Source organism: Bacillus sp. TE9106W (genome assembly GCF_054062215.1).
Genome location: NZ_JBSSFA010000002.1, coordinates 284,993 through 342,663 on the forward strand (window position 1 = coordinate 284,993; position 57,671 = coordinate 342,663).

Consider the following 57,671-nt stretch of genomic DNA (forward strand, 5'->3'; position numbering starts at 1 on the left):
ACTTTTAAACATTTGAGTTTTTCTGATCAGCACCAGAAGCGGGTGCGTGAAAAAATCAATCAATCGTCCGAAAAAGAAGAAGACATCCTTTTAGCAGTGTTGCAACTTCTTATGAATGAAAAAACAGGTTATGAATTGATGCAGTTACTACGGGTGAGAGGGATTCAAACATTTGAAGGTAATGAAGGGTCTCTATACACTTTGTTACATCGTCTAGAGCAGAATCGCTTTATCCAATCTAGCTGGGATCACGAAGGAGCTAAATATTATCAATTAAATGATAAAGGAAATAAAATGCTGCGAAAGGCAGAGAAGAATGCTACGAAGGCACGATTTATATTAAAAGGCTTAGTACAGGAGTGAGAAAAAATTGAATAAAAAAGGGGAGCGTTTTTTAAAAGAAGTTACGAACCATATTAAATCAAAAGAAGCGAAGGACTTGGTGGCAGCGGAACTAGACTTTCACTTAAAACAGACGAAGAATATGTGGATGGATAAAGGGTTAAGTGAGGAAGTTGCTGAAAATAAAGCTGTGGAACAAATGGGAAGTCCAAGTAAGTTAGGGCAGGAGCTTAACAAACTGCATAAGCCAAAGATTGATTGGTTTTTACTTATTTTGTTAGTGGCTGCTATGGGGTTAGGGTTTTTGCCAATAATCGCTCTTGGGCATACGAACGATTTACTAATGAACAAAATAATTTTTATGACTCTTGGAATTGCCACAGCTATTGGGATGATGTTGCTTGATTACCGGAAGCTAGAAAGACTCGGGTGGCTGTTTTATACAATTGGAATACTTATCTTGTTAGCTATAAAATGTTTTCCGACTGGTTACGTGATTGGGGAAGCAATAATAAAAATTGGCCCCATCAAAATTGATTGTTTAATGACGATACCATTCTTCTTTCTAGCTTGGACTTCTTTTTTCAATAATAGTAGGTTAAAGTTTATGCATCTTCTTATGTTGTACGTATTTTCTTTATATCTATTTTCAACTACAGCAATTCTTTTACACATTTTCATCTATATTACGATGGTATTCGTTATGCTTTGGTGGAGTAAGCTAGGAAAGAAAACGGCATGGCTCATTACGATTTTACCTATTGTACCATTGATTATTAGGGATCTATTTTCCTGGTCTGTTGTAAAAGAATATCGGATAGCTAGAATTTTAGGATTTATAAACCCAGCGCATGATCAATGGGATTTACGTTTACAAGAGGCGATGTCTTCAGCAGGTTGGTTTGGTACATATGGAAATATAAAGTCTATCCCCGCTACCCATACTGATTTTGTATTTGCGAGTTTGACTTACTATTATGGATATGTGCTTGCGTTAATTATTGTCTTCATTCTTTCTCTTTTTGCAGTAAGAAAAATGAACATAGCTTATAAAATAAATGACGGTTATGGTAAATTGCTCCTCGTTGGCGGAGTGACTCTTTTTATAATCCATTGTATTTGTAACGTTGGCATGATCCTCGGGATATTACCACGTTTTTCTATATCATTACCTTTTATTAGTTATGGATTAGTACCAACTCTGTTTCATGCATTTATAATGGGAATCGTACTAAGTGTATATCGACGTAAAGACATTCCAGCGAGAAAATCAGCTTAAAAAACAAACCACCTAGTCCCTATATTTCTTAGGGTGTAGGTGGTTTTATTTACACACTTAACAAGTTTTTCCGTTCTCAACTTCTCCGCATGAATCTGGAATTTGCTTATCTTTTATTAATAGTAATAGAAGTTCAAAAAACTGTTCGCGTTGTTCTAATGTGAGGTTTTGTAAAATATCGTCTGCGACCTTGTCTTGGAACGCGAGCGCCTTTTCCATATTGGAGTGCGCGCGTTCAGTAAGTTGAATTAATGTAGCTCGGCGATCAGTTGGATCTGGTATACGAATTAGGAGCTTGTCTTGTTCGAGTGCATCGACAAAATCGGTAACTGTACGTGCTTTGACGCCTAATTTAGCAGCTAATGCGTTCATTCGAATGGGACCATTTTCAGAAACGGTGGATAGAACGCGTAGCCTTGGGCCTGTTAGATGATAAGGTGTGTCAAGGGCTGACAATTGAGATTGGAATTCTCTTTGAACATAGTTGGACGATTGCATTAAAATATGAATGATATCTATTGCAGCTGGATTATGACGAGTTATATGGTCGTTTATGCTGTTGGTTCCATCGTAATGGGAAAACTGGCGGATAAATATCGGCTAAAAGATTTGTTGACGTATGGATTACTTATTTTCGCTCTAGGTTCCTTGCTTGGCTTACTTGCTACGGAGTATTGGGTTATCATTTTAGGGCGTGTTATTCAAGCAGCAGGAGCTTCTGTTCTTCCTGCAACAGCGATGATTATTCCGGTTAGGTACTTTGCGCCAGAAAAAAGAGGGCGTGCGCTTGGAACTTCAGCAGTTGGTTTGGCGCTTGGGAATGCTTTAGGGCCCGTTGCCGCTGGATTAATTACGAGTTTTGGAAGCTGGAGGCTCATGTTTGTTCTTTCATTACTACCGCTTCTAACGCTACCTTTCTTTAGAAAGTATTTAGACAATGCAAAAGGGAAGGCGGGTAGTATTGATATTCTTGGCGGAGGTCTATTAGCTGTATCAGTCGCGTTCTTCTTGCTTGCTATTACGCAAATGCAAGTGCTGTTATTCCTTGGTGGATTTGCTACGTTAGCTTTCTTCATTTTGCGGATTAGAAAAGCTACAGAGCCTTTTATTAAACCGACTTTGTTTAAAAATAAGAACTTTTCGATTGGGTTACTCCTTGCTTTTATGACGACAGCGATGAGCTTTAGCATGACATTCATGACGCCGCAATTTCTATCGTCAGTAAATGGATTGACTCCTTCGAATATTGGTTTTGTTTTAGTTCCAGCTGCAATTGCCTCGGCAATTATGGGAAGAAAGGGAGGAAGGGTAGCTGATACTCGGGGCAATTTTGCACTCGTTTTTATTGCCTCAGTATTCATATTCCTTGCTTTCTCATTATTATCTACTTTCATTGGGGTCTCGGCTTTTGTCATAGCATTGATTTTAATTTTCGGAAATGTAGGACAGACCTTTATGCAGATTTCAATGTCTAATACAATTTCACAAACACTGTCAAAGGAAGAGACAGGTGTTGGAATGGGATTACTGTCGATGATTAATTTCATATCTGGCGCGATGGCCATGAGTGTAGTAGGGAAATTGCTTGATAAAGGATCGACTTCACTAAAGCTAAATCCTTTTGTTGCAAATGAAGCTGCAAATATGTATAGTAATATTTTCGGCGTGATGTCATTATTGATCCTACTTGTAGTTGTGCTGTATCGTTTTCAATTTGGTACGGGCGCTTCTACGTTAAATATGACTAGCAAAGTTAATAAAAATTTATAAAAGAATACAAGGAGGTTTATGTATGAATGCTCAAACAGCATCTGTTTCTTCGCAGTCAAAGGAGTTTGACAATGTGAAAAGACTCCCAATTTTAATATCGATGATCATTGGGGCGTTTTTTACCATTTTGAATGAGACATTATTGAACGTTGCTTTTCCACAATTAATGATTGAGTTGAATGTAACACCGGCAACTCTTCAATGGCTTTCAACAGGGTACATGCTTGTAGTTGCTGTGCTAATTCCAGCTTCTGCTTTATTAGTACAATGGTTTACAACAAGACAAGTATTCATAGGTGCTATGGTAGTCTTTACTTTCGGTACACTTGTAAGTGCAATTGCGCCTGGATTTTCTATATTATTAATGGGGCGCTTGTTACAAGCGGCAGGTACGGGATTAATGATGCCCGTATTAATGAATACGATTCTTCTTCTATATCCTCCTGAAAAGAGAGGAGCGGCAATGGGGAGTATTGGGCTTGTAATCATGTTCGCTCCTGCTATTGGACCGACACTTTCAGGTATTATTTTGGAAACGTTGAACTGGAGATGGCTATTTTATATCGTTTTGCCATTCGCAATTTTTTCTATCGTTTTCGCGTTTATTTATTTAAAAAATGTCTCAGAGCCTACTAAACCAAAGGTAGATGTATTATCTATTCTTTTATCTACAATTGGATTTGGCGGGATTGTTTATGGATTCAGTAGCTCAGGTGAAGGTTGGGATAGTTTCCAGGTGTATGGAATCATTCTAATTGGCCTTGTAGCACTTCTATTTTTCGTATTACGTCAATTGAAATTGAAGGAGCCATTACTAGATCTTAGTGCATTTAAATATCCGATGTTTACGCTAACGACAATTTTATTGACGATCATGATGATGACAATGTTCTCGACAATGACGTTACTACCATTTCTATTCCAAGGTGCTTTAGGTTTAACTGTTTATGCAACTGGTCTTATCATGCTTCCTGGTAGTCTATTGAATGGTCTGCTTTCGCCAGTTTCAGGGAAGCTCTTTGATAAATTTGGTCCAAGAGCGCTTATTATTCCTGGGACGCTGTTATTAGCAAGTGTGATGTGGTTCTTTACACAAGTAACGGCAGATACGTCTAAAATAACTTTCATCCTATTACATGTCACTATGATGGTATCCATTTCAATGATTATGATGCCGGCGCAAACGAACGGTTTGAACCAACTTCCGAAGCGATTTTATCCTCACGGAACAGCTATTTTGAATACTCTATCACAAGTAGCGGGTGCGGTAGGAGTTGCGTTCTTTATTAGCGTTATGACTTCCGGACAGAAGAAATATTTGGATGCATCTTCAAATCCGACTGACCCAGCTCAATTGACAGAAGCAATGGTTTCAGGCGTGCATAACGCATTTACAATTGGCTTTGGTTTGGCACTACTTGCAGTTGTTGTGGCTTTGTTTATAAAACGTTCGCAGACTTCAGAAAGTTAAGGGGCGAAGTAAAGAGGGTATGCCGAGGGCTACCCTCTTTATTATTTTGTTCCTACATAGTAATTTGATTTGGGTTCCTTCTTATTAAAATAGTATTTTTCGGATAGCACACCTTTTTAAATTTATAATGGAACAACTCTAACTTAGCGATAAAGTTTCATTTTATGTTTAAATAAGTGAACTCGCTTTAATAGAAGTACATAATTTAGAACGAGAAATTGATTCAGCTAGCTGCTGTAAATAAGCATATTCTGTCGCATCTTTTTCAGAAGTGTTAGGATCCAATAAAGGTGAAGAAAGAAGTACATCAATCGTAAGTATGTCTGCATCATGAGAGACGATATTATAACCTGCAAATACAGGGCGTTTTAAGTCTTTTACTTTTTGAATCATTTGATGGAATTTCATAACACTTATATGGATTTGTGCAAATGGAAAGCATTTTTGGATAGGATTCTCGATGGTCTTTCTAATTTTATAATCGTATACATAGTAGTATTTTTCTTGCTGCTCAAGTGTTTGCAACTCTTTCGTGAATAAGTGGTATTTGTCTGTAAGTCCAGTTGTGAGTGTATCGTGTTCTTCGCCAACTAATAATGTGAAAGGTCTTGGTGAGGAGATTGAAATGGTGCGGACGTTTAGGTTAGTAAAAGTTTGATTAGATTGTAAAATGGTATGTAATTTTTCGGCAGGAAATTCACCGTCATAAATAGTAATAAAATAATGGTTCATCTTTTCGCTCCTTAACTTTTTTCTAAACTGATATATTCTACTTTAAAGTTGTAAATCCTGCACAAAAAAGAAACACCTTGATTGTTATCAAGGTGTAATAAGCTCAAAACTCTCCGAATCAGCCTCAAGAATAAAAGGACTAACCTCGCCAACGCTATAAAGTTGTAATTCATGCATTGCGCGCGTACAAGCAGTGTAGAATAATCTACGAACGCTCTCATCGCTGTATACATCTTTAGAAGCATTGTAAATAATAACGGCATCAAATTCGATACCTTTCGCTAAGTAAGCAGGGATCACGACGATGCCTTGCTCATACTCGGCTGAGTTACTCTTCACGAGTTTAATATTCTCGATATGACTAAGTGCTTCGTATGCAGCAGCACTTTCAGCTGCAGATTTACATATAATTGCGATTGTATTGTGATTTTGTTTTTGTAATTCAGCAACTTTGGCAGTAATACGTTCGTGCAGTTCGTTGACATTCGCTACTTTCGTCACTGTAGGTTTCTCACCGTCACGTTCAAATGCATGGATGTTCTTTCCTTCCGGTACGAGAGCACGTGTAAATTCAATGATTGGTTTTGTTGAGCGATAGCTACGAGTTAAGTTGATACCGTTCGTTTCATCTGGACCGTATAAGCTAGTAAGTGTATCGAAATTAACTGTTTCACTCGCATGAGCAAATATTGCTTGGTTAAAATCTCCAAGTACCGTCATTCTTGCGGCAGGGAAGAGACGTTTTAAAAACTCGAACTGAAACGGCGAATAATCTTGCGCTTCGTCTACGAGTACGTGTTTAATCGATCTATTCGTTTGGAAGCCTTCAATTAACTCTTTTAAAAGTAAAAATGGAGTCGCATCCTCGTAATATAGTTTTCCTTCATCGAGCATGTTCACCGTTAAAGAACAAATGTCATCCCATTCTTTCGGTTTTTCTCCAGTCCCCCATGATGCATCTGTGAAAAGTTGTTTATATATGCCCGTGAAATTGATAAAGCGTAATGTTTGAACACCTTTACGCAGTGGCTTCAATTTTTTACGGACAATCATACGTCCAAGTACTCTCGTTTCTTTTTCAAAATCATTAAAGGAGTTGTCGTCAAACTCGCCTTTTTTCTGTAAATATTTATAAGCCTTTTGGTATTCATCTTTACTAAGTAATTCAATTTCTTCTTCTACCCAAGGCTTTTTCAATTCTGCTTTTTCAATTTCATCTATTTGTTTATTTAGCCAATCTGTTAACTTTTCAATTCGATTATGGAAGCGAAGGGAGGAATCGGTATTATAAAACTGCTCTGTAATTTCTTTCGCAGAAACAATTAGCTTTCCTCTAAATTTCATTCCTCTAAATAGCATACCTGAAGATTCAAGAGATTGTCTGTACGTTCTAATCATCTCGAAAAATTGAGTAGATGCTTTAAAGCGAATGCTCGCATTTCTCATTTTATAGGTAGAGCTATTCGTTTCAGTTAGCATATATTCTAATTGTTCATAAGGATCTTCCACGTCAAATGACTTACTTAGTCTATGATTTAAATATTCTTGGAATGTCACTTGCTGCATATTTTCTTCGCCGAGTTCAGGTAGTACGTTAGAAACGTAGCTGTTGAACATAGAGTTAGGGGAGAAGAGAATAATTTGATCAGCTTTTAACCATTCGCGATATTTATATAGTAAGTAGGCGATTCGTTGCAGGGCAGCAGATGTTTTACCACTACCAGCAGCTCCTTGTACGATAAGGAGTCGGCCTTCATCGTGACGAATAATTTCATTTTGCTCGCGCTGAATCGTAGCAACGATACTTTGCATATGTTTGTTTGTGCCTTTTCCGAGCGCTTGTTGCAAGATTTCATCGCCAATTGTAAGGCTCGTATCGAACATAGAATCAATCTCGCCATTTTGAATAATGTATTGTAATTTTTTCTCCACATTACCGTGAATTACGCCACCTGGTGTACTGTATTCAGCCGGTCCTGGTGGATAATCGTAGTAGACACTCGAAATGGGTGCGCGCCAGTCATATATAAGAAAGTTTTCTCCGCTAGCATCAGTAAGTGTAGCAACGCCGATATAAATTTGCTCCGCAGCAGATTCTCCTTCTTCTTTGAAATCAATTCGTCCAAAATAAGGTGCTTTATGCATGCGTTTTAGTGCGGCAAGTCGATTAAAGGTGTGCTTATGAGTAATTTGTGTGACAGCTAGTGACTGAGCTTGTTGTCTTAAGTTGATAACTGTTTCAAGATAATCATCAAAAGTATCCGTGTTCACTTTCACATCATCCCAAAAGTGTTTACGAATATTGATTACTTCTGCCCGGCGTCTGCCAGTTTCGTTTTCCAGCTTATCAATTTGCTGCGTAATCGTTTCGATTACGGTATCCAATCGTTTTTGCTCTTGATCAAGTTTTTTGTTCATACGATAGCACTCCTTTAAAAGTGAAAAATAGAGGTTGACTGAAGATGTGTTTTGGTGTAAAATTAAGATAAGGATAAATATGTTCTTTTATTTTTAGAAAACGTGTTTCTGTACTAATTTAACATAGTTTTTTCATTTAATCAATGATAATAAGATAAACCTTGGTTCCATGATACGTGGATCAAGGTTTTTTTGTGTTTATAGAGAGAGTCACGCTTGTTGTCGTTTTTTGTCGGTAAGTCGATATATTTCGAAAATCGCTGATATAATCGAAATTGCGCCGATATATTTCGAAAATCGCCGATATAATTGGAGTTGCGGTCGATATATTTGAAAAATCGCCGATATAATTTATTCAGAGGACCAACTATATAATTTCATTTACCGAATCAGACATAACTACCGAGAGAAGAGGGTATACAAAAAAAGCTCGGGCCTAAGCCCGAGCTTTTTATTTCATTATTTCTTTTCTTCTTTTTTAGCGTCAGTTTTCTTCTCTTCGAAAAGATCTTTTAAATCTTTATCGTCAACTTTTACGTCAGCTTTTTTGATTTCTTTCATCATAAGATCGTTCATGAATTCGCCGTCTTGTGCTTTCTTCTGAACGATTTCTTTTTTGATGTCAGCTTTAGATTGCTCGAATGATTTTTCTGGTTCTTTAATGTCTGTAACTTTAATGATGTGGTAACCGAATTGTGATTTTACAGGCTCGCTTACTTCATCTTTTTTCAGTTTATAAGCAGCCTCTTCGAATTCTTTAACCATTTTACCAGGTCCGAAGAATCCTAAGTCTCCACCTTTTTCTTTTGAACCAGTATCTTCAGAGTATTGTTTCGCTAACTCTTCGAAAGATTTACCCTGTCCAAGTTCTTCTTTCACCTTTTTAGCAGTTGCTTCATCTTTTACAAGAATGTGGCTTGCTTTAATTTCAGGCTTGTAGTTGTCTTTTAATTCTTTATCAGTGATTGTTTTCTCGATAGCTTTTTCTTGAGCTAATTGAGCGCGCACACCAGTTTTTAACGTTTCTTCTTTAATACCTTGTTGTTTTAATAGTGTATCGAATTGATCACCGTATTGTTTTTTCATTTCATCGTACTTTTTGTCTACTTCTTTGTCTTCAACTTTGTAGTTTTTAATAAGTACTTTTTCCATAACCATGTTGTTTAGTACTTGTTTACCAGCTTGTGTCTTCATTTGCTCGTAGAATTCGTCTTTTGTAATGTCACCAGCTTTAGATGTAACAATTTTGTCTGATGATGATGTTCCACATGCTGATAATGCGATTACACTTGTTGCGGCTAAGGCAAGCATAGCTTTCTTCATTCGATAAACACTCCTACTATTATGTATTTTTAATTTATCCTATACCAATGAATTTTAGTTCATTAGAGCCCGATTAAGTCTCACTGATACTTTTGCTTTTTATGTTGGGAAAGCATGCTTAACAGGGCTTACCGAGGCTTTAGGATAAAGTTAAGATGCGTGTCATTTATTTCATAGTATAAGCAATATGTACAAAATTTAATATATCATATTTCGACGTGTTTTCATATTGATAAAGAAAAATTAACCAGTACGTGTCAGATTTTGAAGGTGTACCATATTGGGCGTATGCCGCATATACAGAAAAGAGGAGGGGATGGGGATGAATTCTCAACTTATTTTATTACTTGTACTGTTTATTTTATTGGTTATAGTAGGTATAATTTGCTTATAGAGGAAAAAAGTGAGGAAGGGGCTTTCCTTCCTCACTTTCCATGAAATATAATTTCTATATAACTAGAAATTAATAAAATTGTTATACATACATTAATAACCCGAAACACACCGGGTTGGCGGCTCGCAGATATTTGTTTTCGTTCACACAGTGTATGTGTCATGAAATTCGTGTAAAATATAACAAGAAGTGCGAATGCGACAAAAACAACTGTTATAAGTGTCATGAGGCGAGACCTCCTTTTGGCTAAAATACATATACTCTATATATTGTATCATACGATATTTTGTTCGTGTTATAAAATTCAGAAATAGAAGACTTTGTGTTAGAAAGTGAGGGAGAAAATGGACGTTGTTAGAAGATTAGAACAAGCTGAATACTACGTAGACCTACTATTTAAAATGATTGATGAAGAAAAGTGTCCATTTTATTCTTTGATCATAAAGAAAAAAGCTCGTAAAAAAGATATTGAACGTATACTAAATCTTTGTGAAAAGCTGAACGAACAATATGTAGTGGAGAAAGCTGAAGGGCTTCTTTTGTTCGATGCGCTGTTAGATCAATTTGAAAAAGCGCTTCCACATCAGCTCGAAGTACACGAAACTGCGGAAGCGCTAGCAAAACAAGGTTTATTCAAACCGCTTATGAATGAATTCTTAAGCATGATTGCGAAAAAGTAAATAGATTACTTCTTAACTAACTTCTGATCGGATTCTGTAAAGTTCTCTTCAATATCTTCTAATGATTTCTCAAAAATATCGATGAAGTCTTGTCCGTAAATGTTACGCAAGATAGCAATCAGTTCGATATTTTCTGGGAACTTCCCATAAAAATTACGAAGTGCAAGGGCCCCATTAAACACTGAATTATTTTCAGGGTCATACTCCTCCATTAAGCGAAGTAGTAATTCTTCCCCTTTGTCTGTAATTTCAATGTACGTATTTCGTTTATCATCCTCTTTTTTCGAGAATACAAGATAGCCGCGTTCTTCCAGCTTTTTCGAGAAGTTAAACGCCGTTGATACGTGCATAACTCCAAACTTAGCAATCTCAGAAATAGAAGCCCCTTTTAAATGATAAGCGATTGTTAAAATATGATGCTCATTAATGTTTAAATCATAAGGTTTAATCCACATTTGCCAATCTTTTTCTACACATTTCCATAACGCTTTCGATAATTGAGCAATGCGTTGGCTGAAAATCATCGCTTCTTTTACCGAGTAATCTTTTTCTCCACTTTTCATTTACTCACCCACTTTAACATTCTTTTTCATTACTATCTATTATGCCAGTAAAATAAAAATTAATAAAGTCTTTTTGTGAGAATTGTGAAAATTTTTCGGAAAAATGACATTCTATACAAATCATGCATAACTATGGAAGCGGTTTATAAGTCGCGAGTACATGTGTTGTCCATACATGTTAAGTGATAACATATATTGTAAATGCATAAAAACACGGCATATCTATGTGATATGCCGTGTTAAGGTCAATTTATATAAAAAATATTTGTTATATGCAAAAAACTAAGCAGGAATTTGTTTACGCTTTTTCCGGAACAGCTTCTTGTAGTTTCTCAATTGATTTTTGAATGTCCAAAATCTCTTGCTCAATATGTCGTTTGTTTTGAGAAATATCTTGCTTCCAGTTAGAAAGCGTATCGTGCATATCGTCTTTTAATTCTTGAAACACTTCTTTACCTTCTGAAGCAGTTTCAACGATTTGACGTTTTAATAATTTCGTATCAGCTGTAATATCAGCTAAAGTCTTTTTAATATCATTTCCTTTTTCTTTTAACTTACCGCGCATGTCTTTGCCAGAAGAAGGAGTAGAGAAAAGAACGGCTAGTCCAGCAACTGCTCCGCCGCAAATGACACCTGTAATAAAGGATTTAGCTTTTGACATAAAAGGAGACCTCCTTATTTTTTGTTCGTATTCATGATGTGAAAAAATATGCATATCTTTAAGACAAGGGAAAGAAAAGTGTGCGGTGCACATTCCCCGGCATCTTGAGTGGAGAAACAAGCCGTGCAATATTTAATCACTTTAGGAAAGTGGCTTGTTATGTATTACTTCTTATTATAGTGTCACTATTTCACACTATTTGCAATTGTACTTGCGATGTTTTGTAAATTTTCCATTGTGTACTCATTTTGATGTGATTTCCAAACAGCACCGAAACCATCGTTTTCACCGTAGCGTGGAATTAAATGAAGGTGGAAGTGGAACACAGTTTGTCCAGCTTTCTCGCCGTTATTGTTAAGTAGGTTAAAGCCAACTGGATTAAACTCTGCTTTAATCGCATTTGCGATTTTCGGAACGACAGAAAAAATGTGTGATGCGATTTCTGGCGTTAACGCAAAAATGTCTTGTTTGTGAACTTTTGGAATAACAAGTGTATGTCCTTTTGTTACTTGACTAATATCTAAAAATGCAAGCACATGTTCATCTTCGTATACTTTTGAGCAAGGGATTTGCTCGTCAATAATTTTACAAAAAATACAATTGTCCGCTGTATGATTCATCGATCTCATCCTTTCAAATATCCTTAGCCGTATTTTACCATAATTACATAAGAGAACAAACACGAAAAACAGGAAGCTGACTCAGCTTCCTGTTTTCTGAAGAGGGATTGAAAAAGCATTATCGTAATTTACGTTTCGCAGACACCTCATTTATTTTAAGAAATGCACGGTAAATCGGCTAAAGTTTCTGCCGTAGACACCCCATTTTCAAGTGAAATGAATTGCAATCTTTTTAAATGAAATTGTTTACTTTTTAAAACAGTATATGCTCTTTCGGAGACACCCCGTTTCGAAAATAAAACAAATAATCTGGTTATGTGTAAATTCCTTTGTCCAACTTGGACACCCCATTTCATGATGACTTCACTATGTTGTTGTACTCATCAATAGGTGGTTGCTTTTTCAATGTGTTCCTTCTTCCTTAATTATGATGTCCGCTTTCGTAAAAATATATGCGAACAAATTTTAATTTTTTTTGAATGCATCGATACTATGTAGTACAGCGTAATTTTTGGTAAGATGAATATAGAACGAATATAAATGAAGAAAGTGGTGTCGTATGAGCGAGTTATTGCGTGTAGAAAATGTTACAGGAGGATATACGAAACGACCTGTATTAAAAGATGTTTCGTTCTCTGTGAATAAAGGTGAACTTGTCGGCTTAATCGGTTTAAATGGAGCGGGTAAAAGTACGACGATTAAACATATTATCGGTTTAATGGAACCGAAAAAAGGAACTGTCACAATTAATGGGAAAACAATTCGTGATGATATGACAGCGTACCGTTCTAGTTTTTCGTTCATCCCAGAAACACCAGTATTATATGATGAGCTAACGCTAGAAGAACATTTGAAGTTAACAGCGATGGCGTACGGTGTTGAGGAAAAACAATATGAAGAACGCGTAGGACAACTATTACAAGAATTTCGCATGAAAAATCGTTTAAAATGGTTTCCGTCTCATTTCTCAAAAGGGATGAAACAAAAAGTAATGATTATGAGTGCGTTTTTAGTGGAGCCATCTCTTTATATTGTGGACGAACCGTTCGTTGGGCTTGATCCGTTAGCAATTCAATCACTCCTTCAAATGATGGATCAAATGAAAAAGAGCGGTGCAGGTATTTTAATGAGTACACATATTTTAGCGACGGCAGAGCGTTATTGTGATTCGTTCATTATTTTGCATCAAGGCGAAGTAAGAGCGAAGGGAACATTATCTGAGCTGCAATCACAGTTTAATATGCCAGGTGCAACGTTAGATGATATTTACATTGCATTAACGAAGGAAGAAGATTATGAATAGCACAGCGTTATGGAAAGAACGATTTCGTCACTTTCTACAAGAAGTTCGTACATATAGTAAATACGTATTTAATGATCATTTGAAATTTATTTTTGTATTTATCATCGGCGCAGGAGCGTATTATTACCAGCAATGGTTACAAACGTTAACACCTTCGTTTCCGACCGCGCTCGTTATGGCAGTGTTACTTGGGCTCGTATTAACGGCCGGATCCATTCAAACGTTATTAAAAGAAGCAGATCTCGTTTACTTACTGCCAGTGGAAGAAAAGTTAAAACCATACTTCACAAAGGCATTTCTTTTTACGTTTATGATTCAGTTATACATAATCGCCATCGTAGCAGCGGCGCTTGCCCCGTTATACTTCCAGCAAATGAAGCAAACAGGAGCGGCTTACATATGGATTGTAATCGCGTTTGTCATTGTAAAAGCATGGAATTTATTCGTAGCGTGGGAAAAATCATTTTTAACAGACCAAAATATACAAAGAGCCGATTGGTTCATTCGTTTTATTTTAAACGGATTATTTGTTTACTTCCTTGTAGAACGGACTTCCGTTATGTTTATTGGCGGAATCATCCTTCTCATGGTGTTATACCTTGCGATCATGCATCAAATGGTGAAGGGAAAGCCATTAAACTGGGAGTATTTAATTTCTGAAGAAGGTAAGAAGATGATGCTACTGTACCGCATCGCGAATATGTTCGTTGATGTACCAGCATTAAAAGAAAGAGTAGCACGTAGAAAATGGCTTGATTTCATTCTGTCGATGATCGGCGAAAAGCGTACCTATTTATACTTATATACGAGAACTTTCTTACGATCTGGTAATTATTTTGGATTATATGTGCGTCTGCTTGCTCTTGGCGGAGTTATTTTGTACTTCATTCCGTTTTTATATGGACGATTTATCGTAAGCTTTATTTTCCTATACTTAATCGGTTATCAGCTCTTAACGTTATGGAAGCATCACCGCATGAAGATTTGGCTTGATTTGTATCCAATAGGCGGAGAAGAGAAGAAGAAAGATTTTCTTACTTTACTAAATGCGATCCTTATTACAGGTAGTATTATCTTTACAATCATATTTGCCCTTGCGACGAAAGATTTCATGATGACGGGAATTTTACTAGTCGTAAGCATAGTATTTAGTATCGGTTTCGTTTATCAATACGGGGCGAAACGTATTGAGCGTTTAAATTGAAGGGAATGAACCTATGATTACATATGAAGAGAAGGTTATAAAAGAATTGGAGCAGTGGAAAGCTACATTCATGAAAGATTCTTCTATGATGACACGGTTCTCTAAGAAAGTGCAGACGAAAGTACAACAGCTTATTCCGGCGAAAGTGCAAAAAGTATTAACGGAAACGATTCGGATGATGGTGCAAACGATTAGTGCCGGATCAAACTTTATAAAGCCGAAATTAAAAGAGACGAACTGGTCATTGCAAAGAAGAGACGACGAAGTACGTAAAAAAATGGATGAGTACAAAAAAATAGCGGCGGCAGAAGGGGCAGGGACGGGAGCAGGCGGTATTCTCCTTGGCCTTGCTGACTTTCCGCTTTTACTCGGCATTAAAATTAAATTTTTATTCGATGCAGCAACGCTCTACGGATTTGATACGAGCGACAAAGAAGAGCGCCTTTTTATCCTTCACGTTTTCCAGCTTGCCTTTTCAAGTGATGAACACCGAAAAGAAATATGGAAAGCCATCGAAACGTGGGATACAGAAGAAGAAAATCATATGGACTGGGAAAAGTTCCAAACAGAGTACCGAGACTATATCGATTTAGCAAAAATGCTTCAGCTCGTACCAATAATCGGTGCCCCGGTCGGTGCATATGCGAACTATCAATTACTGCAAAGACTTGGGGAAGTAACGATGAATTGTTATCGTATGCGATTGTTGAAGAGGGATTAAAAAGAAAGCATCCTAAATTTTGATTTAGGATGCTTTTTATTTCTTATAAGGGACACTCCTGAATGAAAGAAGAAAACTAAAATAGTTTTGAAGAGAAACTATTTTAGTTTTTTAAATCAAAACCTTCAGATGTGGAAATGGAACCGATGTGATAATTATTAGCGTATTCAACAGCTGCCGAGAATGTTTTATTTTTATCATCTTTCACATGTCCTGAAATCCAAACACTTTGAAAGTCCTTCGGAGCAAACTTATGTTTAGTAATCACTACCTCTAGATTTTCTTTTTCTTTAAAATATTGAATGGTTGTTTCTGTAGCCTTATCTACTATTAGTTGCTCTTCTTTTTTATTATCCACAGTACACCCTTCTAAAGTAGCAAATACTAAGATTAAAAGGAAATAAAAACTAATTTTTTTGAATTTGATAATCATTTTCTCCCTCCAATGATGTTGTCTCAGTTATTAGGATATATCATTTTTTACAAGGAGGGAGTGTTTTGAAAGAAAATAATAAAAATACAGATGAAACTTTTTTGGTTTATCTAAATAGGAATTGATTTGTTTTATAAAAAAGACATCCTAATCACACATTTAGGATGTCTTTTTGTTCTAATGATTAATGTTTAAAAGGAAAATTTCAGATTGTCTATTCAGTGTTTTAGGCTGAAATTAGTGGTAGAGATAGAACCGATATTATAATCATCTTTATAATCAATTGAAGTAGTAAATTTCTTATTTGTATCATCTTTGATATGACCAGTTATAAAAATAGTTTCGATGTCATTAGAAGGAAATCGATGATTCGTAATAGTCACTTCTAAATTTTCTTTTTCTTTAAAATATTGGATTGTAGTTTCTGTTGCTTTATTAACTATTTGTTGTTCAGTATTTTTTTGATCTATCGTACATCCTCCTAAAAGGATAAATGTGAAAGTAAAGAATAATCTTATAGCATATTTTTTCACGAATAATCACTCCGTTAATAGTGCATTATATTCCTCTTCACTAAATTTTATATCCACAGAACATTGTGTGGTGGGGGATAAAGAAAGGGCACTTTAAAAGAGTGCCTTTGCTTTATTATTTTAAATGTAAATTTTCACTTGTAGATATAGAACCTATTGTATATTTATCTCCACCGTATTCTATTGTAATATTAAATGTTTTACTTTCATCATTTTTTATATAGCCGGAGATAAAGATACCTTGTAAATCACTTGGACCAAATCTATAATCAGTGATTACTACATCTAAGTCTTGTTTTTCTTTGAAGTATTGGATTGTCCTTTCTTGTGCCTTTTCAACGATTTGTTGTTCATCATTTTTTTGATTTATCGTACATCCCCCTAAAATACTTGAAATAAATATAAAGAATAGAAAAAAACTAATTTTTTTGATTGTAATATCCATATTTATCCTCCGGAAATGTTATCTTAATTATAAGAATATATCAAATGTTGTAGGAAATAAATGTTTTGAGTAACAAAAATGAAGTTTTAGATTCTACTTTTGATCAATTAGCAGACACAACGTATAAATCTGATAAAGATATTGAAAAAGAAGTTGTTATTACCAATAAAGAAGGTCGAAGTTTACAAAAATAGGAAAAGGGAGAAGCTTTCCACGATAAATTGGAATAGGCGCAGTAGTCTTTTTACGAGATGTGAATGGGGAAAAGCAAATTATGATAGCTCTCTGGGGGACAGAAGGGGATAAAATTATAGAGAAAAACTCTTTAGGCATTTCGATGAAGCCAAGGAAGGTATGAAGGATTTAAAAACAGATACAAGTCATTTTGTTAAGAAAAAAATTTATATGCTAAAATATTTTACGTAAAAAAGACACTCTAGTGAGTGTCTAATGATTATTCTTTTAATTTTAGATTTTTAGAGTATGACCTAGAACTTATATTATACTCTCCACCCCCATATTCTACACCTACTCCAAACGTTTTGCTTTTATCTCCTTTAACATGTCCATCTATAAAAACAGTTTGAAAATCATTGGGGGAGAACTCATGTCCTGTAATTACTACATCGAGCTCCTCTCTTTCTTTAAAATATTTAATGGTTACCTCTTCTGCCTTTGCTACTATTTCTTTTTCTTCATTTGTTTTATTATTCATACTGCATCCCCCTAAAAGTATAAGTGTAAGGATAATGAATAATCTTATACCATTTTTTTTCAATCAAAATCCCTCCATTAATGTTATTCTATATTTAGAATATATTAAATTATCTGGGAGGGGAAATGTTTTGAATGAAAATGATAAAGTTTTAGATTCTAGTTATTATCAAATGTCAAGGTTTGCTTATCGTGATGATGAGAAGTTAGGAAACAGTATTGAGGTCACTGACAAAAAAGGTAATCCTTTGCAAAAATGGGAAGTGAGCGAGACATTCCACGACAAACAAACCGGAATGGACGCAGTAGTCTTTGAAAGAGATGTGGATGGGAAAAAGCAAGTTATGGTAGCTTTCCGAGGTACAGAAGGGGATAAAATTATAGAGAAAAACTCTTTAGGCATTCCGATGAAGCCAGGGGAAGGTATGAAGGATTTAAAAACGGATACGAATCATTTTGTATTAAGAGAAGGTGTTCATGAACCAGCAGCACCTCCAGTAGCAGGAACTGAGAATGCAGGTTCAAAGAAATATTGGAATGAAGAGAATCAGCGCTGGGAAACACATAATCAATTTGAACAAGCTGAAAGGGTCATGAAACAAGTAACGGATACATACAAGGACAGGGATGATGTAGAGATATATACGACGGGTCATTCGTTAGGGGGAGCTTTAGCGGAGTATGCAGCGGCATCTAATGATAATGTAAGATGTATGTCATGGAATGCGCCGAGTGCCAAACATTTGTTACCGCCTGATTTACAAGAAAGAGCAAATAATGGTGAGTTTAATAATAGAATTGTAAGTGTTGTTCACGGAAATGATTCAATTGGCTATGGACCATTTGGTGCATATGAAAGTCATATAGGCTCTACTTATGCGGTAACCCCACCAATTTCGAAAGAAGAAATGTCAAAGCTATCATTACAGCAAAAGCTTGGGATGGAGGTTACTCGATTTTTAAATTCGATAAGTGGCCCTGGTTATCATTATCAAACAGATCAAAACTTCCGGTTTGGAGAGAATGGGTCTTTATCCAATAAATACTTGTTAAATGTAGACACGAATGAAAGAGTTTATGATTCACCAGGCGCGTTATTAGGCGGGGGAGAGATTCGTGTAGTGGTAGAGAATTTGGAAAAAGCTGTAAGAGATATGAAGCGAAACGCACAAGAATTTCAAGATAGAGTACCAAGGTTAATTTCTAATATGATGACATTATTAGAAACGGCTGAAAGTAGACGGGTAGAAGCTAAAGTAAATAATATACGCGCACATGTAGAGCATTTAAGTTTTTGGTACATACGAACAGCGACGGAAATTTCAGAGTTTATTGAAAAGAAAGCCGATGATTATAAAAAGACGGATCAACAATATTAAGGGAGAAGATTAGGATGCCGAGAATTTACTTAAATGAAGAAGTATTGAGCCAAGCTTTACAACAATTTGACCAGATGATTCAAGATTTAAACCATAATAAAAGGGTTGTAAGTAATGTACATAATTTACTCTTATCAAGCTGGTCTCAACTTGGAGTAGGAAAAAAAGCCATTAGCGATTTAGAATCTTTTAAAAAAGATATTGAAAGAAGAATGGAAGAATTAGAGTCTGATAAAAGAGAGTTAAAGGGTGCGATTGATTTATTAAAAGCGTTAGATCAAAGTTATGATTACATGGGGCCTAAATATTAAATTACAAGAAGCACGCACAAAGGTGCTTTTTGTAGTTTAACTGGATGAAAGATTACTGTAGTAATTATGGAGGAATATGATTCTGATTCATAAAGTAAATGGAGAAAGTAATATGTAGTTTTGAATCAAACTTGCAAACGATGATTTTTCATTTTATAATTTATTTACCGACCGGTAAGTAAAAATAAGTGAGGTACAGTATGACAAAGAATTTACAAACATCGCAAAACATTGTAGAGGCTTCATTTAAACTTATGGCAGAGCACGGCATTGAGAAGATGAGTCTTTCCATGATTGCGAAAGAGGTAGGTATTTCAAAACCGGCTATTTATTATCATTTCTCTTCTAAAGAAGCGTTAGTTGATTTTTTATTTGAAGAAATTTTTTCTGGTTATCATTTCGTGAGTTATTTTGATAAAGAGCAATATACGAAAGAAAATTTTGTAGAAAAGTTAATCGCAGATGGTTTACATATGCTCTCTGAGTATGAAGGACAAGAAGGAATACTACGTGTTATAAATGAATTTATCGTAACTGCGGCGCGAAATGAAAAGTATCAGAAACGCTTATTTGAAATACAAGAAGAGTTTTTAAATGGTTTCCACGAATTATTGAAGAAAGGCGCGAGACTAGGCGTTGTGTCACAGCATGCAACGGAAGAAAACGCTCATACGCTAGCGCTCGTAATTGATAATATGAGCAATTACATGCTCATGGGATTTCAGTTAAAGTATAAAGACATTTGGATTCGAAATGTGAAAAACGTCATGAAGGAGGAATAAAAGTGAAAGTGCAAAAAAACTGGTGGCTCGGTTTTCTTGGATTTATTGGGGTGTATAAAATTCCAGGCATGATAGAAGCTTTTCAAGCGGATGGAAATTGGATGAAGTTAATCGGTTTCATTTGGTTACTTTGGTTCGGATATTTTATACCTGAGAAGAAAGAAGATTAAATTTCAATTTTCTGTAAGGTTATGTAAAATATAGATTGAGACTATTTATATATTAGATTACTAGATTTGGAGTGGTTACATGGATCCATTGAAAAATGAAATTCACCCTGACATGGTCAAGGTGTGGAAAGTTCGGGCTGTAATAGAAGAAGGGATCGGTATTCTCGTCATGTTAGCGTACCTTTTCCTTATGATAAAGTTTGATTGGTGGGCGTGGATTTTGTATGTGATGATTGGGCTAACAGTTGTGTTCGCACCATTTTCGTACTTCTTATTCCCGAAACTACGTCAACGTTATTACAGCTACCAACTAAATGAAGAAGAACTTGAAATTCAGCACGGCCTTTTCGTCGTAAAGCGCGTATTAGTACCGATGATTCGTGTGCAGCACGTGACGATTGAACAAGGGCCGATTATGAGAAAATACGGTTTAGCAGAATTACACATTTCAACAGCAGCAACTTCTCACAGCATCCCAGGCTTAACGATGTATGAAGCAGAAATGTTGAAAACGAAAATCGCAGAATTAGCGAAAGTGAGTGATGAGGATGTATAAGAGGCAGCATCCGATCACGATGTTATTGGAATTAAAAATAAGAGATTTTATACCACTCTTTATTTTCATGTTTAGCTTAAATGGAAAATTCCCGTTTTGGTACTTAATTCCTGCTGCATTTGGTTTACTCACTGTCTTTTCAGCGTTTGAAAAATGGTATTACACAACATATTGGGTTGAAAATAACGTATTACATGTGAAACAAGGTCTCTTTGTGAAGAAGGAGAGCTACTTAAATAAAGAACGTGTTCAAACAATCAATACAAGCTCTAACGTGTTATATCAAATGCTTGGCTTAAAGAAAATCCAAATTGAAACAGCTGGCGGGGGCGATGATGCGGAAGTTAGCTTAGCCGGTATTACAGTAGAAGAGGCAACTGAGCTTATTGCTTTGCTAAATGAGCCAACTCCAGAAGTGAAAGCAGAAGGAACGCTAGACGAAAAAGCGGAACATGCAATAGAAAAAGAAATCGTTACAGAAGAAAAACAAACGACAGAATATAAATTGACTTGGAAAGAAATTTTACTAGCATCTGTTACATCGGGTCAGTTTGGGCTATTATTCTGGTTAATCTTTTTTGTGTATCACCAAGTAGAGGAGTACATTCCGAAATGGATAGAGAATGACGTAAAGTCGTATGTAATGGAATATGATATATACGGCTGGATTTTCATGGTAGTTATTTTGCTCGTCCTTTCGTGGATTATATCTACAATCGGTTATGCGCTAAAACATGGAGATTTCACAGTAAATCGAAGAAATGACGAAGTCCGCATTTCACAAGGATTACTTGAGAAAAAAGAACTCGTCCTAAAGTTACATCGTATTCAAGGGATTACGATAAAAGAAAGTATTTTACGTCAGCCATTCGGCTATTGTGCTGTGCAAGTAGAAGTGATTCAAAGTAAGGGAACGGATAATGAAAAAGAAAAAGTTACACTGCATCCAATCATTCGAAAAGATCGAGTACAACAGTTACTCGCGCATTTACAGCTACCATACGAACTGAATACAAATATTATTTCATTACCAAAAGCAGCATTACGCCGCTATCTCATTGATAGCTTCATCTTTTTCGCAATGATAGCTATTCCGCTTATTGGAATAAGTATATACTTTGAAAAGCACTTCATCATGTGGGCACTAATTCCGCTCACGATCCTCATCTTTACACTTGGTTACGCAACATTTAAAACAAATGGTTACAGTGTAAACGGAGAGCAAATTACACTTGTATATCGCAGCGTCGGAAAATATACAGGACTTATTAGAAGAAGACACGTCCAATCGATGGAAAAGACGCAATCCTATTTCCAGCGCCGCGCGGATTTATGTACGTATAAGTTCTCCAGTGCATCATCGAATTATAAATTAGAGCATACGAGAGTAGAAGATGCGGAGAGAATGCAGGATTGGTATAAGAAGAGAATAATTGAGAATTAAGTGGAATGGCTCGTCTTTTGCGGAAGGCGGGCTGTTTTTTTGTGAAAATAATGAATAATATATGTGGGAGGAAAAGTGAGGTGAATGAGAGTGAGCAAATTTTTAATACCATATTCATTTTCTATATTAAGTTTCTTTATTTCAGTAACGGCACTTGATTATATGATAGGATGGGAACAAATAATGAGATGGTTTCGCCGAACATACTTGGTAAGATAATTCAATCTACTGCGCAAATGGGAGTCCTTACATTGTATTTCGGAGTACCTATCATTTTAGGTGGCTGTCTACTTGGTGAACTATTGTTTAGAGGTATCATTTTACGATTTAAACTAAGCTATATTATATCTTTATTATTATATTTACTTTTAGCTTTTAGTATTGTTTTTATTTTTGTATCTGTAATGGTAGGAGTTCCAGCTGCATATGAAGAAGTTCGCACTCTTGAAACGATGTATTTCATAGGGATAACCATGATTTGCGCTGTTACATTCTTTGTAGACCGGAATAGATGGGAGAAAAAACAAATTAATAATGGAGTGACAAAATGAAATACACTTGTCCATGCTGCGGATATAAAACATTAGAAGAAGAACCACCAGGTACATATGAAATTTGCAGTATATGTTATTGGGAAGATGATGAGATTCAGTTTAACAATCCTGACTTTGAAGGCGGGGCAAATGAAGCTTCGTTAAGGCAAGCGCAGAAAAATTTTATTACGTTTGGTGCTTGCGAGGAATGTTTTGTGAAATCAGTTAGAAAGCCAACTAGTGAAGATGTGAAGGATGCTAGTTGGAAGCAAAATTGTTAAATAAAAATGTTATTACTCAATTTAACAAGAGTAATAACATTTTTTTATGCAAAGATGGAAGAATTAACGTCGTCTTATAAGGTAAAACAATAGAGATGATAAAGTAAAAAAAGGACTAAAACAGTAAATTTCACTAATGGATATATTAGGAATGAAAACAAAAGTATAGATGTATAGTCATCATTGTGTATTTAATGTTATCATATTGAATGATATGAAAATTTTTAATAGAAGAAGCAATGAACAATTCAAAGGCGATGAAGCTTTTGTTGTATAAAGAAAATATTTATTATTACTCAGTGATATTAAAAATAAGATACGTATTTATATAAATTTAGTAGAAATGGGGTTTTAAAAAGAAATGAGTACAAGTATAACACGGCAAAAGATTTTAGAAGCCGCTTCTCAAATTGTGCAATGTAAAGGGGTTGCTAAATTAACCTTAGAAGCAGTAGCAAAAGAGGCGGGTGTAAGTAAAGGTGGATTATTGTATCACTTTTCAAATAAAGAAGCTTTAATAGAAGGTATGATAGTCAGAGGGGTAGAGGATTATGAGGGGGCCATTTACGCTAAAGTAGCGGAAGACACAGAGAGGAAAGGAAGATGGGTTCGCTCTTTTGTAGAGGAAAGATTAAGTAACGAGAGAAGAACAGAAGAGTTGTCTAGTAGTATGATGGCAGCATTCATGTTAAAACCTGAATTACTTGAGCCATTACAACAATCATTTCAGCAACTGCAAAAGAATATAGAAAATGATGAGATAGATTCAGTTTGTGCAACAATTATTAGATTAGCAGCAGATGGATTATGGTATTCGGAATATTTAGGGGTTGGAAGACTAAGGCCAGAGTTAAGAGAAAAAGTGATTCAAGCTCTTATTAATAATTCATATAAATAGAATATATTAACTATATAATATGAAAATAATTCACCATTGCTTCTTTAATGTAGTATTGAATTATTTTTTTTATTAGAAAAATAGAACAATTTTATAGAGTATTGAATTATAACCGTCCAGACGGTATAGTAATATTTGGTTTAAGAGGAAAATGAAACAAAAAAAGAATAAAAGATATTTTTAGCACACTATTCGAAAGGATAGGCCGCAAAGCTTAGAGTCTACGGTAATACATATTGGTTACTAAGATCGTCTGGTTGCACATTTTTGATGCAACCAGACGGTCTTTTTTTGTTATATAAATATAAAAATTTAGGAGGGAACTATGCAAATGAAAAGTACTAAAAGGCACATTTCAATGGTTTCATTAGTTTTTCTAGTATTATTTTCAGTGCTGAATGTGTGGGCTCCAGTTATTCAAGCTGCTGTGATGAAAAGTCCAGTGGACGAAATTAATATTTCCCGTACTGATGGCACGACATCTGAACCGTATCAAGCCTCAGATGGAATGAAAGTAGAAGTGAAGTGGTCAGCTAAAGAAAAAATAAAAAGTGGAGATCAATTCACAATTGATATGCCAAAAGAGTTTCGAAAAGACCTTATGAATATGAGTTTTCCTTTAAAAGATGCTGAAGGAAAAACAGTTGGTACATGTGAGATGAAAAAGGGTCTATTGACGTGTACTATGGGTGATTACGTAGAAGGAAAGAATAACATTAAAGGTTCTTTATTCGTAGAATTCTACTTTGGTCTAGAAGCATATGATGGTGTTAAAGAAATCCCATTAGAATTTAACGTTGATGGTCAAATCGTCAATAAAGAAGTAAGTGTAAATAATACGACAGAGAGACCGAAGCCACAGCCCAATACAGATAATCTATTGAAATGGGGTTCTTATAATCAAGAAGATCCGTCCATTGCTGATTGGCTTGTATATGTAAATGCAACTGGAACAGAAATGCAAGATCTTAAATTAACAGATACATTAGGACCTGGGCATGAGTTAATTACAGACAGTGTAGTATTAGAAGAGGCTGTATTTGAAGATGGTTATGTACCAACAAATATTAAGCCAGCAGATTTATCTAACATTAAAATAAATGCAACAAAGACTGGATTTACAATTGAGTTTCCAGACAGTTCAAAAGGTTATATTTTAAGATATAAAACAAAGATTACTAATCCTGCTGCAAAGCCTCATAAAAATACAGTGAAATTAGAAGGGAAAAATATTAAAACTGAAGAAAAAGTAGGACAAGTATTCGTAAGTGGTGGGGGAGGAACCGGTTCAGGTGACGATCATCCACCTAGCATTGAAAAAAATATAGTTGATGAGAATGGCAAACTTGTAGAGAATGAGCAGCTAACACAAATGGATCAAGTTATTCAATACCAAGTTGGTACACATATACCAAACGATCCTCCTAAATACACATCAATGGTAATTAGTGATGATTTAGAAGATGTTTTAGAAGTATTAGAGGCAAAAGTGTATGATCAAAATGGCCAAGATATTACTTCTAAAGGAACGTTAAATATAGATAAACAAAGAAGTGAAGTAACATTTACGTTTGGTGAGAATTTTGACTATAAGTCATATGAAGACCAGATAATTAACCTCAGTATCAAGGCGAAAATCAAAAATAATGCAGACTTATCTTCTTACGTAGATAAGAGGATTCCTAATAAAGCGGAATTACATTTTGATGATAAAACATTAACATCAAAAGAAGTAACCATTACACCGCCTGAAGCTCCAAAAGATGGTACAGTATCGATTCATAAAATAGATTCTGAGAATCCGAACAAAGGGTTAAAAGGTGCCGAATTTGAAGTTCGAAATAGTGCAAATGAAGTTGTTGCAAAATTGAAAACGGACGAAAAAGGTTTTTCAGTACCTCAAACTTTAGCTCCCGGGACATATAAAGTTTATGAAACAGTAGCACCAGAAGGATATCAAAAATTAACAAGCTCAGTAGAGGTTACACTTCAAGCTGGAGAAACAAAAACAATTGAAATTAAAAATACTATGCAAAAGGGTCAAATTGAAGTAAAGAAAATTGATTCGGAAAATGGTGAAAAACCATTAGCAAATGCAGAGTTTGATATAGTAAAAGACGGTGTAGTAGTCGAACATATTGTTACAGATAAAGATGGTAAGGTAATCTCTAAACCGTTAGCACCAGGGAAATATATTTTAAAAGAAACGAAAGCGCCTGAAGGATACCAATTAAAAGAAACAGAGTTCGAAGTAAATGTAACAGGGGACGGCATATTCCCAATACAAGTGGAAAATGCAATGGTTGACAAAGGTAATATAGAAATCACAAAAGTGGACAAAGAAAACGGGGCAGTATTAGCGGGTGTCGAATTTGAAGTCCAAGATGAGAAAGATGGAGTAGTAAGAAAAGTAGTAACAGATAAAGATGGAAAAGCAAACGTTTCAGATCTATCAGTAGGAAAGTACAAATTAGTAGAGACAAAAAGCTTACCAGGTTATAAAAAGTTAACAGAACCAGTACCATTTGAAATTGCAAAAGGTATGACAAAAGCTTTAGCAATAAAAGTAGAAAATGAGCAGTTAGACAAAGGCTCAGTAGAAATTACAAAAATAGATAAAGATAGTCAAAAAGTATTAGAAGGCATAGTCTTCGAAGTGCAAGATGAGCAAGGCAAAATAGTAACAGAAGTAAAAACAGATAAAGATGGTAAAGCGAAAATCTCTGATTTATCAGTAGGAAAGTACAAATTAGTAGAGACGAAAAGCTTACCAGGCTACAAAAAGCTAACAGAACCAGTATCATTCGAAATTACAAAAGGTATGACAACAGTCCTATCATTGAAAGTAGAAAATGAACAGTTAGATAAAGGTTCAGTAGAAATTACAAAAGTAGATAAAGACAGCAAAAAAGCATTAAAAGGCGTAGTCTTTGAAGTGCAAGATGAAGCTGGAATAGTAGTAAAGGAAGTAAAAACAGATAAAGATGGTAAAGCAAAAATCTCTGATTTATCAGTAGGGAAGTACAAGTTAGTAGAGAAAGAAAGTTTACCAGGCTATAAGAAATTAACAGAGCCAGTATCGTTTGAAATTACAAAAGGCATGACCGAAGTTCTATCATTAAAAATAGAAAATGAAATGGTAGATACGGGAAATATAGAGATAACAAAGATAGATAAAGATAATAAAGCACCGTTAGCGGGAGTAACATTCATCGTCCAAGATGAAAAGGGTAATGAAGTTACAAAAGTAACGACAGATAAAGATGGAAAAGCAAATATTTCAGATTTACCTGTAGGAAAGTATGAATTAGTAGAGGTAGAAAGTTTACCAGGTTATAAAAAGTTAGAAAAACCAGTATCATTTGAAATCAAAAAAGGCATGACCGAGGTTCTATCATTGAAAGTAGAAAATGAAATGGTGGATACAGGGAATGTAGAGATAACAAAAATAGATAAAGATAGTAAAGCTCCATTAGAAAATGTTGTATTTGAAGTACGTGATTCAAAAGGAAAAGTAGTTGCAAAAGTAACGACGGATAAAGAAGGAAAAGCAAACGTTGCAGATTTATCTATTGGGAAGTATGAGTTGGTGGAAGTAGAAACACCGGCAGGATACAAACCACTAGAAAAGCCAATTTCATTCGAAATTGAAAAGGGTAGAGTAACAGCGCTAAAGCTAACAGTAGAAAATGAATTAGTGGATACAGGAAATGTAGAAATTACAAAAGTAGATAAAGAAAATAAAGATGCTTTAGCTGATGCAGTATTTGAGATTCAAGATGAAGCAGGACAAGTAGTCGCTAAAATAACGACAGATAAAAAAGGACAAGCACAAGTTACTAATTTATCAGTTGGAACATATAAGCTAGTAGAAGTGAAAGCACCAAAAGGATATAAGAAATTAGTAGATCCAATTACTTTCCAAATTGAAAAAGGTATGAAAAAATCTCTTGCTTTAACAGTCGAAAATGAAATGTTAGACAAGGGTAATGTAGAAATTACAAAAGTAGATAAAGACAGTCAAAAAGCATTAGAAGGCGTAGTCTTCGAAGTGCAAGATGAAAAAGGAAAAGTAGTAACAAAAGTAACGACAGATAAAGAAGGAAAAGCAACAATTTCAGATTTATCAGTAGGGAAATATAAGCTAGTAGAGGTAGAAAGCTTACCAGGATATAAAAAACTAGCAAAACCAGTATCGTTTGAAATTAAAAAAGGTATGACAGAAGTTTTATCATTAAAAGTAGAGAATGAACAGTTAGATAAAGGCTCAGTAGAAATTACAAAAGTGGACAAAGAAAGTGGCGCGTTATTAGAAGGCGTAACATTCGAAGTGCAAGATTCAAAAGGCAAAGTAGTAACGAAAGTAACGAAAGTAACGAAAGTAACGACAGATAAAGAAGGAAAAGCGAAAGTTTCAGATCTATCAGTAGGAAGTTACAAATTAGTAGAAGTAGAAAATTTACCAGGCTATAAAAAATTAACAGAGCCAGTATCGTTTGAAATTAAAAAAGGTATGACAGAAGTCTTATCACTAAAAGTAGAGAATGAACAGTTAGATAAAGGTTCTGTAGAGATTACAAAAGTAGATAAAGACAGTCAGAAAGTATTAGAAGGCGTAGTATTTGAAGTGCAAGATGAGCAAGGCAAAGTAGTGACTGAAGTAAAAACAGATAAAGAAGGAAAAGCAAAAATTGCTGATTTATCAGTAGGTAAGTACAAATTAGTAGAGAAAGAAAGCTTACCAGGATACAAAAAATTAACAGAACCAGTATCGTTTGAAATTAAAAAAGGTATGACGAAAGTCCTATCACTAAAAATAGAAAATGAAATGGTAGATACGGGAAATGTAGAGATAACGAAGATAGATAAAGATAATAAGGCACCGTTAGCGGGTGTAGTCTTCGAAGTTCAAGACGAAAAAGGAAAAGCAGTAACAAAAGTAACAACAGATAAAGAAGGAAAAGCAAACGTTTCAGACTTATCTGTAGGAAAGTACAAGCTAGTAGAAGTAGAGAGCTTACCAGGATACAAAAAATTAGAAAAGTCGGTACCATTTGAAATTAAAAAAGGTATGACAAAATCTATTGCTTTAACAGTAGAAAACGAAATGTTAGACAAAGGCTCAGTAGAAATTACAAAAGTAGATAAAGACAGTCAAAAAGTATTAGAAGGCGTAGTCTTCAAAGTACAAGATGAGCAAGGCAAAGTAGTAACAGAAGTAACGACAGATAAAGAAGGAAAAGCAAACGTTTCAGATCTATCTGTAGGAAAGTACAAATTAGTAGAGAAAGAAAGCTTACCAGGATACAAAAAACTAACAGAACCAGTATCATTCGAAATTAAAAAAGGTATGACGAAAGTCTTATCAATAAAAGTAGAGAATGACTTATTAGACAAAGGTTCAGTAGAAGTTACAAAAGTGGATGCTGAAAGCAAAATTGTACTATCAGGGGCTGTTTTTGAAGTTCATGATAAAGGAGGACAAGTAGTAACGAAAGTAACAACAGATAAAGAAGGAAAAGCAAATATTTCAGATTTACCAGTAGGTAACTACACACTTGTGGAAGTGGAAGCACCAAAAGGATATGAAAAATTAACAAATCCAATTCCGTTTGAAATCAAAAAAGGGATGGTAAGTTCAGTTCAATTAGAAGTGTTAAATAAATTGCTTCCTTTAGCACCACCAGGTCCAGAGAAACCGGAAACAACGAATCCAGAAAAACCAGGAACACCAGATCCAGAAAAACCGGAAACAACGGATCCAGAAAAACCAGGAACACCAGATCCAGAAAAACCGGAAACAACGGATCCAGAGAAGCCTGGAACAACGAATCCAGAAAGACCAGGAACACCAGATCCAGAGACATCTGGAAAAGAATTGCCGAAGACAGGGCAGAAAATGCCGGTGGAACCATATATGGGAGCACTTCTTGTAATGATGAGTTTTGGATTACTCGTATTAGGTAGAAAAAAACAAAGATAGTGAAAGTGAAAAGGTATTCTCAAAGTACTTGGGGATACCTTTTTTATATTATTTGGCATAAAAAAGACATTTAGCAAAAGAACTCGATGTAAATAAAAAACAAAAAGGAAGACAAAGTTCATCCTTTTTTCCTCATGCGGTGATATCAAAAAAGTTAACTTTATTATATATTTAATGTGAAAGCTATGAAAGTAAAAGGTCTTCGTAATGTTTGGGTGAAAAAAGAGTTATCTATGGAACTAATTTGAGGACTTTAAGAAAGAGGGCTTTTTCCTAAAGTATTCAAAGGATGATAGGTCCAATAGCAGGTGGGAGATGAAACTCGTTTTAGCACTGTATTAACACCTTAAAATGTAGATAGGGGAAAATAATGTAAAAAAACTATTGTATATTCAAAACTCTTATGTTACATTTGTGTTACAGAAAAGTTACAAAATGTAACTTGTGTTACATTTTGTTTTCTATTGTTTTTCGGTATGTTACGGATTGAGATGCGTATCAAATCGTCCGAGAATGTATAAAGCTAAAAAATATAAAACTAAAAATAGTTTTTCTATGTGTATAAGAGTGTGTGTAGTAAAGAGTCTGGTGAGAGCTTTACGCACATTATTAAAATTCCTTTCTGTCTTAAAAGAAGAAGAAAACCAACTACCAACTATTTAGGGGTTTTAAGTAATGATAGTAAATGAAATGTACTTCCTTTCCCGCACACAAAGTACATATTTACTTTCAGTCTAATTACTACACAGACTTTTATACATATGACGTTATTGTTTTAGGAATGCATAGGAGGAGAAACATTGAGGAAGTTATTAACGGTAATTGGAATTACATTTTTAATATTAGCAGGATGTAGTAATGGAGATTTTGAAAAAGAAATAGATGCAGGGAAGACCGCGTTAACGAATAAAGAATATAAAAATGCCTTATCATCATTTGAGCGAGCGCTGGATGAGAAAAAAGACGATTCAGGTGCAATAGTGCTTGTAGAACAAACGAAAATCATGATGGAAGCAGTGAAGTTAAAAGAAGAAAAAAAGATAGAAGAATCAATTCAATCATTTGAAAAAGTAGAGAATATGAAGGATGGAAATACTACACTGATAAAGCAGGCCAAGGAAGAACGAACAGCATTACTAGCCATTTTAGAACAAAAAAAGAAGTATAGCGAGCAACTGACGAAAAGTGAAGAGCTAATAAATAAGAAAAATTATGCAGAAGCGAAAGAGACATTAAATAAGCTAGTTTTAGAAACAAAAGATAACAAGAACCTTGAAGAATATAATAAAAAAGCAGTAGGATTAGTTACGAAAATTGGTGAAGAAGAAAAAACTGAAAAGAGTAAAGCGACAGCGAAGGCACAAAAAACAAGTGCAGTAACGAGTCAAAAGGTAGTAACAGAAAAGAACCAAAAAGTAGAGGCAGAAAAGAATCAAGATGCATTTACTTTTGAGAAAGCGAAAGAATATATTAAAAATGAATATAAAGAAAACTATGATTACACGCTAGAAAATACGCAAGTAGAGAATGGAAAGAAATATTATCAAATTAGAGTGCGTACGACATATAAAATAGAAGGTGCAGCTGGATCAGGATTTACTGGTGTATTCAAAGTATTTGAAGATGGTACAATTGTTGAAGTGCACTAAGTTGATGGAAAGAATACGATACAAAACTGTAACAAAAATAGAGATAAAAAGAAGGTATCCTTTCAAGTACGAGGATACCTTTTTACATTTATGACTAATTTTTAATTATTAATCCCAATAAAGATGCAAACTGAATAGCTTGATATGATGATACTTTACATCCTCTTAGGTCGTTCACGGAAACGGTAAGTGTATCAAAAGTAGAAGAACTAATATCTATACCTTTTAGTGATGTTTGATCAAAATTTGCTTCGTTAAGGCTACATGAATCAAATTCAACCTTCTTTAGCTTACAGTCAAAAAAGTCTGCATTATTTAATGAAGTTTCATTAAATATAATCTTTTCTAGCTTAGAATTTCCAAATGAGGCTAAATTCAAAATTGAATTTTCAAATTCAACATTCCCTAAGCTAGATTCTGTAAAATTAACTCCAATTAATTTGCTGTTTTTAAATTCGACTCTGTGAACAGAAGAATTGCTTAAATTAACATTTGATAAATCACAGTTCTCAAAACAAACATCTGTAATATCAATATTGCTAAAGTCTGTATTCGTGAACTTACAATTTTTTATCACTGCACTATATAAACGCACTCTATCGACAGATTCATTTTCAAAAGTAGAATCGATAATTTCACACATTTCTAATGTTGGATCTTCTTCATAAAAAATATCGTGAAAACTCTTTAAAGATAACTCTGGCGAAATTTTTGGTCTATCAATTTTCATATTATATCCTTCTTTCATTGAATTAGTTAGCTAGAAACAATGGTTTGTCCTATAGAAAGTGCTTTGTAGAAATTCCCTCTTTTTTTATACTACGCTTTTATTAAATTTAGCAATAAAAATTAACGGTTCATTTCACGTTGTAGTACGTCAAAAAACAACGATACGTGATAGCCATCTACTGTTGCATGATGAACTTTAATATTCACTGGCATTAACAATTGTGAACCAACTTTCTCGTACTTTCCAATAGTAATCATAGGTGTTAAATTATTTTTGATAGCTCCTTGATGAGATGAAAAATGTTCAAAATGCATCCAAGGAATGGATGAAATATTTACCACGTTTAGTGGAACAACTCCCATTGGTGCGATATGTGTTGTATTTGCGTAGTCTTTTATAAGCCTTTTGTACTCACGATCAACTGATTTATAATCTGTTAATTCTTCTAACCATAAACTATAAAATAGCCCTGTTTCATGATTAAAGTTCGTAAATGTCGGCACTAATTCTTGCCATTCTACTAATTTCTTATCTCTATGGGCATACTTCAAATTCGGGATCTTGTTAACCGACGCAGTCAAATTCAAAATTGAGTAAGCATAAAAACTTATAGATTCGTCTTTACATTTTTTTACTGCTTGAGTAACATCAATTTTTACTGTCATTTCAAACGTTGTGTCTGTCATCATAAAATACTCATAATAGTTTCTTCTTGGGAAATTTTCTAAATCAATGACTTCATAATGTCTCATCTATTTTAACCTCTTTTTTATAAATTCGATGATTGTAATGGCACCTATTTTTTATTATCCTTCCATCAACTTTAACGATAAAATAATAATGTCTCCCTTAAGAGGAGAGTCAAGAATAAGGGGGCAATATAAATTGGAAAATTTATTTTCTATTGGTGAAGTTGCTAATATGAAAGGTGTTACAATAAAAGCTTTAAGATATTACCATCAAACAGGCATTCTTATCCCCGTATACATTGATACAAAAACGGGTTATAGATACTATTCGGTAGATCAATTTGTTTATATTGATATAATTAAAGTTTGTAGAGCTTTAGGAACGAGTACGAAAGAACTGCAAAAAATTTTTACTGAAAAGAATATGAATGAATTATTAAAATTTTTAGCATTAAAAAGAGAAGAAACTGAGCAAAAAATAAAAGAGATGCAAGCAGTCATTCATACGATTGATAAACTAGATAATAGTGTACAAATCGCCAAAAAGGTACTAGTACATAATCAAATAACAAGACAGTATTTTGAGCAACGTTATATCGTCACTGCTCCATGCAAAGAAGTGGGTAATTTTAAAGAATTCCTTTATTATTCAGATGTAGATAAAATGATTCAGGAGAGAAATTTAGAAACAACGATGGAGATTGGTATAGCATATAGCATTCATTCAAAATACAGGTTTGAACCAAAGTATGCTTTTTCTGTGTTATGTAAATATGATTACACAGAGAACGAGCAAAATATAGATATATTACCAGAAGGTAACTATTTGACACTGGCCTATAAAAAGAATAATAAAGAAGAAAGTATGGAGAAATTAAAAGATTATATAGAGAAAAATAATGTAACAATCAAAAATTGCATTGAAGTGGAATTGTTAGATGAGTTTTTTAGTACGGATTCTTATAGTTGCCAAATGCAATTGCTTATAGAGAATGAGTGAAAACGCACTTTAGAGCATACTCAGAAATAATATAAACTAGAAGGTGAGGCTGGATTATGTAAGTATGCTTTTTTAGCATAAAAAAGGCATCTAGCAAAAGTACTAGATGCAAATAAAAACACAAGGGAAGACAAAATTCTTCCCTTTTCCCGTAAGTAATTATATCAAAAAATTTATAAAAAACTAGCTATATTTGAAATATAATTTTAAAAAGTTATATACATAAGTAATGGAAATACTCGAAGTTTTATCTTTCTGAAAAAATAGTTATATTATTTTGAATATTAGGACTGATATTGATAAATCATCAGATAATTACAAAAAATATCCGAAGAGATATATAATATTGTTTATGAGATAATTTGAATGAATTACATATATTTCATTTGGTGTATTAATTGAATATCATAATTTTTTATTTTATTAAGCAAGAATCTCGGTTACGTATGCATTTCTAACATAGGGTGAGAAAGAAAAATACAATAGTGTGGAGGTTTTTATAATGACGTTTGTTCTTAGTAAAATGAGTGGCTTTAGTATAGAAGAAAAGGTACATGAATTTGAATCTAAAGGATTCCTTGAAATCTCAAATGATATCTTTTTACAAGAGGAAGAGAATCATAGTTTATTAACACAAGCACAGTTAGATTATTATAATTTGGAAAATGATGCGTACGGTGAATGCCGTGCTAGATCTTACTCAAGGTATATAAAGTATGCTGATTCACCAGATTATATTTTAGATAATAGTAATGATTACTTCCAGTCTAAAGAATATAATTATGATGATGGTGGAAAAGTTAGACAGTTCAATAGTATAAATGATAGTTTTTTATATAATCCTTTAATTCAGGATATTTTGCATTTCGATACTGAATTTGCATTTAAAACAAATATAATAGATACAAGTAAAGATTTAATTATAGGTTTACATCAAGTAAGATATAAAGCTACTAAAGAAAGACCATCTTTTAGTTCACCTATCTGGTTACATAAAGATGATGAACCAGTAGTGTTTTTACACCTTATGAATTTAAGTAATACAGCTATTGGCGGAGATAATTTAATAGCTAATTCTCCTCGGGAAATTAATCAGTTTATAAGTTTGAAGGAGCCTTTAGAAACTTTAGTATTTGGACAAAAGGTCTTCCATGCCGTAACGCCACTTGGAACAGAATGTAGTACGGAGGCTTTTCGTGATATTTTATTAGTAACATTTTCTTATAAGGAGACAAAATGAGAGAGAATAAAATAATTATGATTTCTGGAGCCAATAGCGGTATAGGTCATGCTTGTATAAAATACTTTTTAGAAAAATCATTTCATGTAATAGCGCTTGATATTAATAATAATAATTTAATAGATTATATGAAAACAGATATGTCTTTAAAAGTAGTACAAATTGATTTAAGTAATAGCGAAGCGATTCATAATCTTTTTACTCAATTAGATTTAGAAAAGCTTTCTCCTGATATATTAATAAATGCAGCTGGTATTCGAGAGATAACACCTGTTTTACATTTATCCGATGATATGTTTAAAAAAGTAATTGATGTAAATTTAGTAGCCCCATTTATCCTTTCTAGGGAAGTAGCTAGGCGATGGTGTGAATCGAAAATAAAAGGTTGTATTGTGAATATAGCATCGGTTTCTGGATTAATTGCTGAACCAGAGCGAGCTGCTTATGTTGCATCAAAGCATGCTTTAATCGGATTGACTAAACAGATGGCTATGGAATTTGGGAAGCAAAATATAAGGGTAAATAGCATTTCTCCCGGTGTTATTAGAACTGAACTTACAGAAGAATACTTTAGTAATAAAGCCTTGATGTCTATGATAAAAAGTAATCAATCTTTAGATACTTGGGGGGTGCCGCAGGATATTGTTTCATGTATTGAGTATTTGATTTCTGATCAGGCCCGCTTTATTACTGGTTCTAATTTTGTAATTGATGGTGGTTGGACTGCTGGAAAAAATTTATAATTGAGTGTTTTTGAGGAAAAGCACCTGTCCTTTTTTAGGCTGGTGTTTTTCTCACTATAAACCAAGTTTTTATTGGAGGGGGATTAATTTGCTTCAAAAAAGTTTTAAGCAAGAGAAAACGGTACCGGCCTTAAAGATGATAGCATCAATGGCTATCTTTGGATCAGTTGGATTTTTTTCGGTTCAAACAAACTTACCTTCGTTTGAATTAGTGTTTGTAAGGTGTATTTTTGCGACAATATTTTTAAGTGTATGCTGGTTGCTTACAGGGCAATATAAACAAGATAAATGGGAACGAAAAGAAGTTATTCAAGTTTTAATATGTGGCTTTTTCTTAGTATTTAATTGGGTTTTTTTATTTAAAGCCTTTGAAAATATGTCAGTTACAATTGCTATCTCAGTTTATCATCTTGCACCAGTAATTGTACTGTTAATTGGAAGTATCGTCTTTAAAGAAAAATTAACATTAATATCTATCATTTCAATAATTGTATGTTTTGCAGGAGCTTTATTAATTGCTGGTATCGATGGAAGCTTCTCTGTCGACTCATTAATGTCTTCAGGTATGATATGGGGATTTCTTGCAGCTCTCTTTTATGCATTTACAACTTTATTTGGTAAAGGGATTAACAAAATGAGTGCGTATGCAATGACATTTTTACAAACATTCTTGGGGATATTTCTTTTAATACCATTTATAGATTTAGATGCTTTTAGTGGCCTCACTCAAAGTAATTGGACATATATTATAGCTACTGGTTTTATTCACACAGGGATAGTATATTATCTGTTTTTTGATAGTTTACGCTATTTATCTACAAAAACAATTTCAATATTAGTTTTTTTAGATCCGGCAGTGGCAATATTATTAGATACTGTACTTACTGGATTCCGTCCAACTTTCATGCAAATAACAGGAATTCTTTTTATTTTTATTGGCATGACTTTAACATTAAAAAAATCTAAAGATAAAAAACTGAGCCAAAAAGAAAATCGAATTGAAAGCGATGCTAGTATATCTCAACAATAATGAAATATATTGTGTATAAAACGATAAACCTTGCATGAATCATGTAAGGTTTATTTGGTTTAATATACTTCATATTTCTTTATGATATATAATTTTCAAAAGTAGGGTATGTTTTTCTTTAACATGTTTTTAATTCTAACAATTCCATTTGACTATAATTTTACAAAACTGTATATACCAACTAATATATAAGTAATAAATTCATATAATTGGAGTGATGAGATGCAGCCGTTAGAAAGGGAGATTCATTCTAATATGCTGAAAGTGTGGCGAATTCACGCTTTAATTGGGGCGGCAGTTATACTAGCAGTCGTAATTGCGTATTTCTTTTTTATGATCAATTTTAATTGGTGGGGGTGGCTGTTTGGATTATTAGTAACAGCCGCTATTACATTTATCCCGCTCGATTATTTTGTATTTCCAAATTTACGTCAACGCTATTATAGTTACAGATTAAATGAAGAAGAGATTGAGATTCAAAAGGGAATGTTCGTTGTAAAACGCGTGCTCATTCCGATGATTCGTGTGCAGCACGTAACGATTGAACAAGGACCGATTATGAGAAAGTATAATTTAGCAGAATTACATATTTCAACAGCAGCAACTTCTCATAGTATTCCAGGCTTAACGAAAGAAGAAGCAGAGCAGCTGAAAAGACAAATTGGAGAACTTGCGAAAGTGAGTGATGAGGATGTATAAGAGGCAACATCCGATCACGATTTTATTAGGTATTCGAATTGCGGGTTTATTGCCTTTTATTTTTCTTGTTTTATTTCGATCAGATGATCAAGTAGAACCGTGGTATTTTTTCCACCTTATTCTTTTGGCTCTATTATTCATTATGGCTATTTTCTCAGCTATAAAATGGTATTTTAAAGTGTACTGGGTTGAAAATAATATTTTACATATAAAACACGGCGTTTTCGTTAAGAAAGAAAGTTACTTAAATAAAGAACGTGTGCAAAATATTAGTACGTCTTCTAACATCATTTATCAAGTGCTCGGACTGACGAAATTAAATATTGAAGTAGCAGGCGGCGGTACTGAGCCAGAAGTGATGTTGGCGGGTATTAGAGAAGAAGAAGCGAAGGAACTCATTGCATTATTACATAAAGAAAAAAGCGCTGTGAGTGAAGAAGCGCCTGCGGAAGAAGGAAGTAAGACGGTTTATCAGTTAACAACGAAAGAAATTTTAGCAGCATCTATTACATCTGGCAGATTTGGGTTAGTGTTTTCTATGTTAGTCATCCTTTACACAGAGTTTAATCAATTTTTACCAGAATGGCTCATCAATAAAGTAGAAGCGTATGTGATGGATAACGGTGTATATGAATTAATCGTTATGGCAGCGATTTTAATGGCAGTGTCGTGGATCATTTCAACAGCTGGCTATGCGTTAAAATATGCGAACTTTAAAATTGAGCGAAACGGAAATGAAGTTCGCATCGTGCAAGGATTATTTGATAAGAAAGAGTTTGTGTTAAAATTACACCGCATTCAAGCGATTACGGTGAAAGAGGGAATTCTCCGCCAGCCTTTCGGTTATTGCTCTGTCGAGGTGGAAGTCATTCAAAGTATAGAAGCGGCAGGAAATGAAGTGATGCTACATCCTTTTATGAAGAAAAAAGATGTGCAGCAGTTACTTGCGTATTTACAGTTGCCGTATGAAATGGAAGAGAAAATCGTTTCTTTACCGAGGGCTGCATTACGTCGTTACGTCATAATGGGATGGATTACAAGTGCTGTGCTCGCTGTGCCAATCATCGGTGCGAGTATATATTTTAAACAAAATATCGCGTTGTTCACTTTGATACCACTATTTATTATATTTACGTTACTTGCATACGCTCGGTATACAAGTAGTGGTTATATGATACGAGACAATCAGTTAGTCATGGTGTACCGAGGACTCGCGAAATATACAGGAATCATGCGAAGAAGGCATGTTCAAGCAGTCGGATACAGTCAGTCGTATTTCCAAAAGAAAGACGAGCTATGTACAGCTAACGTGTCAGTAGCGGGGCATCGTTACAAAGTGAAGCATATGCAAAAAGAAGATGCGCTTTGTATATATAATTGGTACAAAGAAAAAGGAAACACCGGCGTGTAACGGTGTTTCCTTTTTTGTGTCGTGATTTGTCGATAAGTCGATATATCCAGAAAATCGCTGATATAATTTGAGTTGCGCTGATATATCCAGGAAATCGCTGATATATTTCAAGATGCGCCGATATATTCAGAAAATCGCCGATATAATTTCACATACCGCGAATTTCAAACCCCGAAATCCAAAAACCTAAACTAACACATCAAAAGTAGTCACAAATGAAGGACGAGAGAAAATACTTTTTTGCTGCTCTGCATGTGGATGAGCCGGAGCTTGTCCTTCTGCTTGTGCAGGACGTTTTTTATGAGCGTTTTCGAATGAACGTGATTCTGTCCAGTCTTTAAAGTTTTGTTCCGTTTCCCACATCGTTAAGATGACATATGTATCGTTACTTAATGGGCGTAGAACACGGATTGCTTGAAATCCTGGTTCGTTTTCAATAAGGCCTGCGCGGTTTTTAAAACGGTTTTCAAATACTGGGCGACCTTCGTCTGTTACAGAAATGTTGTTACAAACGATATAGCCAGGTTGTCCTTTAAATTCTCCAACAGCGTCTAGTACGTCATACTGAAGAGAACCTTCTACAGATTCTTCTGTATTTTCTTTATAAAACATATCTTTTTCATTATTTTTTGCAGTGAAATGTGCTTGTTCTAGAGGTGTTTCGTATGAAATAATAGCCTTCATTTTAATGCCCCCTTTAATTATTTGTTTCTATTATATCAACTCTCTTAAAAAACTTCGAAGATTATATACATAAAGATACTTCTTTTTCAAATAATAAATGTACCATCATTTGGAAAGAAGGCCGATGTATGAAGAAAGTAAAGTGGACTTTATTAGGTGGGTTAGCAACGCTTGTATTAGCGATTGTACTTTATAAACTTATCGTGTTAGCTGGTGGCTATATGATGGATGAAAAGCAGCTCGTTTTCCACTCTTCATCACGTATCGTTGACCAGAAAGGGAAAGAAATTACGAAATTATACGTAGAAAATAGAGACCTCGTACCAATCGAGCAAATTCCAAAATATGTGCAGCAGTCGTTTATTGCGGTGGAAGATTCTCGTTTTTATGAGCATCAAGGAATCGATTACCCGTCTATATTCCGCGCTCTGTATAAAGACACGTTAGCTGGAGAGAAGGTCGAAGGCGGCAGTACGATTACGCAGCAACTTGCGAAAAACGTCTTTTTAACTCGTGGAAAAACAGTTACGCGTAAATTAAAGGAAGTCGCAATTTCTCTTCAATTAGAGCAAAAATATACGAAGCAACAAATTCTTGAAATGTATATGAATCATATTTATTTCGGCCATGGGGCTTACGGTATTCAAGCAGCAGCAAAGTTGTATTTTAATAAAAATGTAGAGGATTTAACAGTAGAAGAAGGAGCAATGCTTGCAGGTCTTCCGAAGTCGCCGAACGGATATTCACCTTATTTCTCTCCGGAAAAAAGTAAGGAGCGTCGTGATCTCGTATTGTCACTTATGCATAAACAAGGCTATTTGACTGCCGAAGAAAGCGTACGTTATCAAGGGAAGACAATTGCTCTATATAAAAACTTAGATGAGAATGAGCTAGCATATATGCCGTATATTGATATGGTCATAGATGAAGCAGCTCGTTTATACGGATTGTCTCATCAAGAAGTGCTTCGCGGAGGATATACGTTTGTCGTACCGATGGATGAAAAAATTCAAAAGGTAGCGTATAACCAGTTTCAAGATGCAAGGAATTTCCCTGGGAAAGAAGAGGGGGCGCAAGGTGCTTTTTTATTAATGGATAATCGTACGGGCGGGATTAAAGCTGCGATTGGCGGAAGAAAGTACGTCCCGAGAGGATTTAATCGTGTTTTTGCAAAAAGACAGCCCGGTTCTGTGCTAAAACCACTTATCGTCTATGCACCAGCACTCGAAACGAAAAAGTATAATCCGTATTCTTTATTAAAGAATGAAAGAACTTCTTTTGAAGGTTATGAACCCCGCAATTACAATCGTCAATATACGAAAGAAATGACGATGTACGATGCAATTTTAGAATCAGCAAACGTACCGGCAGTTTCTTTATTAAACGAATTAGGGGTAGAAGAAGGAAAGCAATATTTAGAGAAAGGTAATGTTCATATTGCCGATGCTGGTTTAAGTGCAGCGCTTGGCGGATTGAAAAATGGTGTTTCAACATTTGATCTTGTGAAAATGTATCGTGCGTTTTTAGCAAATGGTGATATTATTGAGCCGCACGTTATTGATAAAGTGTTAAATAGACACGGCGCAGTCATTGGAGAATCTCCAAAAGTAGAAACGAAAATTTTCTCGAAACAAACGGCATGGTATATGACGAAAATGTTAGAAGGAGTTGTAAAGGAAGGGACAGCGAAAGCCGGTGTATATAGCGGAGCGTTAGCTGGGAAAACAGGTACAACTTCCTTACCAAATGCCGATAATGGGGCGAGAGATATGTGGTTCGTTGGCTATACGCCAAATTTAGTAGGCGCTGTTTGGATTGGTTATGACCGCATAGATAAAGAGCATAAGTTGCAAGGAGAAAGTGCGTCAGCAACAAAATTGTTTAAGAAAATTTTAACGAAAGCAAATGTAGAACAGAAAGAGCAGTTTAGGAAACCAGAAGGTGTGGAAACAATCGGTGCTCCAATTCGGCTGCGCAAGATTGAAGATGTGAAAATGAAATTAGCGTTTAGCCCTTTCGGTTTATTTAAAGCGAAATTAAGCTGGACACCACTTCCAGATGAAAGAATTATGTATCGTATTTATAGAGTGGAAAACGGAATTCATACGCACGTAGGTACTGTAAACGGTGCCGGGGAATATGAGGAAAAGTTCGTTAACATCTTTTCAAAACCGAGTTTTTACGTTGTGCCATATAACACACAAACGAATCGCGAAGGAGAAAAGTCAAAAGTAGCTAAACCATAGTTTTTCTCTGTGTTATAATAAGAATGTTGTGAAAATAGTAAGCGTTTTTAAGAATGTTTGTGTCAATTTAATGAACAACGTACATAATATTATGCATTTTGTTTTTACAAGCTGTATAGTAAAAAAAGATAAATATCGAACGTATTCGAAGCATTGTGGTAAGGAAGGGAGCTAGGGTCTTGGTAAGAACTATAAATGAGACATTTTTAAAAGCATGTAGGGGGGAACGTACTGATTATGTGCCAGCATGGTATATGCGTCAAGCAGGTCGTTCGCAGCCGGAATATAGAAAGATAAAAGAAAAGTATTCTTTATTTGAAATTACACATAATCCAGAGTTATGTGCTTACGTTACAAAACTACCAGTTGATCAATATAACGTAGACGCAGCAATTCTTTATAAAGATATTATGTCACCACTACCTGCAATTGGTGTGGATGTAGAAATTAAATCAGGTATTGGCCCAGTTATTGATAATCCAATCCGTTCTTTACAAGACGTAGAAAAACTAGGGGAAATCAATCCAGAAGATGACGTACCGTACATATTAGATACAATTCGTTTATTAACGACTGAAATGCTAGACGTACCGTTAATCGGTTTTTCAGGAGCTCCATTTACGTTAGCGAGCTATATGATTGAAGGCGGTCCATCTCGTAACTACCATAATACGAAAGCGTTTATGTATGCAGAGCCGAAAGCTTGGTTTGCTTTAATGGATAAGCTAGCAGATATGGTTATTACATATTTGAAAGCGCAAATTAACGCAGGAGCAAAAGCAGTTCAAATTTTCGATTCTTGGGTTGGAACAGTAAACGTAGCAGATTATCGCGTATTTATTAAACCAGCAATGGAGCGTATTTTTGCAGAAGTTCGCACGATGGGTGTACCGATGATTATGCACGGCGTAGGAGCTGCACACTTAGTGAATGAGTGGCACGACTTACCGCTTGATGTAGTCGGTTTAGACTGGCGTTTACCAATTGAAGAAGCACGTGCACGCGGCGTTCACAAGGCGGTACAAGGGAATATGGACCCGTCATTCTTACTTGCGCCATGGTCTGTTATTGAAGAACATGTAAAAGGTATTTTAGATCAAGGGATGAAGCAACCAGGTTATATCTTTAACTTAGGTCACGGTGTATTCCCAGAAGTAAATCCAGATACATTAAAACGTTTAACTACATTTATTCATGAATACTCTAAAGGGCAGTTAGCGAAGTAAAGGAGAATTGCTGTATGAAAAAGAAAATTGGTTTGCTTGTAATGGCATACGGAACGCCATATAAAGAAGAAGATATTGAACGTTACTATACACATATTCGCAGAGGAAGAAAGCCAAGTCCTGAAATGCTAGAAGATTTAACAGAGCGTTACCGTGCAATTGGTGGTATTTCTCCTTTAGCTACTATTACATTAGAGCAAGCTAAGAAGTTAGAGAAGCGTTTAAATGAAGTACAAGATGAAGTTGAGTACCACATGTATCTTGGCTTAAAACATATTGAACCGTTTATTGAAGATGCGGTGAAAGATATGCATAACGACGGTATACAAGATGCAATCGCACTTGTTCTTGCGCCGCACTATTCTACGTTTAGCGTAAAATCATACGTTGGACGAGCACAAGAAGAAGCTGAGAAACTTGGAAACTTAACAATTCATGGCATCGATAGCTGGTATAAAGAACCGAAATTTATCCAGTACTGGGTTGATGCAGTGAAAGGTATATATAATGGTATGTCAGACGCAGAACGTGAAAAAGCAGTATTAATCGTATCAGCTCACAGCTTACCAGAAAAGATTATTGCAATGGGCGATCCATATCCAGATCAATTAAATGAAACAGCGGATTATATCGCGCGCGGAGCTGAAGTAGCAAACTATGCAGTAGGCTGGCAAAGTGCAGGAAACACACCAGATCCTTGGATTGGTCCAGATGTACAAGATTTAACGAGAGAACTAAATGAAAAGCACGGTTATACTTCATTCGTATATGCACCAGTTGGATTTGTTGCGGAACATTTAGAAGTTTTATATGACAACGACTTTGAGTGTAAAGTGGTAACGGATGAAATTGGCGCGAAATATTATCGTCCAGAAATGCCAAATGCGTCGGACGCATTTATTGACTGTTTAACAGATGTTGTAGTAAAGAAAAAAGAATCTGTAATGTAAGAAGAAAGGGGGAGCCTGCTTGAGGAAAAAAGTTGTAATCATCGGCGGTGGCATCACAGGATTAACAACAATGTATAACTTACAAAAAAATATTCATGAAAAAAACTTGCCGATTGATACATTACTGATAGAAGCATCGGGTAAACTTGGCGGAAAAATTCAAACCGTTCGAAAAGATGGATTTACAATTGAGCGCGGACCGGATTCTTTCTTAGCACGAAAAGAAAGTGCAGCTAGATTAGTGAAAGAATTAGGTCTTGGCGATGAGCTTGTAAATAATCAGGCCGGTCAATCATTTATCCTCGTAAACAATCGGTTACATAAAATGCCGAGCGGATCAATGATGGGAATTCCAACGCAAATTACGCCGTTTCTATTTTCTGGGCTGTTCTCCCCAATTGGGAAACTAAGAGCTGGTTTTGATCTATTAATGCCGAGATCAAAACCAGTATCTGACCAATCACTCGGGCACTTTTTCAGGCATCGCCTCGGAAATGAAGTGGTTGAAAATTTAATAGAACCATTACTATCTGGTATTTATGCAGGGGATATTGATGAAATGAGCTTAATGTCAACATTCCCGCAAATGTATCAAATTGAGCAGAAACATCGTAGTATTTCACTCGGTATGCGTACGCTCGCTCCGAAAGCAGAGAAAGCTGAACCGAAAAAGGGAATCTTCCAAACAGTGAAAACTGGTTTAGAATCTATCGTAGAATCTCTCGAATTAAAGATGCATGAAGGTACGATAATAAAGGGAACTCGCATAGAAAAAGTTGCAAAACAGGGTGATGGCTATGCGATTACTCTTAGTAACGGAAAAGAAATAGAAGCGGACGCGGTCGTAGTGGCAAGCTCACATAAAGTATTGCCGTCTATGTTTGCGCAGTACAAGCAATTTCGTTTCTTCCGCAACATTCCATCCACATCAGTTGCGAATGTGGCAATGGCTTTCCCGAAATCAGCTATTCAGCGCGATATTGATGGTACAGGATTTGTTGTATCCAGAAATAGTGATTACACAATTACAGCATGTACCTGGACGCATAAAAAGTGGCCACATACAACGCCAGAAGGAAAAACGCTTCTTCGATGTTACGTTGGACGACCTGGGGATGAAGCGGTTGTAGAACAAACAGAAGAGGAACTCGTTCAGCTCGTACTAGAAGACTTACGAAAGACGATGGATATTACAGAGGATCCAGAGTTTACAATCGTAAGTCGCTGGAAAGAAGCGATGCCCCAATATACAGTAGGCCATAACGAGCGAATGAAGAAACTCACAACATTTATGGAGAAAGAGTTGCCAGGTATATACTTGGCAGGTAGTTCTTACGCTGGTTCTGGTCTTCCGGACTGTATTGATCAAGGTGAGAAGGCTGCAAAACGTGTACTCTCTCATTTGGAGAAAGTAATGAATACGGAATTAATCGCACAATAAAGAGAAACGCCTTCAATCATATTGAAGGCGTTTTGTTACTTATTCACCAATAAACATATATAAGTTATTTGGCTTTATAACGGCATCTCCTGCATAAATAACCCATTCTGTTAAGTCATCAAAATCTAAATGATAACTATTTCCTTCACTCATATCTTCTATAAAATATGGTTCATTAATGAGTATTCCTTGAATAAAGTCTTCCGTAATATGTTGCATTTCAAACCACATATGCTCGCTTTTACCCTCTTCATAGGAAACGCCAAACTTAGCAAGAAAACGAAACTCCTCATTTGATTGTTCAATTTGAAAAATGTTGCTGAAATACCCGAAAGTATTTTTTGCATTGTAAGCCATACGAGCCGTTTCACTATTTGTTTTATAGAACATGAGCCCTGTAGCTTCCTCGTGTTCTTTGAAAAAGCTTTCGATACATTCTTCTGAAGTATCAAATTTGAACAAGAGAACAGATGGCGATTGATGGTATTCATCTCGGTCATCCATCCCGCCTAAGAATGTGTTTTGTGCATCTATTGGTTGTAGCTTCACTTCGTCATCCTCAATTGAAGATAATTGGTCCATACCCGTTTTATGCCCAATATAAGATAATCCTTTTTCCCATGGAACAGCTACTGTATGTATAGAACCTTGCTGACTATGTGCGATAACGATAGGCTCATTCATAGGGACTTGTCCATTCTCAACGGCATTATTCGCAAATGTTTGAAAGAGATCACCAATGCCATAGTAGGAAGAAATGCGATTTGGAATAATTAATTCTATTTCTGTTACGCCCGCTCTTAAAAGGCCGTGTGTATGAAACCAATATTGCGTAGGCTCGCCTTCTTTATCGTCTTCATAAACAGAATGAATAACGTACAAGTCAGGAATGTCAGGTAATAATTCATTTTCAACGTGATATTCAATATAGTTTCTAGATATCACCTTCATTGCTGCACTTGAATCAATTACAAATAACAAGTCTGGCGCAAGGTTCCATAAAAACTGTAACTGCTGGAAAAAGCAGTCCAGTACATCGCCTACAAATAGCGTACGAGTAAAAATTTCAGTGCCATAAGCAGCATCTTCAAAATGGCGATCTACGATTGTAGCATCTTGTCTATTGTACATTTTATATTCTTCAGGGTCATTCGCCTCATCAATATGCAGTTCATACGGTATGATTGTTTCATCCATATGTAACTCAACAATAAGGCTTGTCTCATCACTATAAACAATTTTCAACTCATCAACTTTAGTAGCGATATTTTCTAGCCGTTGCTTTAACTGCTCAATTGTAATTCTAGTTGGTATAACAGCAATCATATCTGAAAAATGACGTTCTAATGTTCCATTCATAGCTGCGCGGTATGTTTCTGTTTGCACTTCCATCCAATCACTCCTATTCAAATGAATCCATTTTCCATGCCGATGAAATTTCGATATTTCTGTTTTTTTCTCTTTCATATTATAAAACGCATTTATAGAAAGTGTAAAATTATTATTTTGTATTATAGTTTGAAAACGAGTAAATTAGATTAATTTTTTGTAAAACTTGTCGAAATATCATTCTATATAACGAATCATTTGTTATGATAGAAATGCTGAGAAAATATGAAATAGGGAGAGGGAAATGGCTGTGAAGAAATTGTTAAGTATCTTTTTATCATTCTTGCTATTGCTTTCATTTACTGGAACTTTAGCAAAGGCAGAAGAAACTACTTCTATGTCAGTAGAAAAAGCAATTCAAGTATTTAAGCAGCAAGGGAAAACGAAGGGGATAGTGGAAGGATATATTGTCGGATATACGCAAAGTCCTTCTAAATACACGAAGGATCCGGCTAAGTTTGATGACACAAATGTGGCAATTGCCGATTCACCAAACGAAACGAATCCAGACAAAATTATGCCTGTTCAGTTGCCAAAAGGTGACGTGAGAGCGGCAGTGAATGTAAAAGATCATCCTGAAAATATCGGGAAGAAAGTTAGTTTAACAGGGACTCTTGAATTATATTTTAGTAGCCCAGGTTTAAAATCAGTAACAGCTTATAAGTTTCAAGGGGAAGAACAAAACCGTGTTAGTGATGTAGTGGCCTCACCGAATGGAGGAGAAGTTGCGAAAGGAACAGCAGTAACGTTAACAACGAACACAGAAGGCGCAACAATCTACTATACGTTAGATGGCTCAAACCCTACAAATAAAAGTGTTCGTTATAACGGACAAATTATCGTGAATGAAAATAGTGTAATGAAAGCAATTGCAGAGAAAGAAGGGCTTACTTCTTCAGCAATTTCAACTTTTTCATTTGTTATCGTAAACAATGAACCGGTTCGTATTCATGATATTCAAGGGAAATCACATCTTTCCCCTTACAACGGGAAGAAAGTATACAATGTGGAAGGCGTTGTAACAGCGCTTGATAAAAATGGTTTTTATATAGAAGATAATCAGCCAGATAACGATCCAGCTACTTCAGAAGGTATGTATGTGTACAAAAAAGATGCGAATGTAGCAGTAGGAGATCTTATTCAAGTTGATGGAGTAGTAGAAGAATATGTTGGGCCTGGATATGCAGAAAGGTTTGACACAGACTTAACGACGACTGAAATTAAAGCGAGCCGCGTTGCTGTAATCGCAAAAGATCAACCTTTACCAGCACCGATTGTACTTGGAGAAAACGGTGTGAAAATTCCTGATCAAATTATCGATAATGATGCATTCGGTTTATTTGATCCAAACGAAGATGCAATCGACTTTTATGAAAGTATAGAAGGTATGCGCGTGACGATGCCAACGCCAAAAATTATTACACCTCAGAAAAACGGGAATTTATATGTAACAGTGAAAAATGGCGGAAATAAAGTCGTAACGAAATATGGCACACCTGTATTAGATGAAAATCAATTAAACCCAGAACGTCTTTCTGTAAAAGTACCTCGTGATTATGTAGCGAAAGTAGGGGATACTTTCACTGGAGATATAACAGGGGTAGTCGGATATGATTACGGTTCATTCCGCATTGCGCCAATAACGGAATTACCATCTGTAGTAGACGGCGGATTTAAGCAAATAGGCGCAAATATTCAGCCGCGTCTTGATAAGTTAACGGTTGCTACATATAATATTGAAAACTTCTCGGCGAATAAAAAAGAAACAACAGATGAAAAAGTAAAAGCGTTAGCGTATTCTATTAAATACAATTTAAAAATGCCAGATATTATCGGTGTAGAGGAAATGCAAGATAATAACGGAACGGTTAATGACGGTACAACAGATGCTTCGTTAAGCGCAAAACGTATTATTGATGCAGTGCTAGAAATTCGCGGGCCAAAGTATGAGTATGTAGAAATTGCTCCAAACAACAATTTAGACGGAGGAGCACCAGGAGCGAATATTCGCGTCGGTTTCTTCTATAACCCATCTCGTGTGAAATTAGCGACAGTACCGAAGTTGCTTGATAAAAACGTTGTCCGTATTGGAGACGAAAATCCATTGTTTGAAAGCACACGTAAACCGCTTGCGGCAGAATTTACGTTCCAAGGGCAAAACTTAGTTGTCGTTGCAAATCACTTAAACTCAAAAATAGGAGATGCAACACCATTTGGAAAAGTGCAGCCGCTCGTATTAAAGAGTGAAGAAAAACGAGCTCAATTAGCACAAGAAGTAAACAATTTCGTACAAGGTATTCAGAAAAAGAACACGAATGCACCAGTTGTTGTGTTAGGAGATATGAACGATTTTGAGTTTGCTAAACCACTAAAAACACTAGAAGGAACAATCTTGAAAAATATGTTAAACACAGTGCCGAAAGAAAATCGCTACACGTATATTCATGAAGGAAATGCACAAGTGCTAGATCATATTTTAGTAACAAACAACATCGCACCGCACACAATCGTAGATCCAGTACATTTAAACTCAAACATTATGAAAGAACATGGACGTGTAAGTGACCACGACCCAGTACTTGCTCAAATTGATTTGAAGAAAGCTTCTTAAAGTAGGGGAACGCTTAGGTAACTAAGCGTTCTTTTATTTGATAAAAATAGATAAGGATAGTGTATAAGCGATTTTTTAGAATGATATAGATTGGTCTTCTGCAGTTTTATGGTAAAATTGATTGAATATTTAGTTTTTAAGGAGGGGCAATGATGCAAGCACAACTAAATGGGAAATGAATGAATCAGCTTGCAATTTTTTTTAGTATCATCGTCATGCTTCAATTTATAGCTGATGTAACAGGACTTACGCAAAATTTAGATATTACATATAACTTAATACATACAGCAGCATCTTATATAACGTTTAGTTTAGCAGTTATTTTTACTTTAATTGGCGCAAGGAGAGAATTAAGTAAATATGCAATTATTTCATTATGTTTAGTTGTAGGTATTAAAGCGATTTATTTTGTAGGGGTCGTTATTTTATGGGGATTGGCTGGCACGCCATAAAAGGATAGTAAATAAACCTCTAATTTCCAAGATAGTAAGGAAATTAGAGGTTTATTATACTTGAAATGATTTTCTACACCGATCTCTTCTTTGCAATCTTCTTCTATATTTTTTTCTATCCCGCTTTACCCCTCGTATATACATAAGTAAGCTAACGAAAAGAAAGAAAGCACATTGCACCGTTAAAATGTACGGTGACATTCCATCCAATGGTTGTTTTGGATCATATAAATGAATTGGTGCTCCACCTATTGTAGGGAAGACTGTATTTAGCAGGACGTAAGGGATGGAGGTAGCTGCAAATGGAAATAGAAGCGACATATAATCTTTTTGTGACCATGCAGATGCAGCAAGTCCTAAAAGGGCCATTAAACCTGCAAATAAAAAGTTAATTCCAATATATACAGTAATGTAAATGATGGGAGAAGCCTCATATAAGTTTGCAAACATCCCATTAACATTTATGATGCCTGAACCAGCCAGCGTTTCTCCGTCTGGAATGGTTAATTTGCAAAATAATAAAGATAAGATAAATGGAAGCGTATAAAGAAGTCCGCCGCAAAAGAATGTAACAATATATTTCGTTATTGAATAAGAAAATAAATTAATTCCTTTACTTACAAACTGTTTAAAGCCATCAGATTTATCCGAGTTGTAACTTGTACTAAAGGGAAGGCTCGCAATAATTGGCATTAATAATAAATAAACATCCATTTCATTGTCACGAAATCCAATCCATTTTATATCTGTTGATATAGGTCCGCTTGCAGCGTCTCCTAAATAACGAATGACATAATAATAATGATAAATACAAATAAGAACGAATCCACTAAACATAATAATTAAAGAAACACGATTACAAAAAGCTTGCTTTATATTTAAACGAAGCGCACGCATCATGACTGAAAAAGCCTCCACTATTTTGATAAACTTGTCTATTTTCTATATTACTATTAATTGTAAAGATTTTCTTGTTTTTTATTTGATTATTTGAAAAAAGGGAAATTTGTTGTTGCGAAGTAAGGTTTAGCTGTATATCTTAAGGACACCTTTTCCTTTTCTCTTTTCTTCTGATAAACTATGGACAGTATGATACAATTTGACTGGAATTTTTTATACTGGAAATAATAAAAAAGAGAACTTGTATAGAGTGTAAGCGTGTGGTAATATCAAAGATGTACTAATTGACTATATTATCCAATTGGTCATTTTTGGAGGTGACGATGTGGCGATAGATCGAAAACGTTCTATTATTGAGGCTGCAACAAAGTCTTTTTCAGCATTCGGTTATAAAGCAACAACGATGGATCAAGTAGCGAAGTTAGCGAATGTAGGAAAAGGAACGATTTATACTTTTTTCAAAAATAAAGAAGAGCTATTTGGCGAGATTATTTCTAATTTAATTACAGAAATGAAGCAAGTTGCAGAAAATGCAATTCGTTCAGATGTTTCATTTTTTGAAAATGTACATAGAGCATTATATAGCATATTAGAATTCAGAAAAGAACATCAGCTCATGATTAAGTTAATTCAAGAAGAGCGCGATATGGGAACGAAAGAAGTACAAGAAGTGATGCAACAAGTAGATGTGGAAATCGTTTCTGTCATTCAATCGTATTTAAAGATTGCGATTGATAAAGGTGAAATTAGCAAATGTGATCCAGAAATTACAGCATTTATTATGCTTCGCTTATATGTATCGCTTATTTTTGATTGGGAAAAAAATCATGAACCGCTAGAAAAAGAAAAAATTGCAGAATTATTTGAACTTTATTTATTAAAAGGATTGTCAAACTAAGATAATCCTTTTATTATTATAAAAAATGACCAAATGAACAAAATGGTCATACATTTAATTTAGGAGGGATAATAGAAATATTCACTTCATATTAAGAAACAGTTGCATAGTATAAATTCGGGGATAAGGCATATGTATGAATCAGTATAGCCTTTTTGTTTGGGTAAAAGTGACCAATTGAACAATTCGGTCATTTAAAAAGGGGGAGAAATGATGAAAGGAAATCAGTTACTTCGTAAAGAGTTCACACAAATTATAAAAAGTAAAAAAATATTAATTCCAATTATCGCGGTTCTATTCGTACCAATTTTATATGCAGGTATGTTTTTATGGGCCTTTTGGGATCCGTATAAACAGCTAGAGGATTTACCAGTGGCGGTAGTCAATTTAGATAAAGGTGCAGTATTTGATGGAAAACCAATTGAGGTCGGAAAAGGGCTTGTTGATAATTTAAAAGATAATACCAGTTTTAAATGGGAATTTGTAAGTGAAAAAGAAGCGAAAAAAGGAATGGAAGGCAGAAAGTATTACATGTTAGTACGCATTCCAGATGACTTCTCAAGTAACGCTACAACATTATTAAAAGATGAACCGAAACCATTAAACTTAGAATATATTCCAAACGAAAGCTTAAACTTCTTATCTTCACAAATTGGCGGAACAGCCATTGAAAAAATTAAAGGTGAAGTAGCAAGTACGTTAACGAAAACATATGCAGAGAAAATGTTTGATTCCATTCAAGACGTCTCAAAAGGATTAGCAGATGGGGCGGAAGGAGCAAATAAACTACATGACGGATCAAGTGAGTTGCATGATGGTTCAAGTAAAGTAACGGATGGACTTCATACACTTCAAGGGAAATCTGGGGAGATACAGACAGGGGTAGGGAAACTATTTGATGGATCTGGGAAAGTAACAAACGGTTTAAATACGCTAAATAGTAAAACAGGTGAGATGCAAATAGGTATCGGAAAATTAGTAGATGGCTCTGGAAAAGTAACGAATGGTTTAAATACGTTAAATAGTAAAACAAGTGAGATGCAGACAGGTATAGGCAAATTACAGGATGGATCTCAGAAGGTAACAGCAGGTTTAAATACATTAAATGGTAAAACAGGTGAGATGCAGACAGGTATAGGGAAATTACAAGACGGGTCCAAGAAAGTAACGGCAGGTTTAAATACATTAGTAAGTCGATCCGGTGAATTAAAAACAGGAACAACTGATCTATCAAATGGTATGGAACAACTGGTTGGGGGACAAAGCCAATTAGAGGGAGCTTCTCAAAAAATTGAAAAGGGTTTGGAAGATTTAGATCGTGCAGTAAAAAATTCTGCTGCAGATTTAAAGGAAATGCAGTCGAAAGGCCCTTCTATATTGAATACAGTAAATGAGAAAATAGATGGAGCTGGTGCGAATGTAAATCAGTTAAATGAGCTTACGCAATCAACAGCGGGAGATGCAAAAAATGCAGCGCAAGATGTAGCGAATTTACAAAAGCAAATCGAGAGTTTACCAAAAGAATATCAAGAGCAGTTACAACCATTCATAACAAGTGCTGTAACAAGTACAGCGACAGTTCAGCAAAAAGCTGCAGGAGTAGCAGGTGGAACAAATAAATTAAATGAAGAAGTAAAACAATTAAAAGGCGAAATAAATCAAAAAACAAGTGATTCACAAAACAAGCTACCGAGCACAGAAAAAATGGACACTTTAGCAGGTAGTATTGAGAAATTAGTCGGTGCGCAAAAAGGTTTTGTTGAAAGTTCCCAAGAGTTTGGTAAGAAATTAAATGCAGCAAAAGAAGGCGCAAATAAATTTAAAAATGAATCCGGTCAATTAATTGATGCGATAAATCAATTAGCAGATGGCTCCGGTCAAGTAACAGGTGGTTTAGGAACTTTATCTGTAGGAGCAAACCAAATGGCAGGTGGAGTAAATCAATTAGCAGATGGCTCAAGCCAAGTAACAGGCGGTTTAGGTGCATTATCTGTAGGAGCAAACCAAATGGCAGGCGGAGTAAATCAACTAGCAGATGGTTCAAGCCAAGTAACAGGCGGTTTAGGAACATTATCTGTAGGAGCAAATCAAATGGCAGGTGGAGTAAATCAATTAGCTAATGGATCCGGTCAAGTAACAACAGGCTTAGGTACATTATCAACCGGCTCAACCCAGCTAATCGACGGCGTTAATAAACTAGCAGACGGATCAGGAAAAGTAACAGATGGTCTTGTAAAAGTAAACGATGGTTCAGGTGAACTTGCTGAGAAACTTGGCGAAGGGGCAGAGAAAACTGGTGAAGTAAAAGGAACAGATAAAACGTATGATATGTTTGCAAGTCCTGTAAAAGTGAAGACAGAGAAAATGGCGGAAGTTCCAAACTACGGAACTGGATTCACACCGTATTTCTTATCACTTGGTTTATTCGTTGGGGCATTACTATTATCAATTGTATATCCATTACGTGATACAGTTGGTGTTCCAAAATCAGGATTTAGCTGGTTTATTAGTAAGTTCGGCGTATTACTATCAGTCGGTATTATTCAAGCAGTAGTAGCTGATGTTATATTACTGTTCGGATTAGGTGTAGAAGTACAAAGTATTCCATACTTCATACTCTTTAGCATCGTTACAAGCTTAGCATTTATTGCATTAATTCAATGTTTAGTAACAGCATTCGGTGATGCAGGGCGTTTCATCGCCATCATCACATTAATTATTCAGCTTACAACAAGTGCTGGAACATTCCCACTAGAATTGATTCCGAAGTTTTTACAACCATTTAATGCTTGGTTACCAATGACGTATTCTGTATCAGGATTAAAAGCAGTCGTATCAAGTGGAGACTTTAACTTCATGTGGCAAAACATAGGAATACTCATGATCTTTATTGTTATATTATCACTTGGAACAATCGCTTCATTAACGTGGATGCATAAACGACAGTTTAAAAATATTGCTGAAAATCAATCGGTTGAAGCATAGAAAAAAGCACCTTTTCGGTGCTTTTTTATTTTAATATAGGGCATTTTTTTGTAGTTCGGATAGGAATCTTTCTAAAAACTATAGAAACGAAAGAAAAGGAATTACAACAATTTACAGAGAAACATAGAATAGAGGAGTTGATATGATGAAAGGAAATCCCACTTACTATTTTATCTTGTATCCACTAATCTTCTTTCTTGTTTTCACCCTTTCACCTATCTTACTTCACAAAGAGGAATATACAAGTATAAAAGATACATTAGGAATACTGCTATTCTACTATGTGTTAATTAGCGGGTATTACCTTATGGCTATTATAAGTGAAAGAATAAAGAAAAATAATAAGGACAAACAATAAAGTTGTATTATTTAAAAACCGATGGAGGATAACAAAATGACCGAAAATGAAATCAAATTCAGAGATACAACTATTCGTAACTTTTTCGATAAAGAGGACCGCCTAAAATCAATTCCAGGTCAAAAGAAGAAAAAACTAGTATTGTTGGAGCATTTAATTAGCAAGTTAAATGCTGATAATCAATATACAGAAAAAGAAATGAATACATTTATCAAACAATATCATGATGATTTTTGTACAATTAGACGTGAATTTATTGTACATGGGTTTATGGATAGAGAGGCTAATATGTACCATATAAACGGGAGAGAAGTTTGGACGAAGTGGGAGGAGTTAAAATAATGAATTAGAGGGGGGATCCCCACTGATTATGAGTTTGTGCTAATCTTGCATTTCCTGCGTAGTAAGTCTATGAATTCTTCAATATTTGAACTTGTAATGTATCCCAGTGTTATATATTCATCTTCGTAGTAAAATATTATTTTTTTATCAAAGATTCGTCTCTTCGTTTCTATGGATAGAATTTTTTCATAATCAAATTCGGCAATTAATGTGTTTTTATATTGGCTAAAAAAGAGAAGTCTTCTATTAGTAGTAAGTAGCATGCCTGGATACGGAACATTATACGTAATCATATAGCCAATAAGTGAACAATTTAAAGTGGATAAAATTGTTTCTTCTTTATGTAATAGTTGTTTTGCAGTGGTTAAAATTGGATTCATTGTATACATTCCTTTTACATAGATATAAGAATATTGTATCAAAAGTGAAAAGATGCTCAATATGTAATGTTGCATATTGAGCGTTTGATAGTTTGAATATTATTTTTTAAAGAAAAAGGTACGAGGTGATTTAATGATACGATTAGCAAAAGAGACTGATGCAGAAGCAATTATGGATATTAGAAAAGAAATTATATTATCGAAAACTACTACAAAATTTTTTATAGTATCTCCAAAGAAATTACCAAATGATACGAATGCAGAAAGAGAAAAGATACGGAGAAGTAATGAGAAAGGCAATCTTTACATAGTTTATGAAGTAGATAATAAGGTGGTTGGCTTTTTACTGTTCAATCGATATGAGCTAGACCGCTTACGACATGCAGGTACAATGGGAATGGGAATTAAGGAGGCGTACTGTAATCAAGGCATTGGTACGAAGTTAATTGAATTTCTTATTCGTTGGGCTAAAGAGCAGAATGGTTTAGAGAAAATTTGCTTAGGCGTAGTTTCTGTTAATGATAGGGCGATTAAGGTGTACAAACGTATGGGATTTGTAGAAGAAGGCAGACAAAGAAAGCAAATTAAATATGAAGATGGATCATATGGGGATGACGTATTGATGGGGTTTTATATTGATTAAAATTTGATTTTATAAGGGACATATTAATAAGCTGATGTGTATACGTAATGGTATGTACATCTTTTTTTATACCTACTGTAAACTTCTAAAAGTAATATAAATTCCCTTCCCATTAACATACTTTTCCCTATGTATAATATTAATATAGTAAAATCATAAGAAGCCGTATTGCAGTTTCCAATAATATACTATATAATCAATTTAAGAAAACGTTTTCATGCAAAGGGGGAGAATTTCGTGTCGACTATAGAGGACGTGGCGAAATTAGCGGGGTTATCAAGGACAACGGTTTCTAGGGTGATTAATAACCATCCATATGTTTCAGATGAGAAGAAAAAAAGGGTTCAATTAGCAATGAAGCATTTAGGCTTCGTTCCTAATTCTGCGGCGAGAAGGCTTCGTAAACAAAAAACGGAAACAATTGCGGTGCTAGTTCCAAGGATTACAAATCCTTTCTTCAGTAGATTTATTGAAGCAATCGAGATTGCTGCTTCTGAACATAAATATAAACTGATTATTTGTCAAACAAGATATTTACCAGAAAAAGAGATGGAGTATTTACAATTATTATCTACGAAACAAGTAGATGGGATTATTCTATGTTCACTAGAAAATCCGTGGGAAGATGTAGAGCCATACTTACAACACGGTCCAATCGTGTTATGTAATGAATATATTGAGGAAGCAAATATTCCAACAGTGAAGTTTGATCATGCACAAGGAGCATACATAGCTGCGAAGCATGTGTTAGAACAAGGATATCGCAATCTTATTTTTTGTCGTGGTAACGAAACCAAAGTTGTTAGCCAACAGAGAAAAATGGGCTTTTTACGTGCCATAACGGAAAAGAGCCGCCAAGTAGAAGCGATCGATTTTCTTGAAAACGCTTTCTATTGGGAAGATGGCAAACGAATATTCCATGAAGTATTGAAAGACAAAAAAAATCCTACCGCGATTTTGGCAGGAGGCGATGAGGTAGCAGCTGGAATTATTTCAGAGGCGAAACGCCATGATTGGAGCATTCCAGATGAT

The 57,671-nt window shown here is 35.1% G+C and carries 54 protein-coding genes, 3 pseudogenes and 1 riboswitch (2 of these 58 running past the window's edge); of the genes and pseudogenes, 39 read left to right on the plus strand and 18 right to left on the minus strand.

Features of this window, described 5'->3' with window-relative positions:
- Positions 1-363, plus strand: partial view of a PadR family transcriptional regulator gene (locus ACVWY7_RS05025; protein WP_456523688.1) — the 3' portion only. It extends 45 nt beyond the left edge of the window; the window shows 363 of its 408 coding nt (coding positions 46-408); its start codon lies off the left edge, out of view; its stop codon occupies positions 361-363.
- Positions 364-370: 7 nt separating this feature from the next.
- Complete coding sequence (locus tag ACVWY7_RS05030) at positions 371-1,621, plus strand: FtsW/RodA/SpoVE family cell cycle protein (protein WP_456523689.1); 1,251 nt, start codon at positions 371-373, stop codon at positions 1,619-1,621.
- 57 nt (positions 1,622-1,678) lie between these two features.
- Here the strand turns inward: ACVWY7_RS05030 and ACVWY7_RS05035 are convergent, their stop codons facing one another.
- Positions 1,679-2,119 carry a MarR family winged helix-turn-helix transcriptional regulator gene (locus ACVWY7_RS05035; RefSeq protein ID WP_073525420.1) on the minus strand — a complete coding sequence of 147 codons (441 nt, stop codon included), beginning with the start codon at positions 2,117-2,119 and terminating at the stop codon, positions 1,679-1,681.
- 24 nt (positions 2,120-2,143) lie between these two features.
- On the opposite strand from ACVWY7_RS05035, the pseudogene ACVWY7_RS05040 reads away from it, so the two are divergent.
- Positions 2,144-3,391 (plus strand): annotated as a pseudogene (locus ACVWY7_RS05040) (MFS transporter); the annotation flags it as partial.
- A 22-nt stretch (positions 3,392-3,413) separates the two neighbouring features.
- On the plus strand, positions 3,414-4,862 hold the full coding sequence (locus ACVWY7_RS05045) for an MDR family MFS transporter (RefSeq protein ID WP_105989716.1): 1,449 nt from the start codon (positions 3,414-3,416) through the stop codon (positions 4,860-4,862).
- Positions 4,863-5,030: 168 nt separating this feature from the next.
- Here ACVWY7_RS05045 and ACVWY7_RS05050 read toward each other — a convergent pair whose 3' ends face one another.
- From ACVWY7_RS05050 to ACVWY7_RS05065, 4 genes are all read right to left on the minus strand, one after another.
- The gene (locus tag ACVWY7_RS05050) at positions 5,031-5,594 is read right to left on the minus strand and encodes a hypothetical protein (RefSeq protein WP_456523690.1); all 564 of its coding nucleotides are present in this window, start codon (positions 5,592-5,594) and stop codon (positions 5,031-5,033) included.
- Positions 5,595-5,681: 87 nt separating this feature from the next.
- Positions 5,682-8,012 carry an RNA polymerase recycling motor HelD gene (gene helD / locus ACVWY7_RS05055; protein ID WP_456523691.1) on the minus strand — a complete coding sequence of 777 codons (2,331 nt, stop codon included), beginning with the start codon at positions 8,010-8,012 and terminating at the stop codon, positions 5,682-5,684.
- Between the two features lie 459 nt (positions 8,013-8,471).
- Positions 8,472-9,335, minus strand: a complete 864-nt coding sequence (prsA, locus tag ACVWY7_RS05060) for a peptidylprolyl isomerase PrsA (RefSeq protein ID WP_073525428.1) — start codon at positions 9,333-9,335, stop codon at positions 8,472-8,474.
- Between the two features lie 425 nt (positions 9,336-9,760).
- Positions 9,761-9,955 (minus strand): hypothetical protein, encoded by a 195-nt coding sequence (locus ACVWY7_RS05065; protein ID WP_000172692.1) that lies wholly within the window; start codon positions 9,953-9,955, stop codon positions 9,761-9,763.
- Between the two features lie 118 nt (positions 9,956-10,073).
- On the opposite strand from ACVWY7_RS05065, the gene ACVWY7_RS05070 reads away from it, so the two are divergent.
- The gene (locus tag ACVWY7_RS05070; protein ID WP_000383655.1) at positions 10,074-10,409 is read left to right on the plus strand and encodes a DUF1878 family protein; all 336 of its coding nucleotides are present in this window, start codon (positions 10,074-10,076) and stop codon (positions 10,407-10,409) included.
- Positions 10,410-10,414: 5 nt separating this feature from the next.
- On the opposite strand, the gene ACVWY7_RS05075 is transcribed toward ACVWY7_RS05070, so the two are convergent.
- The 3 genes from ACVWY7_RS05075 to ACVWY7_RS05085 all read right to left on the minus strand — a co-directional run bounded on the left by ACVWY7_RS05075 (position 10,415) and on the right by ACVWY7_RS05085 (position 12,253).
- Positions 10,415-10,972, minus strand: coding sequence for an HTH-type transcriptional regulator Hpr (locus ACVWY7_RS05075; RefSeq protein WP_000834918.1), 558 nt, complete (start codon positions 10,970-10,972; stop codon positions 10,415-10,417).
- Positions 10,973-11,270: 298 nt separating this feature from the next.
- Entirely contained in the window at positions 11,271-11,633 is a 363-nt protein-coding gene (locus ACVWY7_RS05080) for a YtxH domain-containing protein (RefSeq protein WP_000030301.1), read from the minus strand.
- Positions 11,634-11,818: 185 nt separating this feature from the next.
- The gene (locus tag ACVWY7_RS05085) at positions 11,819-12,253 is read right to left on the minus strand and encodes an HIT family protein (protein ID WP_073525431.1); all 435 of its coding nucleotides are present in this window, start codon (positions 12,251-12,253) and stop codon (positions 11,819-11,821) included.
- A gap of 559 nt (positions 12,254-12,812) precedes the next feature.
- On the opposite strand from ACVWY7_RS05085, the gene ecsA reads away from it, so the two are divergent.
- From ecsA to ecsC, 3 genes are read left to right on the plus strand one after another with little or no spacing between them, the layout of a single operon-like run.
- Positions 12,813-13,556, plus strand: a complete 744-nt coding sequence (gene ecsA / locus ACVWY7_RS05090) for an ABC transporter ATP-binding protein EcsA (protein WP_001292612.1) — start codon at positions 12,813-12,815, stop codon at positions 13,554-13,556.
- Complete coding sequence (gene ecsB / locus ACVWY7_RS05095) at positions 13,549-14,760, plus strand: ABC transporter permease EcsB (RefSeq protein WP_073525433.1); 1,212 nt, start codon at positions 13,549-13,551, stop codon at positions 14,758-14,760. The genes ecsA and ecsB overlap by 8 nt, the downstream gene beginning before the upstream one ends.
- A 13-nt stretch (positions 14,761-14,773) precedes the next feature.
- Entirely contained in the window at positions 14,774-15,481 is a 708-nt protein-coding gene (ecsC, locus tag ACVWY7_RS05100) for an ecs operon protein EcsC (protein WP_131260101.1), read from the plus strand.
- Positions 15,482-15,584: 103 nt separating this feature from the next.
- Here the strand turns inward: ecsC and ACVWY7_RS05105 are convergent, their stop codons facing one another.
- The 3 genes from ACVWY7_RS05105 to ACVWY7_RS05115 form a co-directional block, all read right to left on the minus strand.
- A complete protein-coding gene (locus tag ACVWY7_RS05105; RefSeq protein WP_456523692.1) occupies positions 15,585-15,914 on the minus strand; it encodes a DUF1433 domain-containing protein in 330 nt (109 codons plus the stop codon).
- Between the two features lie 218 nt (positions 15,915-16,132).
- Positions 16,133-16,447, minus strand: coding sequence for a DUF1433 domain-containing protein (locus tag ACVWY7_RS05110; RefSeq protein ID WP_456523693.1), 315 nt, complete (start codon positions 16,445-16,447; stop codon positions 16,133-16,135).
- A gap of 115 nt (positions 16,448-16,562) precedes the next feature.
- Positions 16,563-16,892: a hypothetical protein gene (locus ACVWY7_RS05115; RefSeq protein WP_000355532.1), complete on the minus strand. Its 330-nt coding sequence runs from the start codon at positions 16,890-16,892 to the stop codon at positions 16,563-16,565.
- A 65-nt stretch (positions 16,893-16,957) separates the two neighbouring features.
- Here ACVWY7_RS05115 and ACVWY7_RS05120 point away from each other — a divergent pair, with 65 nt between their 5' ends.
- Together ACVWY7_RS05120 and ACVWY7_RS05125 are read left to right on the plus strand one after the other, a co-directional pair.
- Positions 16,958-17,086 carry a hypothetical protein gene (locus tag ACVWY7_RS05120; protein WP_000066509.1) on the plus strand — a complete coding sequence of 43 codons (129 nt, stop codon included), beginning with the start codon at positions 16,958-16,960 and terminating at the stop codon, positions 17,084-17,086.
- Positions 17,087-17,095: 9 nt separating this feature from the next.
- Positions 17,096-17,291, plus strand: a pseudogene (locus ACVWY7_RS05125) (lipase family protein); the annotation flags it as partial.
- A 55-nt stretch (positions 17,292-17,346) separates the two neighbouring features.
- Here ACVWY7_RS05125 and ACVWY7_RS05130 read toward each other — a convergent pair.
- Positions 17,347-17,670, minus strand: coding sequence for a hypothetical protein (locus ACVWY7_RS05130; RefSeq protein WP_071729444.1), 324 nt, complete (start codon positions 17,668-17,670; stop codon positions 17,347-17,349).
- Positions 17,671-17,737: 67 nt separating this feature from the next.
- Here ACVWY7_RS05130 and ACVWY7_RS05135 point away from each other — a divergent pair, with 67 nt between their 5' ends.
- The 11 genes and pseudogenes from ACVWY7_RS05135 to ACVWY7_RS05185 all read left to right on the plus strand — a co-directional run bounded on the left by ACVWY7_RS05135 (position 17,738) and on the right by ACVWY7_RS05185 (position 31,592).
- A complete protein-coding gene (locus ACVWY7_RS05135; protein ID WP_456523694.1) occupies positions 17,738-18,985 on the plus strand; it encodes a lipase family protein in 1,248 nt (415 codons plus the stop codon).
- A gap of 14 nt (positions 18,986-18,999) precedes the next feature.
- Positions 19,000-19,296 (plus strand): hypothetical protein, encoded by a 297-nt coding sequence (locus ACVWY7_RS05140; RefSeq protein ID WP_001137439.1) that lies wholly within the window; start codon positions 19,000-19,002, stop codon positions 19,294-19,296.
- A 200-nt stretch (positions 19,297-19,496) separates the two neighbouring features.
- Positions 19,497-20,078 (plus strand): TetR/AcrR family transcriptional regulator, encoded by a 582-nt coding sequence (locus tag ACVWY7_RS05145; protein ID WP_000164857.1) that lies wholly within the window; start codon positions 19,497-19,499, stop codon positions 20,076-20,078.
- Between the two features lie 2 nt (positions 20,079-20,080).
- Entirely contained in the window at positions 20,081-20,248 is a 168-nt protein-coding gene (locus ACVWY7_RS05150; RefSeq protein ID WP_181188843.1) for a hypothetical protein, read from the plus strand.
- A 79-nt stretch (positions 20,249-20,327) separates the two neighbouring features.
- A complete protein-coding gene (locus ACVWY7_RS05155) occupies positions 20,328-20,804 on the plus strand; it encodes a PH domain-containing protein (RefSeq protein ID WP_000371363.1) in 477 nt (158 codons plus the stop codon).
- Positions 20,797-22,248 (plus strand): PH domain-containing protein, encoded by a 1,452-nt coding sequence (locus tag ACVWY7_RS05160; protein WP_105989723.1) that lies wholly within the window; start codon positions 20,797-20,799, stop codon positions 22,246-22,248. The genes ACVWY7_RS05155 and ACVWY7_RS05160 overlap by 8 nt, the downstream gene beginning before the upstream one ends.
- A gap of 90 nt (positions 22,249-22,338) precedes the next feature.
- Positions 22,339-22,799: pseudogene (locus ACVWY7_RS05165) on the plus strand (hypothetical protein).
- Complete coding sequence (locus ACVWY7_RS05170) at positions 22,796-23,062, plus strand: CPCC family cysteine-rich protein (protein ID WP_000877832.1); 267 nt, start codon at positions 22,796-22,798, stop codon at positions 23,060-23,062. Before ACVWY7_RS05165 ends, ACVWY7_RS05170 begins: the two are co-directional and overlap by 4 nt.
- Before the next feature lie 361 nt (positions 23,063-23,423).
- On the plus strand, positions 23,424-23,960 hold the full coding sequence (locus ACVWY7_RS05175; protein WP_456523695.1) for a TetR/AcrR family transcriptional regulator: 537 nt from the start codon (positions 23,424-23,426) through the stop codon (positions 23,958-23,960).
- A gap of 172 nt (positions 23,961-24,132) precedes the next feature.
- Positions 24,133-24,225, plus strand: a riboswitch (cyclic di-GMP riboswitch).
- A 60-nt stretch (positions 24,226-24,285) separates the two neighbouring features.
- Positions 24,286-29,943, plus strand: coding sequence for a SpaA isopeptide-forming pilin-related protein (locus ACVWY7_RS05180; protein ID WP_456523696.1), 5,658 nt, complete (start codon positions 24,286-24,288; stop codon positions 29,941-29,943).
- 800 nt (positions 29,944-30,743) lie between these two features.
- Positions 30,744-31,592 carry a hypothetical protein gene (locus ACVWY7_RS05185; RefSeq protein ID WP_456523697.1) on the plus strand — a complete coding sequence of 283 codons (849 nt, stop codon included), beginning with the start codon at positions 30,744-30,746 and terminating at the stop codon, positions 31,590-31,592.
- A gap of 94 nt (positions 31,593-31,686) precedes the next feature.
- Here the strand turns inward: ACVWY7_RS05185 and ACVWY7_RS05190 are convergent, their stop codons facing one another.
- Positions 31,687-32,322: a pentapeptide repeat-containing protein gene (locus tag ACVWY7_RS05190; protein ID WP_000687259.1), complete on the minus strand. Its 636-nt coding sequence runs from the start codon at positions 32,320-32,322 to the stop codon at positions 31,687-31,689.
- 119 nt (positions 32,323-32,441) lie between these two features.
- Positions 32,442-33,074, minus strand: a complete 633-nt coding sequence (locus tag ACVWY7_RS05195) for a CatA-like O-acetyltransferase (protein WP_001216761.1) — start codon at positions 33,072-33,074, stop codon at positions 32,442-32,444.
- Positions 33,075-33,207: 133 nt separating this feature from the next.
- Here ACVWY7_RS05195 and ACVWY7_RS05200 point away from each other — a divergent pair, with 133 nt between their 5' ends.
- The 6 genes from ACVWY7_RS05200 (at position 33,208) to ACVWY7_RS05225 (ending at position 39,134) form a co-directional block, all read left to right on the plus strand.
- Positions 33,208-34,011, plus strand: a complete 804-nt coding sequence (locus ACVWY7_RS05200; RefSeq protein ID WP_431174522.1) for a MerR family transcriptional regulator — start codon at positions 33,208-33,210, stop codon at positions 34,009-34,011.
- 502 nt (positions 34,012-34,513) lie between these two features.
- Entirely contained in the window at positions 34,514-35,251 is a 738-nt protein-coding gene (locus tag ACVWY7_RS05205; protein WP_000144817.1) for a 2OG-Fe dioxygenase family protein, read from the plus strand.
- Positions 35,248-35,994, plus strand: a complete 747-nt coding sequence (locus ACVWY7_RS05210) for an SDR family NAD(P)-dependent oxidoreductase (RefSeq protein WP_001208946.1) — start codon at positions 35,248-35,250, stop codon at positions 35,992-35,994. The genes ACVWY7_RS05205 and ACVWY7_RS05210 overlap by 4 nt, the downstream gene beginning before the upstream one ends.
- Positions 35,995-36,082: 88 nt before the next feature.
- Positions 36,083-37,024 (plus strand): DMT family transporter, encoded by a 942-nt coding sequence (locus tag ACVWY7_RS05215; protein ID WP_000939619.1) that lies wholly within the window; start codon positions 36,083-36,085, stop codon positions 37,022-37,024.
- Between the two features lie 222 nt (positions 37,025-37,246).
- Positions 37,247-37,723, plus strand: coding sequence for a PH domain-containing protein (locus ACVWY7_RS05220; RefSeq protein ID WP_001182702.1), 477 nt, complete (start codon positions 37,247-37,249; stop codon positions 37,721-37,723).
- A complete protein-coding gene (locus ACVWY7_RS05225; RefSeq protein WP_000278105.1) occupies positions 37,716-39,134 on the plus strand; it encodes a PH domain-containing protein in 1,419 nt (472 codons plus the stop codon). Before ACVWY7_RS05220 ends, ACVWY7_RS05225 begins: the two co-directional genes overlap by 8 nt.
- Before the next feature lie 186 nt (positions 39,135-39,320).
- Here ACVWY7_RS05225 and hmoB read toward each other — a convergent pair whose 3' ends face one another.
- Positions 39,321-39,818 (minus strand): heme-degrading monooxygenase HmoB, encoded by a 498-nt coding sequence (gene hmoB, locus ACVWY7_RS05230; RefSeq protein WP_000644079.1) that lies wholly within the window; start codon positions 39,816-39,818, stop codon positions 39,321-39,323.
- Between the two features lie 128 nt (positions 39,819-39,946).
- Here hmoB and ACVWY7_RS05235 point away from each other — a divergent pair, with 128 nt between their 5' ends.
- From ACVWY7_RS05235 to hemY, 4 genes are all read left to right on the plus strand, one after another.
- Positions 39,947-42,064 (plus strand): transglycosylase domain-containing protein, encoded by a 2,118-nt coding sequence (locus tag ACVWY7_RS05235; RefSeq protein ID WP_000756273.1) that lies wholly within the window; start codon positions 39,947-39,949, stop codon positions 42,062-42,064.
- Between the two features lie 179 nt (positions 42,065-42,243).
- Positions 42,244-43,290: a uroporphyrinogen decarboxylase gene (gene hemE, locus ACVWY7_RS05240; protein ID WP_000252614.1), complete on the plus strand. Its 1,047-nt coding sequence runs from the start codon at positions 42,244-42,246 to the stop codon at positions 43,288-43,290.
- Between the two features lie 14 nt (positions 43,291-43,304).
- Positions 43,305-44,240 (plus strand): ferrochelatase, encoded by a 936-nt coding sequence (gene hemH, locus ACVWY7_RS05245; RefSeq protein ID WP_000726778.1) that lies wholly within the window; start codon positions 43,305-43,307, stop codon positions 44,238-44,240.
- Positions 44,241-44,259: 19 nt separating this feature from the next.
- Entirely contained in the window at positions 44,260-45,681 is a 1,422-nt protein-coding gene (hemY, locus tag ACVWY7_RS05250; RefSeq protein ID WP_001228090.1) for a protoporphyrinogen oxidase, read from the plus strand.
- A 39-nt stretch (positions 45,682-45,720) separates the two neighbouring features.
- Here the strand turns inward: hemY and ACVWY7_RS05255 are convergent, their stop codons facing one another.
- The gene (locus ACVWY7_RS05255) at positions 45,721-47,073 is read right to left on the minus strand and encodes a DUF4026 domain-containing protein (RefSeq protein ID WP_000453701.1); all 1,353 of its coding nucleotides are present in this window, start codon (positions 47,071-47,073) and stop codon (positions 45,721-45,723) included.
- 241 nt (positions 47,074-47,314) lie between these two features.
- On the opposite strand from ACVWY7_RS05255, the gene ACVWY7_RS05260 reads away from it, so the two are divergent.
- Positions 47,315-49,681 carry a DUF6359 domain-containing protein gene (locus tag ACVWY7_RS05260; protein ID WP_000279236.1) on the plus strand — a complete coding sequence of 789 codons (2,367 nt, stop codon included), beginning with the start codon at positions 47,315-47,317 and terminating at the stop codon, positions 49,679-49,681.
- Positions 49,682-49,860: 179 nt separating this feature from the next.
- Positions 49,861-50,133 (plus strand): hypothetical protein, encoded by a 273-nt coding sequence (locus ACVWY7_RS05265; protein ID WP_227455374.1) that lies wholly within the window; start codon positions 49,861-49,863, stop codon positions 50,131-50,133.
- Positions 50,134-50,187: 54 nt separating this feature from the next.
- Here the strand turns inward: ACVWY7_RS05265 and ACVWY7_RS05270 are convergent, their stop codons facing one another.
- Positions 50,188-51,033, minus strand: a complete 846-nt coding sequence (locus tag ACVWY7_RS05270; RefSeq protein WP_000984153.1) for a hypothetical protein — start codon at positions 51,031-51,033, stop codon at positions 50,188-50,190.
- Between the two features lie 325 nt (positions 51,034-51,358).
- On the opposite strand from ACVWY7_RS05270, the gene ACVWY7_RS05275 reads away from it, so the two are divergent.
- From ACVWY7_RS05275 to ACVWY7_RS05290, 4 genes are all read left to right on the plus strand, one after another.
- The gene (locus ACVWY7_RS05275) at positions 51,359-51,931 is read left to right on the plus strand and encodes a TetR/AcrR family transcriptional regulator (protein ID WP_000963375.1); all 573 of its coding nucleotides are present in this window, start codon (positions 51,359-51,361) and stop codon (positions 51,929-51,931) included.
- A 213-nt stretch (positions 51,932-52,144) separates the two neighbouring features.
- Positions 52,145-54,916 carry a YhgE/Pip domain-containing protein gene (locus ACVWY7_RS05280; protein ID WP_326969149.1) on the plus strand — a complete coding sequence of 924 codons (2,772 nt, stop codon included), beginning with the start codon at positions 52,145-52,147 and terminating at the stop codon, positions 54,914-54,916.
- Between the two features lie 142 nt (positions 54,917-55,058).
- Complete coding sequence (locus tag ACVWY7_RS05285; protein ID WP_033682349.1) at positions 55,059-55,274, plus strand: hypothetical protein; 216 nt, start codon at positions 55,059-55,061, stop codon at positions 55,272-55,274.
- A gap of 36 nt (positions 55,275-55,310) precedes the next feature.
- Positions 55,311-55,616 carry a DUF2087 domain-containing protein gene (locus ACVWY7_RS05290; RefSeq protein ID WP_000138193.1) on the plus strand — a complete coding sequence of 102 codons (306 nt, stop codon included), beginning with the start codon at positions 55,311-55,313 and terminating at the stop codon, positions 55,614-55,616.
- A gap of 26 nt (positions 55,617-55,642) precedes the next feature.
- Here the strand turns inward: ACVWY7_RS05290 and ACVWY7_RS05295 are convergent, their stop codons facing one another.
- Positions 55,643-55,996, minus strand: a complete 354-nt coding sequence (locus ACVWY7_RS05295) for a PH domain-containing protein (protein WP_456523698.1) — start codon at positions 55,994-55,996, stop codon at positions 55,643-55,645.
- 133 nt (positions 55,997-56,129) lie between these two features.
- Between ACVWY7_RS05295 and ACVWY7_RS05300 the strand changes: the two genes are divergently transcribed.
- Together ACVWY7_RS05300 and ACVWY7_RS05305 are read left to right on the plus strand one after the other, a co-directional pair.
- Entirely contained in the window at positions 56,130-56,639 is a 510-nt protein-coding gene (locus ACVWY7_RS05300) for a GNAT family N-acetyltransferase (protein WP_017561301.1), read from the plus strand.
- Positions 56,640-56,876: 237 nt separating this feature from the next.
- A protein-coding gene (locus tag ACVWY7_RS05305; protein ID WP_073530670.1) for a LacI family DNA-binding transcriptional regulator crosses the window boundary here: on the plus strand, positions 56,877-57,671 show its 5' portion. It continues 219 nt past the right edge of the window; the window shows 795 of its 1,014 coding nt (coding positions 1-795); its start codon is at positions 56,877-56,879; its stop codon lies beyond the right edge, outside the window.

Excerpts from the sequence above, each read along its gene's own strand:
- ACVWY7_RS05035 (WP_073525420.1), bottom strand. The coding sequence starts at position 2,119 with ATGCAATCGTCCAACTATGTTCAAAGAGAATTCCAATCTCAATTGTCA.
- ACVWY7_RS05265 (WP_227455374.1), top strand. The coding sequence starts at position 49,861 with ATGAATCAGCTTGCAATTTTTTTTAGTATCATCGTCATGCTTCAATTT.
- ecsC (WP_131260101.1), top strand. The coding sequence starts at position 14,774 with ATGATTACATATGAAGAGAAGGTTATAAAAGAATTGGAGCAGTGGAAA.
- ACVWY7_RS05115 (WP_000355532.1), bottom strand. The coding sequence starts at position 16,892 with ATGGATATTACAATCAAAAAAATTAGTTTTTTTCTATTCTTTATATTT.
- ACVWY7_RS05220 (WP_001182702.1), top strand. The coding sequence starts at position 37,247 with ATGCAGCCGTTAGAAAGGGAGATTCATTCTAATATGCTGAAAGTGTGG.
- ACVWY7_RS05155 (WP_000371363.1), top strand. The coding sequence starts at position 20,328 with ATGGATCCATTGAAAAATGAAATTCACCCTGACATGGTCAAGGTGTGG.
- ACVWY7_RS05270 (WP_000984153.1), bottom strand. The coding sequence starts at position 51,033 with ATGATGCGTGCGCTTCGTTTAAATATAAAGCAAGCTTTTTGTAATCGT.
- ACVWY7_RS05225 (WP_000278105.1), top strand. The coding sequence starts at position 37,716 with ATGTATAAGAGGCAACATCCGATCACGATTTTATTAGGTATTCGAATT.
- ACVWY7_RS05280 (WP_326969149.1), top strand. The coding sequence starts at position 52,145 with ATGAAAGGAAATCAGTTACTTCGTAAAGAGTTCACACAAATTATAAAA.
- ACVWY7_RS05085 (WP_073525431.1), bottom strand. The coding sequence starts at position 12,253 with ATGAATCATACAGCGGACAATTGTATTTTTTGTAAAATTATTGACGAG.
- ACVWY7_RS05255 (WP_000453701.1), bottom strand. The coding sequence starts at position 47,073 with ATGGAAGTGCAAACAGAAACATACCGCGCAGCTATGAATGGAACATTA.
- ACVWY7_RS05065 (WP_000172692.1), bottom strand. The coding sequence starts at position 9,955 with ATGACACTTATAACAGTTGTTTTTGTCGCATTCGCACTTCTTGTTATA.
- ACVWY7_RS05290 (WP_000138193.1), top strand. The coding sequence starts at position 55,311 with ATGACCGAAAATGAAATCAAATTCAGAGATACAACTATTCGTAACTTT.
- ACVWY7_RS05180 (WP_456523696.1), top strand. The coding sequence starts at position 24,286 with ATGCAAATGAAAAGTACTAAAAGGCACATTTCAATGGTTTCATTAGTT.
- ACVWY7_RS05300 (WP_017561301.1), top strand. The coding sequence starts at position 56,130 with ATGATACGATTAGCAAAAGAGACTGATGCAGAAGCAATTATGGATATT.
- ACVWY7_RS05175 (WP_456523695.1), top strand. The coding sequence starts at position 23,424 with ATGAGTACAAGTATAACACGGCAAAAGATTTTAGAAGCCGCTTCTCAA.
- ACVWY7_RS05295 (WP_456523698.1), bottom strand. The coding sequence starts at position 55,996 with ATGAATCCAATTTTAACCACTGCAAAACAACTATTACATAAAGAAGAA.
- ACVWY7_RS05190 (WP_000687259.1), bottom strand. The coding sequence starts at position 32,322 with ATGAAAATTGATAGACCAAAAATTTCGCCAGAGTTATCTTTAAAGAGT.
- ACVWY7_RS05160 (WP_105989723.1), top strand. The coding sequence starts at position 20,797 with ATGTATAAGAGGCAGCATCCGATCACGATGTTATTGGAATTAAAAATA.
- ACVWY7_RS05285 (WP_033682349.1), top strand. The coding sequence starts at position 55,059 with ATGATGAAAGGAAATCCCACTTACTATTTTATCTTGTATCCACTAATC.
- ACVWY7_RS05170 (WP_000877832.1), top strand. The coding sequence starts at position 22,796 with ATGAAATACACTTGTCCATGCTGCGGATATAAAACATTAGAAGAAGAA.
- ecsB (WP_073525433.1), top strand. The coding sequence starts at position 13,549 with ATGAATAGCACAGCGTTATGGAAAGAACGATTTCGTCACTTTCTACAA.
- prsA (WP_073525428.1), bottom strand. The coding sequence starts at position 9,335 with ATGAAGAAAGCTATGCTTGCCTTAGCCGCAACAAGTGTAATCGCATTA.
- ACVWY7_RS05260 (WP_000279236.1), top strand. The coding sequence starts at position 47,315 with ATGGCTGTGAAGAAATTGTTAAGTATCTTTTTATCATTCTTGCTATTG.
- ACVWY7_RS05075 (WP_000834918.1), bottom strand. The coding sequence starts at position 10,972 with ATGAAAAGTGGAGAAAAAGATTACTCGGTAAAAGAAGCGATGATTTTC.
- ACVWY7_RS05080 (WP_000030301.1), bottom strand. The coding sequence starts at position 11,633 with ATGTCAAAAGCTAAATCCTTTATTACAGGTGTCATTTGCGGCGGAGCA.
- ACVWY7_RS05195 (WP_001216761.1), bottom strand. The coding sequence starts at position 33,074 with ATGAGACATTATGAAGTCATTGATTTAGAAAATTTCCCAAGAAGAAAC.
- hemH (WP_000726778.1), top strand. The coding sequence starts at position 43,305 with ATGAAAAAGAAAATTGGTTTGCTTGTAATGGCATACGGAACGCCATAT.
- ACVWY7_RS05105 (WP_456523692.1), bottom strand. The coding sequence starts at position 15,914 with ATGATTATCAAATTCAAAAAAATTAGTTTTTATTTCCTTTTAATCTTA.
- ACVWY7_RS05050 (WP_456523690.1), bottom strand. The coding sequence starts at position 5,594 with ATGAACCATTATTTTATTACTATTTATGACGGTGAATTTCCTGCCGAA.
- hmoB (WP_000644079.1), bottom strand. The coding sequence starts at position 39,818 with ATGAAGGCTATTATTTCATACGAAACACCTCTAGAACAAGCACATTTC.
- ecsA (WP_001292612.1), top strand. The coding sequence starts at position 12,813 with ATGAGCGAGTTATTGCGTGTAGAAAATGTTACAGGAGGATATACGAAA.
- ACVWY7_RS05140 (WP_001137439.1), top strand. The coding sequence starts at position 19,000 with ATGCCGAGAATTTACTTAAATGAAGAAGTATTGAGCCAAGCTTTACAA.
- helD (WP_456523691.1), bottom strand. The coding sequence starts at position 8,012 with ATGAACAAAAAACTTGATCAAGAGCAAAAACGATTGGATACCGTAATC.
- ACVWY7_RS05045 (WP_105989716.1), top strand. The coding sequence starts at position 3,414 with ATGAATGCTCAAACAGCATCTGTTTCTTCGCAGTCAAAGGAGTTTGAC.
- ACVWY7_RS05210 (WP_001208946.1), top strand. The coding sequence starts at position 35,248 with ATGAGAGAGAATAAAATAATTATGATTTCTGGAGCCAATAGCGGTATA.
- ACVWY7_RS05145 (WP_000164857.1), top strand. The coding sequence starts at position 19,497 with ATGACAAAGAATTTACAAACATCGCAAAACATTGTAGAGGCTTCATTT.
- ACVWY7_RS05205 (WP_000144817.1), top strand. The coding sequence starts at position 34,514 with ATGACGTTTGTTCTTAGTAAAATGAGTGGCTTTAGTATAGAAGAAAAG.
- ACVWY7_RS05235 (WP_000756273.1), top strand. The coding sequence starts at position 39,947 with ATGAAGAAAGTAAAGTGGACTTTATTAGGTGGGTTAGCAACGCTTGTA.
- ACVWY7_RS05070 (WP_000383655.1), top strand. The coding sequence starts at position 10,074 with ATGGACGTTGTTAGAAGATTAGAACAAGCTGAATACTACGTAGACCTA.